The following is a 52,738-nucleotide window of genomic DNA, read 5'->3' on the forward strand; positions in this document are numbered from 1 at the left end:
ATTACCGGTGAGCGATCGCGTCACCCTATGTCATACCCCCGAGGAAGTGCTCACTTACTATCGTAAAGTCGAGGAAGATCGTCCCCATCTGGGCTTTGACATTGATGGCGTGGTGATCAAAGTCGATTCGCTGGCGCTGCAGGAGCAGTTAGGTTTCGTGGCCCGCGCGCCGCGCTGGGCCGTGGCCTTTAAGTTCCCCGCCCAGGAGCAGATGACTTTCGTCCGGGACGTGGAGTTCCAGGTGGGCCGCACCGGGGCGATTACGCCGGTGGCGCGCCTGGAGCCGGTCCATGTCGCCGGCGTGCTGGTGAGTAATGCCACGTTGCATAATGCCGATGAGATCGAACGCTTAGGCTTGAAAATCGGCGACAAAGTGGTGATTCGCCGGGCAGGCGACGTGATCCCTCAGGTGGTCAACGTGGTGCTTTCCGAACGCCCGGCAGATGCCCGGGATGTTGAATTCCCGACCCACTGCCCGGTCTGTCAGTCCGACGTTGAGCGAGTGGAAGGCGAGGCGGTAGCCCGCTGTACCGGCGGCCTTATCTGCGGCGCGCAGCGTAAAGAGTCGCTCAAGCACTTTGTCTCCCGTCGCGCGCTGGACGTTGACGGCATGGGCGACAAGATCATCGACCAGCTGGTGGAGAAAGAGTACGTCCATACCCCGGCGGATCTGTTCCGGCTGACCGCAGGGAAACTGACCGGGCTGGATCGGATGGGGCCGAAGTCCGCGCAAAACGTGGTCAACGCTCTCGAGAAAGCCAAAGAGACAACCTTTGCACGTTTCCTCTACGCCTTAGGCATTCGCGAGGTAGGGGAAGCGACGGCGGCGGGCCTGGCGGCGCATTTCGGCACCCTCGAGGCCCTGGAGCAGGCTTCCATTGAGGAGCTGCAGAAGGTCCCTGATGTCGGCATTGTGGTCGCCACCCATACCTTCAACTTCTTTGCCGAAGAGAGCAACCGCGATGTCATCGCGCAGCTGCTGGCGGAAGGGGTTCACTGGCCGGCGCCGGTGGTGGTGAAGGCGGAAGAGATTGACAGCCCGTTTGCAGGCAAAACCGTCGTCCTGACCGGCAGCCTCAGTCAGCTGTCGCGGGATGACGCCAAAGCGCGTCTGGTGGCGCTGGGGGCGAAGGTGGCGGGCAGCGTATCGAAGAAGACCGATCTGGTGATTGCTGGCGAAGCGGCGGGTTCTAAGCTGGCGAAAGCGCAGGAGCTCGGCATCGAGGTGATTGACGAAGCCGAAATGATGCGTCTGCTGGGAGAATAACGTGGATAAAGCGCAGCTGGTGGAGATCGCCAATACTGAGATGCCGTTCGGTAAATACAAGGGGCGTCGTTTAATCGATGTCCCGGAGGAGTATTTATTGTGGTTCGCGCGCAAGGATCAATTCCCTGCCGGCCATCTCGGCGAGCTGATGGCGCTGACCCTGCTGATTAAAAGCGAGGGGCTGAGCGATCTGGTCCAGCCCCTGAAGAAAGCGCGTTAAGCTTTGGCGGCGTTGGCCTTTTCCTGAGCGAGACGCGCATCGGTTTGCTGTTTATAGCGCCGCGCCAGCACCGCGCAGACCATCAGCTGGATTTGATGGAAGATCATCAGCGGCAGCACCATGATGCCGAGGATGGAGGTCGGAAAGAGAATATTGGCCATCGGGATGCCGTTGGCCAGGCTCTTTTTCGAACCGCAGAAGACGATGGTAATTTCATCGGCTTTGTTAAAGCCGCAGCGGCGGGCGACGAACACATTGACCGCGATGACGATGGCCAGCAGCACCAGGCTGACCACCACGATAAACAGCAGCGATCCCAGACCCACTTTATGCCAGATGCCGTTCACCACCGCCTCGCTAAAGGCGGAGTAAACCACCAGCAGAATCGAGGTCTGGTCGGTCTTACCAATCCACTTCTTATGCTTCGCCACCCAGTTGCCGATCCACGGCCGCGATAAATGGCCGAGCACGAAAGGCAACAGCAGCTGCAACATGATCTTTCCGACCTGCTCGAGGCTACCGCCTGCGCCATGAAGGTTCATCAGGGCACCCACCAGCAGCGGTGAAACAAAGATGCCCAACAGGCTGGAGGCCGAGGCTGAGCAGACCGCCGCCGCGACGTTGCCTCCGGCCAGCGAGGTGAAGGCGATGGCGGATTGCACGGTGGCCGGCAGAATGCACAAATAAATAAAGCCGCTGTAGAGCATCGGATCGACCTTCACCGGCGCCCACCAGGCAAACAGGACCCCCAGCACCGGGAAGAGAATAAAGGTGCTGCACATCACCCAGAGATGCAAACGCCAGTGGCTGCCGCCGGCGATAATTGCCTCACGGGAGAGTTTGGCGCCGTGCATAAAGAACAGCAGGGCGATGGCGGCGGTGGTCAGGTGTTCAAAGAAGGGGACGAAAGCGCCCCGGGCCGGGAAGAATGAGGCCAACAGGACAACGGTGACCAGGGTTGCCGTAAACGGATCGAGAATGCGGAAAAGTTTCATAAACGCTCCTGAAAAGAGATGCGTTATTGTGCTTTTTTTGATTTGAGAAATAAAATTGATTTATTGCATCTATTCATGAATAAAAAAGATGAATTACTCTCTGCGTCAGTTAAAAGTATTTGTTACCGTCGCCCGCGCCAGGAGCTTTAGCCGGGCGGGGGAGATGATTGGCTTAAGCCAGTCGGCCGTCAGCCACAGCGTCAAGGAGCTGGAGCATCAGACCGGGGTCCGTCTCCTCGACCGTACCACCCGGGAGGTGGTCCTCACCGAGGCGGGTCAGCAGCTGGCAGGCAGGCTGGAGCGCTTGCTCGATGAGCTGGCGGTGACGCTGCGCGATGCCGGTCGGGTAGGCCAGCAGCTGAGCGGCACCGTCAAGGTTGCCGCCAGTCAGACGATTTCCGCCCACCTTATTCCCCAGTGTATTGCCCACAGCAATCGTCGCTATCCTGATATCGATTTCGTCCTGCACGACCGGCCCCAGCAGTGGGTGCTGGAGAGTATTCGCCAGGGGGAAGTGGATTTCGGCATTGTGATTGACCCTGGCCCGGCGGCGGACCTGCAATGTGAAGTGGTCCTGGCGGAACCTTTTTTGCTGCTCTGCCGGGAGGATCATCCTTTTGCCAGCCTGACTGAAGTGCCATGGCAGGCGCTACAGAATGAGAGACTGATCCTGCAGGACTATGCCTCCGGCAGCCGTCCGCTGATTGATGCGGCTCTCAGCAGGCTGGCTGTGCGGGCGAACATTGTGCAGGAGATTGGCCATCCGGCAACGCTGTTTCCGATGGTGGAGTCGGGAATTGGCATCAGCGTACTGCCGGCGCTGGCGCTGCCGTTACCGCAGGGAAACCATCTGGCCGTGAAGCGACTCACTCCGATAATGGAGCGGCAGCTGATGCTGGCATGCCGGAAAAATCGCTCGCTGTCGACCGCCGCCCAGGCGTTATGGGAAATCGTGCGAGAAGAAGGGGAGAATCTCACCGCTGCCAGGGTTGAAGATCCGCTGTATCAGCGTTGATAGCGGTTTATCGCCACGGGGAGGCTCGTGGCCAGAGCGTGAGTTCCGCGCATAGCAAAAAGGCGCCTTTAGGGCGCCTTTTTACATTGGTGGGTCGTGCAGGATGACTCGGCTTCACCTCGCCCTTCGGGTCGTCGCCGCAAGCGGCTCCGTTGTCTCACTGCGTTCGACCCGAACCTGCTGCAGAGACACTCGTCTCATCCTGAGACTCGCCCTACGGGCCAACGCCGCCGCGTTGTTCAAAATTGTTCCCGACAATTTTGTCGAATCGTTGAGTTCCGCGCATAGCAAAAAGGCGCCTTTAGGGCGCCTTTTTACATTGGTGGGTCGTGCAGGATGACTCGGCTTCGCCTCGCCCTTCGGGCCGTCGCCGCAAGCGGCTCCGTTGTCTCACTGCGTTCGACCCGAACCTGCTGCAGGTTCGAATCGTTGAGTTCCGCGCATAGCAAAAAGGCGCCTTTAGGGCGCCTTTTTACATTGGTGGGTCGTGCAGGATTCGAACCTGCGACCAATTGATTAAAAGTCAACTGCTCTACCAACTGAGCTAACGACCCGAAGTGGTGGGTGATGACGGGATCGAACCGCCGACCCCCTCCTTGTAAGGGAGGTGCTCTCCCAGCTGAGCTAATCACCCACTTCGGTACTTCACATTTTGACAGAAAATCCAGCTGGCGAGAAAGTGGTGGGTGATGACGGGATCGAACCGCCGACCCCCTCCTTGTAAGGGAGGTGCTCTCCCAGCTGAGCTAATCACCCACTTCTCAATTTTCTGTTCTACACGGCGGAGACTACGTTAAGTAGTGGTGGGTGATGACGGGATCGAACCGCCGACCCCCTCCTTGTAAGGGAGGTGCTCTCCCAGCTGAGCTAATCACCCCCGCTGTGTGGAGTCGCATTATAGGGAGAGTTGAAAATGAGTCAACGCCTTTTCTAAAGAATTCGTTCGTTCGTCGTAAAATTAAACAAAGCGATCGCAAAAGCGGCGTCATAGCATGATTTATAAACAAAAACGGCAAACCACGACGTTCCGACGGGAACAACATTGAGGAATCAGCCCACGGTGTTAGAATATTGACCCATAATTTCCACCGGACATTGCCGGCTATCGGCATCTTTATTAAACGTAAGGCCAATTCATGAAAATCAAAACTCGCTTCGCGCCAAGCCCAACCGGCTATCTGCACGTTGGCGGTGCGCGTACTGCTCTCTATTCCTGGCTTTTTGCCCGTAACCACGGCGGTGAGTTTGTACTGCGTATTGAAGACACCGATCTCGAACGCTCCACCCCGGAAGCAATTGAAGCCATCATGGATGGCATGAACTGGCTGAATCTGCAATGGGACGAAGGTCCCTATTACCAGACTAAACGTTTCGATCGTTATAACAACGTGATCGATGAGATGCTGGAAGCCGGTACCGCTTATAAATGCTATTGCTCAAAAGAGCGTCTGGAAGCGTTGCGCGAAGAGCAAATGGCGAACGGTGAGAAGCCGCGTTACGATGGACGCTGCCGCCATAGCCACGAGCATCATGCCGACGATGAGCCGTGCGTGGTGCGTTTCGCCAACCCGCAGGAAGGGTCGGTTATTTTTGACGATCAGATCCGCGGACCTATCGAGTTCAGCAACCAGGAGCTGGACGATCTGATCATTCGCCGTACCGATGGTTCCCCGACCTACAACTTCTGCGTCGTAGTGGATGACTGGGACATGGCGATCACCCACGTGATCCGTGGTGAAGATCATATCAACAACACGCCGCGCCAGATCAACATCCTTAAAGCGCTGAATGCGCCGGTGCCGGTATACGCGCACGTATCGATGATCAACGGCGACGATGGCAAGAAACTCTCCAAACGCCACGGGGCGGTCAGCGTGATGCAGTATCGCGACGATGGCTACCTGCCGGAAGCGCTGCTGAACTATCTGGTGCGTCTGGGCTGGTCCCATGGCGATCAGGAGATCTTCACCCGCGAAGAGATGATCGAGTTCTTCTCGCTGGGGGCGGTCAGCAAATCCGCGAGTGCGTTCAACACCGACAAGCTGCTGTGGCTGAACCATCATTACATCAATACGCTGCCGGCGGAGTATGTGGCGACGCATCTGCAGTGGCATATTGAGCAGGAAAATATCGATACCCGCAACGGCCCGCAGCTGGCCGAGTTGGTGAAGCTGCTGGGCGAGCGTTGCAAAACGCTGAAAGAGATTGCCCAGAGCTGCCGCTACTTCTATGAAGAGTTCGCTGAATTCGACGCCGACGCGGCGAAGAAACATCTGCGTCCGGTAGCGCGTCAGCCGCTGGAAGTCGTCCGCGACAAGCTGGCGGCGATTAGCGACTGGACGGCGGAAAACGTCCACCACGCGATTCAGGCGACCGCTGATGAGCTGGAAGTGGGCATGGGTAAAGTCGGTATGCCGCTGCGCGTGGCCGTTACCGGTGCAGGGCAGTCTCCTGCGCTTGACGTTACCGTCCATGCAATCGGCAAGTCCCGTAGCGTAGAGCGTATCAATAAAGCGCTGGCTTTTATCGCTGATCGCGAAGGCCAGGCGTCCTGACGGGGACCTGGATGATAAAACGGCAGGATATCCCTGCCGTTTTTTTTGTCTGTTACGCCGGGCTGGCGATGCCGAGGCGGGCAAGAAAACCGCTAATCCCTTCCCGGGCCAGCAGGTCGCGGAGCTGCAGCTGTTCTGCCGGAGTCATCAGTTGCAGGGTTTCTGTGATTTGCCGCCAGATCGCGTCCGCTTCATTGACCAGGTAAGCGCCTGGCGATTCCGCGAGATGATTGTCGCTAAACAGATGGCGTCTGGCGGGAATGTTCGTCAGAAACTCGCGCACCGGTTGGTCGATGACCACCAGCCGCGCTCGGCCTCCTTTGACGCCGGGTATCGTTTCCGTGCGCCATTTCTTCTCACGAACCCAGCGATTGATCGTTTGTCTCGCCAGCCCCAGGCAGTCGGCAAGCTCCGGGCGTCATTTTATCTTTTAGTTTCATCATGGTTTACCGATCGCGGATCCCTAACCGAAGCAGTAACCCGGTGATCCCCTCGCGTAACAGCAGCGACATAAGCTGCTTCTGCTCGCTGGGAGTGAGTTCTTTACAGAGGGTCAGCAGCAGCGATTCCAGATCGCTGTCGTGGGGAGAATAGGTGCCGGGCGTCTCCGCCACGCGCTGGGCGCTGCGGATAAACTCCCTGACTTGCTCATTGACATGGACCAGGCGCGCCTTACCGCCCTGGACGCCAGGCCGCGGAGAGGTCTGCCAGCCTTCTTTCCGCACCCACTTATTGATAGTTTGCCGGCTGTAGCCGGTCAGATGGGCTATTTCTTCAGGTGTCATTCGTTCCTTGAGCATACTATTTCCTGAGTAAATGTATGGGAATTAGCTGTCCATGTTATAGCATCCTTTTACTGGAAAAGGTGACCTGCTTAACTTCTGGCTGCGATAAGGCTCGCAATCTCAGCAGGTTGCCTGCTTTTTCAGCGATTGAATCGAGAAGGATAATTTTGCCGTTGACACCTGAGCGAGGAATTCATATTATGCCGCCCGTCAACACGACACGCTTTACGTTACGGGGCTATAGCTCAGCTGGGAGAGCGCTTGCATGGCATGCAAGAGGTCAGCGGTTCGATCCCGCTTAGCTCCACCAAATTCTGCACCCAGCGGATTTGGTTCGTAAAGAGGTCATGTGGGGCTATAGCTCAGCTGGGAGAGCGCTTGCATGGCATGCAAGAGGTCAGCGGTTCGATCCCGCTTAGCTCCACCAAAATTCAGAACCCTCGCTTCGGCGGGGGTTTTTTTTATCTATTTTCATGTAAAGCACTTTCTGGTTACGTCAGTTAATCTCCAGCTATTAAAATCGAAAGTAATTTCAGACTTTTTCCTGATAATTCACCTTGCTTGCCCTAAATAAGCAACATAACATTTCCCCCATTAAGCGTAATGAGGTTGCCGGAGTTTTAATTAACAATAATGGTTGATAAAATTAACATTAATATCAAAAAAACTCTGTTGGCCTTTATCGTCTGTTTAGTCGCTATTCCGCTGGCTCGTTTTATTTCACCGCAAACGGTTATTGATGGCAATCTTATTTATATTGCCTGGCTGCCAATCAGCGTAATGTTTTCTGTTATTTTTATCTTTGGTCGCTATGCGATTGCGCCATTAATTCTCGCATTTGCCATTACCAATAGCCTGATAATTAAATTAACGCTACCGCAGGCGTTTATCTTACTCTTTTGTCAGCTGTTTGCGGTGTTCGTCTCCTGCGCTATTCTAAGACTGATGGTGGGTAAGCGCTGGCGCTGTGGTCCAACGGCGAAACATATGGGGGCGCGGATCTTCTGGGGCGGGTTCTTCGCGCCGGTGCTGCTGAAAATCACCATGTACCTCGCCGGACAATATTTTGCGTTTCCCCTATCTATTACCAGCTATTTTGGTAGTATGCCGTTGATTTACACCGTAATAGATATTCAAAGTTTAATCAGCGCAGCATTAATTTTTACCACCTTTTTATATTATCCAATGCGGATGATTATCAATCCACGCTACGCTCGACGATTCTGGCGGCAGGAATGTTTACCGTGGCTGGCAGCAAAATATCGTTCCTTTACGCTATATTGGTTTATCGCTCTGGCGGTGATATTAACGCTATTGTGTGCGCCGTATCAGTCTGAATTTATTGCCGGTTATTTAGTTCCGGTGATTTTTATCGTCTACTTTATCGGGATTAGCCGGATTGGTCATGCGCTGCTGCGTATTTCATGGTCGGTTTCGGCTTTTTTACTGGTGGTGTATAACAAAAACTTTCTCCAGGGCGTCCAAAGCGAGTATTCATTATCCTTTGTGCTCTCAGTGTTAATCTCCTTTACTATCTGTTTGTTTTATATGGCAGACACCTATGCCCGCAGCGATCGCAATAAACGCCGCTGGCGTAGTCAGGCGGAAGAAGATCCGCTGACTGGCTTGCCTAACCTGCGCGCGCTGGAGAGCCATTTACAAAGCTGTCCGCAGCAGGTTATCTGCAGCCTGCGTATTCATAATCTCGACTTTCTCAGCAGGCATTATGGCCTGATGATGGGGGTGGACTGTAAACGGCAGATTATTCGGGCGCTGCAACCGCTGCTGGGGGCGGCGGATAAAGTTTTCCAGGTGCCGGGCAGCGAACTGATCCTCGTGCTTGATGGACCGGAACCCTCATCCCGTTTGCACCATATGGTCGCGGTTCTCAACCACAAAAAATTCAGCTGGCACAATCAGCCGCTGGATCTGGAGTTTGGCGCGGCCTGGGGCCGCGACGACGGTCAGCGCGAGGGACTTCACCAGATGCTGGGTCAGCTAAGCTGGCTTTCCGAACAGGCGGGCAGCGAACGTCGGGTGCTGGCGCTGGATGAGGAGCAGGAGCTGGTGGTGGATCAAACCACCGAGCAGGTGCGCCTCCTCATGCGCGTCAAGCAGGTGCTCAAAGAGCGGGCGCTCATGCTCTATGCGCAACCGATTCAGAACAGGGAAGGGGAGGGATATCATGAGATCCTCACCCGGATGCGCTGTGGCGATAGCGTCATTATGCCCGATCAGTTTATCCCGTTGATTGTGCAATTTAACCTCAGCCAACGTTTCGACATGCTGGTGCTGGAGACCTTGTTCAGCGTGCTTCATCAGCACGCTGGCCAGCGATTCTCGGTCAATCTGCTGCCTGCGACCCTGATGCAAAAGGATAGCGCCGCGCAGATTATCGCGCTGTTTCAACGCTATGCGGTCTCACCAGACCTTATCACTATTGAAGTCACTGAAGAGCAGGCCTTTTCCAATGCCGACATCAGCCGGCAAAATCTTGAAGCGCTGCGCGCGTTTGGCTGCGCCATCGCCATTGATGACTTTGGCACCGGATATGCGAACTATGAACGACTGAAGCATCTCCAGGCCGATATCATCAAGATTGACGGCTGCTTCGTCCGCGACATCCTCACTGACCCGCTGGACGCCATTATGGTGAAATCGATTGTCGAGATGGCGCGGGCGAAACGGATGAGCGTGGTGGCGGAATATGTCGAAAGCGAACCGCAAAAAGCGCGCTTGCTGGAGCTGGGGGTGAATTATCTGCAGGGCTACCTGGTGGGCAAGCCTCAGCCGCTGGGCGAATGACGGGTAAAAAAAAGCCGGGCATCGCCCGGCTCAGATGACAGGCGCCTGTTACAGAACCAGAGCCGCAATAGAAGCAGACAGGACGCTGACCAGCGTGGAGCCGTAAACCAGCTTCAGACCGAAGCGAGAAACCACGTTGCCCTGTTCTTCGTTCAGACCTTTGATCGCCCCGGCGATGATGCCGATAGACGAGAAGTTGGCGAAGGAGACCAGGAAGATAGAGATAATGCCTTCCGCGCGAGGGGAGAGCGTCGAGGCGATTTTCTGCAGATCCATCATGGCGACGAATTCATTGGAGACCAGCTTGGTAGCCATAATACTGCCCACCTGCAGCGCTTCGCTTGCCGGCACGCCCATCACCCAGGCGACCGGGTAGAAGATATAGCCAAGGATCCCCTGGAAGGAGATGCTGTAGCCGAACCAGCCGGTCACAGTGGCGAACAGGGCGTTCAGCGCGGAGATCAGCGCGATGAAGCCGATCAGCATCGCCGCCACGATAATCGCGACTTTAAAGCCCGCCAGAATGTACTCGCCCAGCATCTCGAAGAAGCTTTGACCTTCGTGCAGATTCGACATCTGCAGATTTTCTTCACTCTCTTCCACACGGTACGGGTTAATCAACGACAGAACGATAAAGGTGCTGAACATGTTGAGCACCAGCGCCGCGACGACGTACTTCGGCTGCAGCATGGTCATGTATGCGCCGACGATGGACATCGATACGGTGGACATCGCGGTCGCCGCCATGGTGTACATACGGTTGCGCGACATTTTGCCGAGAATATCTTTATAGGCAATAAAGTTTTCCGACTGGCCGAGGATCAGCGAGCTGACGGCGTTGAAGGACTCCAGCTTGCCCATGCCGTTGATTTTCGACAGCACGGTACCGATGGCGCGAATAACAATCGGCAGGATGCGAATATGCTGCAAAATACCGATCAACGCGGAAATGAAGACGATAGGGCACAGAACCTTAAGGAAGAAGAAGGCCAGACCTTTGTCGTTCATGCTGCCGAACACGAAGTTTGTCCCTTCGTTGGCAAAGCCGAGAAGTTTTTCAAACATCTCGGAGAAGCCTTTCACAAAACCCAGACCAATATCGGAGTTCAGGAAGAACCAGGCCAGCAGGACTTCAATGACAAGCAGTTGAACAACATAACGAATACGGATCTTTTTACGGTCATGACTGACCAACAGGGCCAGTATAGCCACCACAACGATCGCGAGGACAAAATGCAAGACGCGGTCCATAGTTGCTCCAAATATGAGGCAGGTTAAATTTCCGTGCACATTCTATGCAACGGCTTTAAAGAAAACGAGATCAATTGCACACTATTGCAAGGAACTGTGACCAATGGCAAAAATAGTGATCAAACATCCACTTTTGTTATGTTACGTAAAGGTTTTAAAAGTTGCATTCTTGTACTACTCTTAACAGCGGGCGCGATCGGGTTTACTGACGCCCGTTTTTCATTTCCGGCCAGCAATTGTTCCCTCCTATCACAGCAATCATTATCTCCATTCTAAATGAACTTGATAATCATTTGCATTTTGATAGCATGAAACATAGCAAAGGCTATATTTCCAGAGGCAGAAGATGACTAGCAGTCGCGTTGAGAATAGCAGTAGTCGCGCCGCGCGCAAGGTGAAGCTCGCCTTAATGGGGCCAGCTTTCGTCGCTGCCATTGGCTATATCGATCCGGGTAATTTCGCCACGAATATTCAGGCTGGCGCCAGCTTTGGCTATCAGCTGCTGTGGGTGGTGGTATGGGCCAACCTGATGGCAATGCTGATCCAGGTGCTCTCTGCCAAACTCGGCATTGCCACCGGTAAAAACCTGGCCGAGCAGATCCGCGACCATTACCCGCGCCCGGTAGTGTGGTTTTACTGGGTGCAGGCGGAAATCATCGCCATGGCCACCGACCTGGCCGAATTTATCGGTGCTGCGATAGGCTTTAAGCTGGTGCTGGGCGTATCGCTTCTGCAAGGGGCGGTGCTGACCGGGGTGGCGACCTTCCTGATCCTGATGCTGCAGCGGCGCGGACAAAAACCGCTGGAGAAGGTGATTGGCGGCTTGCTGCTGTTTGTAGCCGTCGCCTATGTCGTTGAGTTGATCTTTTCCCAGCCCGCGCTGGCTCCCCTGACCAAAGGGCTGGCGATCCCTACGCTGCCCAACGGCGAGGCGGTATTCTTAGCCGCCGGGGTGCTGGGGGCCACCATTATGCCGCACGTGATCTACTTACACTCCTCGCTTACCCAGCACCTGCACGGCGGGACGCGAAAAGAGCGCTATAACGCGACCCGCTGGGATGTGGCGATCGCCATGACCATTGCCGGGTTCGTCAACCTGGCGATGATGGCGACCGCCGCGGCGGCATTCCATTTCAATGGCCATACCGGCGTCGCCGATCTTGATCAGGCTTACAGAACGCTGGAGCCGCTGCTGAGCCATGCGGCGGCGACCATCTTTGGCCTCAGTCTGGTCGCTGCAGGTTTATCATCGACGGTGGTGGGGACTCTCGCAGGTCAGGTGGTTATGCAGGGCTTCATTCGCTTTCATATTCCGCTGTGGTTTCGCCGGGCGGTCACCATGCTGCCGTCGTTTGTCGTCATTCTGCTGGGGCTGGATCCAACGCGCATCCTGGTGATGAGTCAGGTGTTGCTGAGCTTTGGTATTGCGCTTGCCCTGGTACCGCTGCTGATATTTACCAGCAATGCAAAGCTAATGGGAGACCTGGTGAATACCCGCTGGGTGAGAGGCATCGGCTGGGCGATAGTCGCGATTGTGGTGAGCCTGAACGGCTGGTTAATTGTGGGATCGCTGCTCGGGGTGGATTAATGGCCTCCTGATGCGGAATAAAGCGAAGGGGAGCCGATGGGCTCCCCTTTTCGTCTGTTAGTGATGGCCATGTCCATGACCGTGACCACGCCCGCCGGGACCACGTCCCCAGCCGCCGCGGCGATCGTCGCGGTCGCTCCAGCCGGCGCGATAGCCGCGCTCCCAGGCTTTATCTCTGCCTTTGTACCAGCCTTTGTGCCAGCCGTTGTCATGACGATGCCAACGGTTATCACGCCATTCATAGTGACGACGCCAGTAATCACGGTCGCGCCAGCTGCCACCGTCCCAGTAGTTACCGTAATTGTCACGATCGCCAATTTGTAATTTTATCGATGGCAACAGGGTGATTTCACCAGCGTTAGCGACTAATGGCGCTGCGGCCAGCAGTACTGCTGCCAGAATCAGTGACCTGAACATACTCTTCTCCTTCACGATCGGGGCCCTAAGCGGCCTGTTAACGTGATATTACGGGCCGGTAAAGACCTATCGCATCGGACGAACTCCGAAAGCACAGAAAAGAGCACTTTTTGCTAAAGTAACATTTGCTTTACAGCGCCAGGATGGCATCAATCGCGGCGCACTCTTCGGCGCTGAAATGACGATGTTTCAGCATTCCGACAGCGTCATCCAGCTGGGCGGTTTTGCTGGCGCCGATCAGCACGGAGGTGACTTTCTCCTCACGCAGCACCCAGGCCAGCGCCATCTGCGACAGCTTCTGCCCGCGTGCTTCCGCCAGCGTATTCAGCTGACGAATTTTTTCTAATCTGGCGCTGGTCAGCTGCTCCGGCTGCAGAAAACGACTGCTGCTGGCGGCACGTGAGTCTGCCGGAATGCCGTTGAGATAGCGGTCGGTGAGCTGTCCGCCGGCCAGCGGTGAAAACGCTATACTTCCCACCCCTTCCGTCTGCAAAAAATCCAGCAGCCCCTCTTCCACGCCGCGTTCAAACATGGAGTAGCGGGGCTGGTGAATGACGCAGGGGGTGCCGAGATCGTTAAGGATCTTCACCGCCTCCCGCGCCTGGGCCAGCGGATAGTTGGAGATGCCGACGTACAGCGCTTTACCCTGGCGGACAAGGTGGTCAAGCGCGCGCATCGTTTCCGTCAGCGGTGTCTCCGGGTCCGGGCGGTGATGATAAAAAATATCGACATATTCCAGCCCCATGCGCTGCAGGCTCTGGTTAAGGCTGGCCACCAGATATTTGCGTGAACCCCAGTCGCCGTAAGGGCCGTCCCACATGGTGTAGCCCGCCTTGGTGGAGATGATCAACTCATCGCGATAGGGCAGGAGCGCCTCTTTGAGGATGCGGCCAAAATTGCTCTCCGCCGAGCCCGGCGGCGGCCCATAGTTGTTGGCCAGGTCGAAATGGGTAATGCCGAGGTCAAATGCGTGCTGGAGCATCTGCCGGCTGGTTTCCACCCGCGTTTCATCGCCAAAGTTATGCCACAGACCGAGAGAAATTGCCGGCAGCTGAAGGCCGCTGCGGCCGCAGCGACGATAGGCCATCGTTTGATATCGCGTGGTACTTGCCTGGTAAACCATTCTTCCTCCGCAGATAAAACAGGGTGTGTATACGTTTACACTAATCAATGTTCTGCGTGGAGTACATCGCTTTTTCGGCGTAATTATTGCTTTACACCGCCTTTATCGCTCCCTTTCTGGACAGGCGGATCGCTTATTCAATACTCAAATTACACCTGCGCCAAAATGAGGAAAATGGATATGCAACCGACTTACACTATTGGGGATTATCTGCTGGATCGCCTCGTCGACTGCGGTATTGACCGCTTGTTCGGCGTGCCGGGAGATTACAACTTACAGTTTCTCGACCGGGTCATTGCGCACAATGCGTTGGGGTGGGTCGGCTGCGCCAACGAGCTCAATGCGGCCTATGCTGCTGACGGTTATGCACGCATTAAGGGAGCCGGTGCGTTACTAACAACCTACGGCGTCGGCGAACTGAGCGCCCTGAACGGCGTGGCGGGCAGCTATGCGGAGCATATTCCGGTATTACATATCGTCGGCGCGCCCTCCACTGGCGCTCAGCAGCGCGGCGAACTGCTGCATCACACCCTGGGCGACGGCGATTTCCGCCATTTTGCGCGGATGAGCGAGCAGATCACCTGTAGCCAGGCGCTGCTGACCGCCGGTAACGCCTGCCATGAGATCGACCGTGTTCTGCGCGATATGCTGACGCATCATCGGCCTGGCTATCTGATGCTGCCGGCCGATGTCGCCAGAGCGGCAGCGATTGCCCCAGCGCAGCGCTTGCTGGTGGAGGCCGCTCCGGCGGATGAAAACCAGCTCGCCGGATTCTGCGAGCATGCCAGCCGCCTGCTGCGGGGCAGTCGACGCATCTCCCTGCTGGCGGACTTCCTCGCGCAACGCTATGGCCTGCAAAACACGCTCCGGGAATGGGTAGCGAAAACCCCCGTCGCCCACGCCACCATGCTAATGGGCAAGGGGCTGTTCGATGAGCAGCAGAGAGGTTTTGTCGGCACCTACAGCGGTATCGCCAGCGCGCCGCAGACCCGGGAGGCCATCGAAAACGCCGACACCATCATCTGCATCGGCACGCGCTTCACCGACACCATCACCGCGGGATTCACCCAGCATCTGGCGCGGGATAAGACGATAGAGATCCAGCCCTTCGCGGTCAGGGTGGGCGATCACTGGTTCAGCGGCGTGCCGATGGATCAGGCACTGGCTGCGCTGATGACCCTTTCCGCACCGCTGGCGGCGGAGTGGGCTGCGCCTCAGGTCGTGGCGCCGGAAGTGGAGGAGGGGGCCGACGGCGAACTCACGCAGAAAAATTTCTGGGCGACGGTGCAGGGGGGGCTGCGTCCCGGCGATATTATTCTCGCCGACCAGGGGACGGCCGCCTTCGGCATTGCCGCGCTGAAGCTACCGTCAGAGGCGTCGCTGATCGTCCAGCCGCTGTGGGGCTCGATTGGTTTTACCCTCCCGGCCGCCTATGGCGCGCAAACCGCGGCGGCAGAGCGGCGGGTGGTGCTGATCGTCGGCGATGGCGCCGCCCAGCTGACGATTCAGGAGATGGGCTCTATGCTGCGCGATAAGCAAAAGCCGCTTATTCTGCTGCTGAATAACGAAGGGTATACCGTGGAACGGGCGATTCACGGCCCGGAGCAGCGCTACAATGACATTGCCCTGTGGGACTGGCGACGCCTGCCGGAAGCCTTCGCCCCGGATGTCGCCTCGCGCTGCTGGCGGGTTACGCACACCGATGAGCTACGGGAGGCGATGGCGGAGAGCATCACCTCCGATATGCTCACCCTGGTGGAAGTGATGCTGCCGAAAATGGATATCCCCGATTTCCTGCGCGCGGTGACGCAGGCGCTGGAGGAACGAAACAGCCGCGTTTAGTCGGTATGGTGTCTGGCAATCATCAAGGGCCTCCCGGCCAGCAGCAGCCAGGCCGGGAGCATCACAATGCACAGCAGCGGCAGCAGCGTGGTGTCCGGCACCACCACGGCGGCCATAAACAGGCTCAGCCAGCCGTCGCGGGTGACGACCAGCACCATGCCGAGGATCGCGCAGGAGACGGTGATCGCCGCCGGCACGGCGTCCACGTGGGCATGCAGCATCAGCCCCAGCGCCACGCCGACGAAGACCGCGGGGAAAATCCGCCCGCCGCGAAAGCCGCAGGCCGAGGCGAGAACCAGCGCAGCCAGTTTCACCAGCGCGATGAGCAGATAATCCGAGGCGGTCAGCGTCTGGCTGAAGGCCAGCTGCTGCATCTCATCCAGCCCCTTAAACAACGTTAAATGTCCGCCAATGGTCCCGAGGATCCCTAACAGTAAGCCGCCGAGGCCCAGCGTCAGGATCGGGTTTTTCAGGCGATGCATCAGCGTGTGCAGGCGCGGCAGACACCAGACGGCGACCATACCGACGGCGATAGCGATCAGGGCGACGATCATGCCGCTGATAATATCGACGAAGTGCATCTGGCTATAGTGTGGGAGCGGCAGCGTGAAGTGGGGGTGGAAAAACAGCCCGGTCGTCAGCGCGCCCGCGGCGGCGGCAAGCATCGGGGCAAACAGACGATCCCATAGCGGCGACTCGTTGCTGCTGTTGAGGGTTTGCGAAAAAATCAGCGCGGCGGCCACCGGGGTGCCGAAGAGGGCGCCGATGGTGCCTGAGGCCGCGAGAATGGTCCAGTCCAGAGAGCTGACCCGTGGGAACAGTCGGGAGCCGACGGCGACGGCCAGCGCAATATTCACCACCATAATCGGATGCTCCGGGCCGAGGCTGACGCCGCCGGCGAGGCCAAGGATCAGCGCCGCCAGCAGCCCGGGCAGCGCGCCGGTGGCAATGGGCGCGCCGATTAACGACTCGGTCGCCGGGTCCGGCCCGGCATGCCCCGGGCTGTAACGGACGACCAGGCCCACCGCGATCCCCGTCGCCGTGAGAATGGCGATGATCCACAGCGGGTTCTCGGCGCTTACTCCAAACTGCACAGGCAGATTGCTCCACAGGATGCGCTGCAGCAACGCGGCAATCTTCATCGCGCCGATCAGGATCAGACTGGAGGCGATGCCAATCAGGATAGCCGGCACCGACAGGATCAGCATTGTTCTGGCGCGAGGATGGAGCATGAAAATGTCCTTGTTAAAGTTCAGGAGCACTACTTTGCCTTTGTCGGCGGGGACCGTCGATGCAAATGGTGCTGAAACGATAAAGTTAAGGCGGCGTCTGATACCCGTGGCCTCGTTAATAGGCTACTTTGCATTGATTACAAACTAAATGTGACCTGTGTCGCTAAACAAGGGGCGTCCGCGAGTTGGACGTTGTTGTTAAGCCGCCATGAATTTACAGTGTGCCAAAAGATTTATTTTGACTTTAGCGGAGCCGTAACGGAATGACAAAATTTGCTTTAGTAGGAGATGTCGGGGGGACCAACGCCCGCCTGGCGCTGTGTGATCTGGCGAGCGGAGAGATCTCTCGTGCAAAGACCTATTCCGGGCTCGATTACCCCAGTCTGGAGGCGGTGGTGCGCGTCTATCTCGAGGAGCACCAGGTGACGGTCAGCGAAGGCTGTATCGCTATCGCCTGCCCGATCACCGGCGACTGGGTGGCGATGACCAACCATACCTGGGCCTTCTCCATCGCCGAGATGAAGCGCAACCTTGGCTTTGCGCACCTTGAGATTATTAACGATTTTACCGCCGTTTCAATGGCCATCCCGATGCTGAAAGCCGAGCACCTGATTCAGTTCGGCGGCAGCGCGCCGGTAGCCGGCAAACCGATCGCCGTTTATGGCGCCGGAACCGGGCTGGGCGTAGCCCATCTGGTACACGTTGATAAGCGCTGGGTCAGCCTGCCGGGCGAAGGCGGCCATGTCGATTTTGCGCCGAACAGCGAAGAAGAGGGCATTATTCTGGAAGAGCTGCGCGCTGAGCTGGGGCATGTCTCCGCAGAACGCGTCCTCTCCGGTCCTGGTCTGGTTAACCTTTATCGCGCGATAGTCAAATCGGATGGTCGACTGCCGGAGAACCTGCAGCCGCGTGAGGTCACCGAGCGGGCGCTGGCGGATAGCTGCACCGACTGTCGCCGGGCGCTGTCGCTGTTCTGCGTCATTATGGGGCGCTTCGGTGGAAACCTGGCGCTGACCCTGGGGACGTTTGGCGGCGTCTATATCGCTGGCGGCATCGTGCCGCGCTTCCTGGAGTTCTTTAAAGCCTCCGGCTTCCGCGGCGGTTTTGAGGACAAAGGCCGTTTTAAAGCCTATGTCCAGGATATCCCGGTTTACCTGATCGTGCATGATAACCCAGGCCTGCTGGGCTCCGGCGCGCATCTGCGTCAGACGCTGGGTCAGGTGCTGTAAGCGCATTCCTCCCGGGCTACTGTCGTAGCCCGGCCAGGCGGGGCTCCCCGCCGTCTACAGATTCATCAGCTGGCGAAACTCTTTCACTTTACTGCGACTGACCGGAACCTGAAACTCCAGGTCGCGCAGGCGTAGCACATAGGTATTGTTAAACCACGGCTCAATTTCCCGAATTTTGCTGAGATTCACACAGTACGAGCGGTGACAGCGAAAGAAATGTGCGGTGGGCAGTTTGCTGCAGAATTCGGTAATGTTCATCGGCATGACGAATGACTCCCGGCGAGTGTAGACGAAGGTCATCTTCTCGTGCGCCTCGGCATAATAGATATCATGAATGCTGGTGACGATGATCCGCTCATCTTTTATCAGATTGATGGTGTCGTTTTCCCGAGGCGCCACGCTGGTTAACCCGGAAGCGGCGTTATTCTGCTGCTGCCAGGCGGCGGTCAGCTTCTGCAGCATATTGATGATGCGCGACTCCTGGTAGGGCTTCAGAATGTAGTCAAACGCCTCCAGCTCAAAGGCTTCCACGGCGTGTTCTTTCCACGCGGTGATAAAGACGATAAAAGGCTTATGGGCGAACTGGCTGATGTTCTGCGCCAGCAGAACGCCGTCCAGCGATGGAATATTGATATCGAGAAAGATGGCGTCGACCTTGTTGTGCTGGAGAAATTTCAGCACGTCCAGTCCGTCGTCAAAGCTGCCGACGATCTCCATCTGGCTGTGGGTGTTGATAAGCCAGGAGAGTTCCTGTTGGGCCAGAAACTCATCCTCCACAATGATAACTTTCATCTTTTCTCCGCTCATGACAACAGAGACTCCGTCAGCGCCTGCGGCGTAGAGTGATTGGGGACATAAAAAGCGATCTCCGTTCCTGGCGTCAGGGTGCGGATATGCAGCCCCTCGCCATAGAGAAGTTTCACCCGATGATGAACGTTGAGCAGGCCGATTTTGTTACCCGGCATTTCATCGGCTTCCACGCGGGCGACCACGGCGGGATCGATGCCGTTGCCGGTGTCGCGAACGCTGATGCGAACCCGATTACCGCACTCATTGATACCGATCGTCACCACGCCTTTCCCTTTACACGGCTGAATGCCGTGCACAATGGCATTTTCCACCAGAGGCTGGATAAGCAGGCTTGGGATCACGCAGCTGACGTCGTCGTCAATATCATAGATAACCGTCAGTTTGTCGCCGAATCGCGCCTGTTCAATGGCGATGTAATCTTTGATCTGATACAGCTCTCGTTTGATATCAATCTGCTCATCGTCTTTTAATTCGATGTTATAGCGCAGATAGCGCGACAGATTAAAAATGAGCTGGCGCGCGGTGTCCGGATTAAGGCGAATCGAGGAGGAGATCGCGTTCAGGGCATTGAATAAAAAGTGCGGGTTAATCTTGCTTTGCAGAGCGCGCAGCTCCGCTTTGTTGGCCATCTCCCGTAGCTGTTCGGCGCGGGAAACCTCCAGCTGGGTGGAGATGATTTGTGACAGGCCTATCGCCATCTCCTGCAGCGTCGAGGTGATGCGATGGGCGTGGCAGTAATAGATTTTTAGCGTACCGGTGACCACCCCTTTTTCCCACAGCGGAATGACCATCAAGGAGTGGATCTCCGGCGTACGGTGGGCTTCATCATTGTTTTTAATAATGATTTTTCCATAACGGATGGCCTGTCGGGTGGTGGGACTGATGACATCGTTATGATGTTGATAGTTGGCTTCACCGACGCCCACGTAGGCCAGCACGTGTTCCGTATTGGTGATCGCCACCGCGTCGGCGGTAATGTCGCGGCGGATAATGTCGCAAACCTGGCGCAGAGAATCGCTGTTGACCTGACGGAACAGCGGCAGGGTTTTGTTGGCAATGTCGAGCGCCAGTTTCGCCTGCCGCGCGGCGCTGGCCTCCTTTTCCCCTTCCACGCTCTGCACCAGCAGCACGATAAAACCGATGCAGACGCTGCCGAGGATCATCGGGATACCAATTTTCGAGACAATATCCACGCCGAGGCTGAGGGAAGGGGCCCAGATCACCACCAGGATCATGGTCAGAGTCTCGCAGACCATTCCGGCCAGAATGCCGATTTTCCAGCGTTGATCGCGGGCCACTTTGCGGTTAATCAACCCCGACAGCAGGCCGGCGATGATGCTGGTGATAAAGCAGGGCACGGCGGTCACGCCGTCAATATCAATCAGATAGCGGTGCACACCGGCAATCACCCCGACAATGGCCCCCACCCAGGGACCAAACAGGATCCCGCCGGACATCACGGCGATGATGCGCACGTTTACCAGCGATCCTTCCACCGGCACACCGGACCAGGTACTGAAGAGCGCGAACAGCGAGAAAATGGCGGTGACAGCCAGCAGCTCTTTCGGCGTATGCGCCGACTTATGCAACAGTTCGCGGAACAGGCGCAGGCGAATGAGAAAAAACAGGCAAATAAGCATCAGGGCCGCACGATCATAGACCGCCAGCATCATAGTAAAGATTTCGTGCATGGGTGCGCCGCGTCAGTGGCCAGAAAAGGACATGATAAAAAACCTGACGACAGAAGACCAGCCGCAGAAAAATAATGAGGAAAAGGCTCACTTTTAAAAGGGGATTGAGGGGTGGGGAGGCGATGTACCGCCAGACGCCAGAAGAAACGATAAATACCCGTGATAGAAAAGATATCAATATGTTACCACTTGCAGACAAAACGGTATTCATTCCGCAGCGTACTGCCGTATTTAGCGCAGACGATACCCGTTTTTAACGCCAGTGATTATTTTTCGTCAGGGCACTCGACAACGTGATTTTTTTCAGGTTATTTTCTAAACGAGCCGCAACAGCGGCAGCGTCGCTCGGACGGTCCGGGCGCTAACGTTAATCAGAGGAACCTATGGCTGAATCCAGTCCTGAACGCCGTTTTACGCGTATCGATCGTCTCCCCCCGTACGTTTTTAATATTACTGCCGAACTGAAAATGGCTGCGCGCCGGCGCGGCGAAGATATTATCGATTTCAGTATGGGCAATCCCGATGGCGCGACGCCGCCGCATATCGTGGAAAAACTCTGCACCGTCGCCCAGCGGCCTGACACCCATGGTTACTCTACCTCGCGGGGGATCCCACGCCTGCGTCGCGCTATTTCGCGCTGGTATGAAGAACGCTATAACGTCGATATCGATCCGGAATCGGAAGCGATCGTCACCATTGGTTCGAAAGAGGGGCTGGCGCACCTGATGCTGGCGACGCTGGATCATGGCGACACCGTGCTGGTGCCGAACCCCAGCTACCCGATCCATATCTACGGCGCGGTGATTGCCGGGGCGCAGGTGCGCTCGGTGCCGCTGGTGGAAGGGGTGGATTTCTTTAACGAACTGGAACGCGCCATCCGCGAGAGCTATCCGAAGCCGAAGATGATGATCCTTGGCTTTCCCTCGAATCCGACCGCGCAGTGCGTCGAGCTGGATTTCTTTGAAAAGGTTGTCGCCCTGGCGAAGCAGTATGACATCCTGGTCGTCCACGATCTGGCCTATGCCGATATCGTGTATGACGGCTGGAAAGCGCCCTCCATCATGCAGGTGCCCGGCGCACGCGATGTCGCTGTCGAGTTCTTTACCCTGTCGAAAAGCTATAACATGGCCGGCTGGCGCATTGGCTTTATGGTCGGTAATAAGACCCTGGTGAACGCCCTTGCCCGCATCAAAAGCTACCATGACTACGGCACGTTTACGCCGCTGCAGGTGGCGGCGATCGCTGCCCTGGAGGGCGATCAGCAATGCGTGCGGGATATCGCTGAACAGTATAAGCGCCGCCGCGATGTGCTGGTGAAAGGGCTCCATGAGGCCGGCTGGATGGTGGAGTGTCCGAAAGCGTCCATGTACGTCTGGGCGAAAATTCCGGAACCTTACGCCGACATGGGCTCGCTGGAGTTCGCGAAAAAGCTGCTTAACGAAGCGAAGGTATGCGTTTCTCCGGGGATTGGCTTTGGCGATTATGGCGATACCCATGTCCGCTTCGCGCTGATCGAGAACCGGGACCGGACGCGTCAGGCGATCCGCGGCATTAAGGCGATGTTCCGCGCGGATGGCTTGCTGCCCGCCGCGAGCTAGCGCTTCGGCGAATACGCTATAACAAAAACGGGAGCCTCTGGGCTCCCGTTTTTTTTGACACCGCTGCAGTCTAGATCATCAGGGCAAAAGTACCGGCCCAAACGATGACCATAAAAGAGAGGCCCATAAAAAAGTATTTCACGACTCATCACTCCACGCGCTTATGCGACGTTCAAATGAATTAATTGTTCTGTTTTTCAAGGGCTGTCGCTGGTGAAATCTCACCCTGCGGCAGCTCGCAATTCTGTGCGTTAAGTGCTCCAGATGGCGCTAATGTACGCCTAAAAAATCAGGGAAACAAGAGGCATTTTTTTATTAATTTTTAGTTACTTACGAGTGTCGTGATTCGGCGACACATTAATTTCGCCCGGTAATAAATTTAGCGCCAGCGACGCTGCGAAAACGGGTTTCTCATCAGGGCGATTAGCGGGGCTAGTCAGGCTTGGCGCGCGGCATTCACGTTGCCACGCGCCACCGGTTTAATGCAGATCAGAGGCGCGCTGTCGCCACTCGGCAGGGTAGTGTGCCGGGATAAAGCGCAGCGTGATCGCCATGAGTAACAGGACACAGAGCGCATGCCAGGACCAGTCAAGGGTGTAGTTCCCGCTCAGGCTACGCAGCAGGCCGGAAAGCCAGGGCGACAGGCCGGCGATAATAAATCCGATACCCTGCATAAAGGCTACCAGCCGGCCGGCCACCGTCGGTTGTCCGGCATGATCGAGGGCCAGCACCAGGCACAGGGGAAACGCGCCGCCCAGACCGACGCCGCAGGCGAGAGCCCAGAGCGCGGAGAAGTGCTGCGGCAGCCAGATGAAGCCGCAGAAGCCAATCAGCTGGAGCGCCAGAGCACACAGCAGAAGCTGGCGCCGGTCATCCTGGCGAGCCAGCGCCGGCAGCAGCAGCGCGCCCGCGGTTTGCCCAACCGTCAGCAACGCCAGCAGCGAGCCGCTGTACTGGGCGCTGTCGCCAAGCTGCATATAATAGGGCGGCAGCCAGGCGATCAGACTGGCGTAGCCGGCATTGATCAGTCCGAAATAGAGCCCCAGCGTCCAGGCGCGGCGCTGGCCAATAATCGCTACCCGGGGGGCGGCGCTGGTCTGATGCGGAGCACGGGGCAGGTGCCGGCAAATCGCCAGCCAGCTGAGCAGGGCGAGGAGGGCGGGGAGCGCCCACCAGGCCAGCGCATCCCGCCAGGCTGTGCTGTGCGACGCCAGCCACGGCGTTAACGCGGCGCCTAACCCGCCACCGCCCATTAGCGCAGCTGACCATAGCCCCATTACCAGCGGCGTCCGTCGGGCGAATAAGCGCTTAATCAACGCCGGGATGGCAGCCTGGATGATGCCGATGCCAACGCCTCCGGCCAGGGCGCTGGTAAGCAGTAGGCCGCTATTCGGGGCGATTTCCCGCAACAGGGCGCCCGCCGCGATAATCAGCAGGCTTAGCGCAATGCTACGGTTTTGACCAACATGACGATCGACCCAGCCGCCGGCCAGCGCCAGCACGCCCATCGCTACCACCGGCAGGGCGGTCAGTAGCGCGGCCAGGGTATAGCTCATCCCGCTGGCGGCGCGGATCTCCGGAAGCAAAGGGCCGATGGAGGTGAGCAGCGGCCGCATATTTATGCCGATCAGCACCAGGATCCCCAGCGTCAGATTCTGTCGCAACACGGCTTTCATGGCTGCTGTTCCGCCCACCGCTGATAAACTGCCAGCCCCTCCGGCTGGGGGCGATGATGGATCGGCAACGTCTGCTGCGCCAGCGGCTGCTGCAACTGCTGATAAATCGCGGCGGTAGATAGCTGGAAAGGCTCTCCGTCCTGATTGCTGTTGGCGAAAAATACTTCCCGCACGCCGGTTAAATAGAGTGCGCTAAGACACATCGGACAAGGCTGTCCGCTGGCGTAAATAACGCATTCGCGCAGAACTTCGCTTCCCAGCCTGGCGGCAATATCGCGAACGGCATTCAGTTCGGCATGCGCCGTTGGGTCGCCGCTCAGATGAAAGGTGTTGACGGCTTCGGCGACAACCTCGTTATGGCGCACCATCACGGCGCCAAAGGGGCGACCGCCGTGGGTTGTGTTGTGTTTTGCCAGCGCTAAGGCGCGCTGAAGATAGCGATCGTGAGCGGACATAGTCACTCCTGCATAAGATGATGTTCAAGGTAAAAGAGGCAACGGGTCGTGCGTAGAGGGTACGTAACTTGTTTCATAAGTTAAAAGACTTATTTATGATGAACCCTAGTTGAATTACTTATAGGTAAGCGGATGCTCCTGCGCCATCTTTCCTACTTTATCGCTGTGGCAGAACACCGTGGCTTTACCCGCGCCGCCGCGGCGCTGCATGTCTCCCAGCCGGCGCTGTCACAGCAGATCCGCCAGCTGGAAGCCATGCTGGAGGTTCAGCTTTTCGACCGCTCTGGCCGTTATATCCGGTTAACCGATGCCGGAGAGATCTGGCTGGAGTATGCCCGCCGGGCGTTACGCGATCTTGAGGAGGGGCGGCGCGCTCTGCATGACGCTGAAGATCTGCAGCGCGGCAAACTCCGCATTGCCATGACGCCGACCTTCACCACCTATATGCTGGGACCGCTGGTGGAAAACTACTATCGACGCTACCCCGGCGTGAAATTGCTAATCCAGGAGATGAACCAGGAGCGCATGGAAATGATGTTGCTGCAGGATGAACTGGATGTCGGCATCGCCTTTGACGACAGTCGTTCCCCGGATATTGTCGTTCAGCCGCTGCTGACGGAAACCCTCGCACTGGTGGTGAGCCGCACGCATCCTCTGGCCAGAGAGAACGCGCTCAGGCTGCAGGCGCTCGACGCGCAGCCGCTGATTTTACTGAGCAGCGAGTTTGCCACCCGGGAGCAGATCGATCGTTATTGTCGTCGTCATCGGCTCGAACCTGACGTGCAGATGGAGGCCAACTCTATCGGCGCCGTTCTGTCGGTCATTCGGCGAACGCCCCTTGCGACACTGCTGCCGGCGGCGATCGCCGGGCAGTATGATGATGTGGTGGCGATTGAGCTGGAACCCGCGCTGCTGCAGCGAACGGCCTGTTTGCTCCAGCGCAGGGATGCGTGGCAGAGCGCCGCGGCACGCGAATTTATCGCCCTGGCGCGGGAGATTGCGCTAACGCTTGAGCAGGAAAACCGCCTGCCTCTTGCCTGAAGGCGTGCGTCGCTCGGCGGCGAACCAGGATTAACGATGGGCTGCGTTGCTGGTGTCGGCCTCGTCGGGCAGGGCATTCTCTCTAAGCATGACTTCCTCCTTCAGCCTTTCCAGCACGTGATGAAAGAGCTGGGTCTTGTCAGGCTCAGCCATTTGCTGCAATTTCACATTAAATAAACTATGGGACAGAATAAGATCGTGGATAAATTCCAGCAGTACCTCACTTTGCGGAAGTGAGGTTAATTCCTGATGGATATAACCGGTTTGTTGCCGTAGCGGATTTTTTGTGACATCCATCGGTCGGGCGCTAATGCTATGGGCAAATATTTTCTCAATTGCCTGACTGGTAATATAGAGCCGATTCAATGACAGGATGGGGTTTTCGGCTTCCTGCGGAATGAAGTGACAATAAACAAACGGTTTCTCAGGCAGCATCATGCTGAACCTGTTTTCACGATGAATATCGTTAGGCGCCTCCAGCAACGCCATTAAATTCCGGCTGTGCGGATGCCAGAGTCCTGAAGCTGTGACCTTGACGTTGAACTGCGTGACGGTATTCCCGCTCTGGGTTTCCATGACGGGAATATCGCCATCAATCCGCAAAATGCTATGGATATGGGAGTGTGGCGACCAGTAGGTTTCCAGCGTCTCAGATGAATTGAGTGGATTAAATGTGTTGGTTACCTCTTTTTCCTGATGAGAAAGGACGGCGAGTTTTAGTGTTCCCCGCGTCGGGTTAAGCTTCAGGCATAGATTGATCGCACCGATATCATGCCAGTGAAGAATGTCTTCAATTTCACAGTTTAATAATTTTTGCGCCCGGGAAAGGGAACAATACTCCATTGGCGGTAAATTATTTAATTTCCAGATATTCCGTTCTGTTATATTCATAAGGATTGTTTATTGCAGAAAAATAGCGGTCAGTATTAGCAATGAAAATCTGATGGTCATGTGCTTTTTTTTGTTAACGTCGCTGGTCTGATTGATGAAATTCATTCATGTTGAGAATATTATATCAATAAGATGATTATTCTTATTGTTACGTCAGCCATTCACTTGATTGTGTAATCCTATCATTTATTTCGCTCGAGAAAAATAGTTTGCTTAGCGCCTGAATACAACACTTTTTTTGTTTTTTTATTAACGACCTCGACGAGAGGGAACGCATCATGAAGAGAATGTGGATCTTGAGATCAATGCCTGGACGACAGGGATAACGCAAACGGATGCTCGCGGCATCCGTTTGCGGCGGCCAAGCTTAACGGGTTACAGAGGGATAGCGATCTCCTGGCTGCGCGATGGCATACCAGGCCATCATCTCCGCGGTACCCGGCTGACCTTCTGCTGGGGCCCAGTCCATAGTGTCGATTTCAGCAAGCGGTTGATAAGCGCCTTGTTTGACTTCAAATACCATCCCACCAGCGTCGAGTGAGAGCACCGTATGCCAGGTGCCAGGCTCCATTTCCAGTGCCATGCAGGTTTCACCCAGCACCACCCGGTTAGTGATCGCGCCATGATCATCAAAATTTAGCACCACAAAGCGGCCTTTCAGCGGCAGCAAAAGTTCAAAGGTATGTCGGTGCCGGTGCGGGCGGATATAGGTGCCGGGTTCCATAGCGATAGCCAGACGCTGCACCGGGTCGCTCAGCTCAGGGTGAAAATTGCGATGGGCACGTAAGCGCGGGGAACTGGCCGCCGCTTCGCTCTGCTGCTGCATATCGCTAAGGGTGATCTGTTTCATATCAACGCCTGGCTCCTTTGTTGTCCAGAGAGTGTTGCATCGGCTGGGCGGCAGGTTGACGACCAGGCCACGCGATATTGTACGCATAAAGCGTGTTGCTGTCGGTTAATTGTCGAGGCTATAGAGTGCAGGAGGGCTTCTGCCAGGCAACCACGCAATTCCTACCTGCTTTTTTTGCCTGGTACAGGGCGCCGTCGGCACGGTTAAGTCATTCATTCTATACCGTTTTAGGATCCTCCGTTGTGGCAAGACCGATACTGATCGTAACGCTTTAGGCCAGTTTAACCCTGCTGCTGACGTCGCCTGGGTTGATAATGGTCTGGCGGGTCCGCTCGGCGATGAGTTGCGCCTGCTGTTGGCCCACGTCAGACAGTAATAGCGCAAATTCCTCGCCGCCTGTTCTGGCCACAATATCATCTCTGCGAACCTGATCCTGAAGTACCCCGGCCACATACTGAATAACAAGATCTCCCTGAAAGTGACCATATTTGTCATTGATGCGCTTGAAATGATCGATGTCGCATAACAAGTTAGACAATGGTTTTGCACAGAGACCCGTTGCATTTTTTTATCAGCACAAGGTAAAAATAACGGCGGTTATACAGCTGCATCAGATAATCACGAATCGAGTTCTGATAGGCATTCTCATATTTATTGTTGGATAATTGATAAAGATTAAACGCATTAAGGAAAATAATGATAATAAAGATCAGAGTGCCCAGCGTTTCGAAAAGCCTCGCTTTATAACCTGTGTTCTCGCTAGCGACATCTGCGGTTGTTAAGAAAGAGAAGGTTAAGATATAAACGAAGTAGTAAAAATAGATTCCTGTCCAGAATATATTTCTGAAGCGGGTTAATGCCATCGTCGTGAAAAAAAAGAACGTCCATATGTAAACCATTATATTACTGGCTAAGCGAATCGTTGGTTCATACAGGTGGATTGAGGAAAATCCAACAATCAGGACGATAGCTAAGGTCAGGCTTATACAGGCAAAGGTAATAATAATGTGATTATGGGAGGCCAGCAGGTGATGCGAACGAAACTTGAATACTAATGCCGCGGTGATGATTTAGGTGAGTGTTAACGCGTTGCGGTAAAAATAGATGAGTCTGATGGCCTGTTCATTAGGTCATACCTGTCAGGGCAAGAAAACTATGTTTTTATGATCGTGAATATCAATATTTTGAATGTCTGTCGGGAGTGAGCAGTATGCTTTTCGTGCGGTCGCTGCTGACGATGTCATTACGTTTTACAACTCGTCTTTTCCTGTGAGTTGTTCATTTTAGTCGCAAAATTATAACTGGTGTTTTCATCTTTTTAAAAAGAGGAATGGCGCCACGGGTTTTATATCTATAAATAAATCACTTTGTGCGTTAACAGGAAGGGGGCATTGATGATCAGGTCGGTACCACCTTGAGTAGACTGTCTACAGGAGCTGCAGAAAAACCATCAAAAGTCGGCGTGGATCCGACATAAAGCAGGAGGGTTATGGTGTCCCCTGCATACATCTAACCTGATACGCAGGGGATTGAAATGGATGATGTTTTTTACGTGTGAAAAATATTTTACTCGTTGCTTTACCCATCGGAGCGGGACAGGAGCTTTTCTCTGAACTTGCAGTGGTCACTATATAACCACCTCGCTCTGCCGTGGATGAGTTTGGCCTTGGGGAGATCGCCGGACTTAATCCGGTCGTAAATGAAGGTTTTTCCAAAGCCAGTATCCGCCATGATGAATTTCAGATCAACAAGGCTATCTGGTTGCATCTCATGTTTCATCTTCCACCTCTCGTTACAGCCAAATGCTTACCACGTTCTTCAAACTCTTCCTGACAGTCAGCACGGCGCTGGCATCCCGCCACCAGTTCCCGGCGCCGCTCGGGTATCTCTTCCCCGCAGTCGCGGCAGTGAGTAGCCGAGACTGCGTTATGGTTGATGCGCATGTTCTGGATGGTCATTTCCAGCCGGCGCTCTGCCAGCTCGTTGGCCTGATCGATGATTTCTGCGCTCATGCTGCACCGCCTTCAACGCGCTTGAACTCGATAACCCAGACCCAGGGATTGGCCTGCCAACTTCCTTCGCCGTAGATGGATTCCCATAGCCCCGCGAATGCTTCAGGCGGATATTCCTTCCACTGTTTCTTCAGTGGATCGAAATAAACATCCGGCTCTGGATAGCTAGGTAATCCAGGCTCGTCGCCGAAACCTGTAAAGTTGGTACGCTCCAGCCCCTCTGACTCTGCATCTTCCGGGCTAATAGCGTTCAGACGCTCAACGCGCACGTCGGTGATTTCCAGCAGAATTCGGCTGGCTGCTCTCGGCATATGAATGGAAGGCTTCCAACACGAACGGCCATCTTCATAACCATCGTCATCGCCCCAGGTAAAATCACCATCAACTGCATAAATGGCGTAGCCAGAGTAATAGCCATTGCCAAACAGCATTTCGTGAATGGCAGTCGCGGGGCGATCAGGAACCCAGTCAATCATCAAGCCATCTTCACTAAAGGCGTGACTGACAACGCCCCAAGTTTCACGCACCCAAATGCGATCGCCTGGCTTGCCAAATGCGCTGTTCAGATAGTTGCCTGCCGACAGCTCCCCGACCAGTTCATTGCCAGCCAGCTCGCACCCAAGGTTTTTATCTAAAACCGGAAACTTTACCGGGCGCCGCGTCTGCGTCTTCCGTCCGTCGAGAATAGCCCGCACCATCTCCCCGTTAAAAATCATTCCGCGCTCTTTCATGATTCCACTCCATACCGCCCATTCATGCGGCCAATGCTGCTGACGAATGCCGTAAGGCTGATGCCCATTGGCTTAATTTTTTCGTGGTGCTTTTTGAGGATCGGTGGCACCACCTCATTCCATTTCGGTTTTGGCTTGGCCTTCAGGGCGCGACGGATTTCATCAACGCATTGGCGCCCCTGATTGCGCATAACGTTTTCTATTTCTGGCGTCATGCTGCCTCCCGCTTCTTATTGAGGTGGGGTGCATTCGAAAGGAAAACGGCCCTTGCGAAGCCCGGGGGAGTAGCACTGCGAATGTTGGCGCGCTCGTCGCTGGGTGGGCATTCGTGAATTCGGTTGTCCGGATACCAGTCAGTCACCAATCCGGCAAAGGACGTCCCGGATATGACCTCGATCGCCTTTTTCTTCGGCACCATGCGGCCGCAGGCCAGCTTCACGGCGTCGATAGCCGCTTCAACCATCGGGTGCATATTCTCTGCCGGCGCCTTGAAGCCGTTACCCGTCCAGAGGCATGTCTGCTTCGTGTAGTTGTCATCCGCGCACAGCCCAGTGAACTGGTACGGATGGAACGTGTAATCGGCAGAGCCGAAGATGCTACTGAACACGCTCACCGGGTTTTCGAATGCCCACGGGCAGCCAGCTGCTAAACCAGTCATCCGACATTGCTCAGCGACCAGCGCGGCCTTGGCCTGGAAATGCGGGTCTTTGGCGCGCTTGGACTCGAACCAGCGGGACCCGGAAACAGCCACGTCCGTGCATGGTGGGAAGCCGATGACGATGACGACGTTTTCAGAGCGGATAATCTGAGATAGCCTCGGCATCGCCTCAAGGATGGTTGCCGATATGCGCTCAACAGGACCGTCGATCGAAGTTTCAGGGTGCTGCGGGTCCACCAGGACAGCGCGATAACCTGCTTCGACCCATGGCTCAGCCATGACGCCAGTAATATCGCACAGGCAGATAATGGTTCCCTTGCTCATGCTGCCTCCAGAGTCCCGATCCGCTTTAACTCAGCCAGCGATACAGACGTGATGATGTGTCGCGGGGTGATGTACGGACGCCAGATAAACAGAAGCGAGCCTTTGGGGTTGCTCTGGCGCTTTCCTGTAACGGATGCCGGAACAAACTGAACACGGCCGCCGGTTATCAGCCTGAGTTCATCAGCTGATTGCATGGCTGAAATAAACCAGCCAGTAGAGATGTCAGCTGGTAGCAACATCACTACGGCCTGAGACTGCGCCCGGGATTGTTCAGCAGCTTTTTCCACCCACGGCCCAATATCGGAATAGGGCGGGTTACACCATATCGCCCCGTATGACGTCCATTCGCTGTTCAGCGAGTCATCCAGCTCAGTGAGGTAGTGAGCGCATAGCGCATTACTCTCAGAGGCTGCAGCATCCAGCCAGAAGCCAAACTCGCGGTCGAGCGCGTTGAAAATTTCAATCGGCGTTTGCCAGTAGTCACGTTCATTTTTTGGAGTTTTCGATCCGCCATAATCAGTCATTGCGCACCTCTTTTCGTGCCTGCCTTTCTCATGCGGCATGGTCGTGGTTTTTTATGCTGGAAATTTCTTTCTCCAGCTCTTCCAGGAACTTTTTCACTTCGGACTCAATCTCATTTGCCAGTGCTTCGTCGAAGTGAATGCGCTTTTTGAAATAGGCGAGGTCTGGCGGTAGACGATCGTCGAAACTAACGAAATCACACCATTTACGCCCTGTGCACATCATCTGAGCGTGCATCTGCAGCAGGTACTGGCGTTTTGGCTCGCTAGTTTTTAATGTCTCAAGATGAGTCCAGGTGTTGGGGCACTTAATTTCGATAAGCCCATCACCATTAACAAGCCCATCAGGGCTTGCTGCGAATCCTGGTATAGTTGGGTGATCGATAAGCCCCACCTCAGTGATTTCGGCATCGAACTCATTCAGCGCATACATCTCGCGTGCTACCGGCTCGAGTTCTGTTCCGCGTATCATTGCGGCGTTGGAGAAACCTTCTTCAAGCTTCCCGGTGAGGCGCTGGCAAATCAGCTCAGCCATATAGTTCTGCCGGCTTGCTGCATAGCCAGACTTGGTTCTGGCCATGACGTCAGCAAGGCGGCTGGCTGTAACTTTTCCGCAGCGAGCGGCAAACCATTCTGGGGTGCGTTGTTCCATCATTTATCCTCCGTCGCTGCGGCATCGACAGGTTCTGCGTTGTCGACTGCAAGGCTCATGTCATACATGCGGCGCTTCTCAACCGCGCCGATAACCTGTTTCTCTTCTGCGCTTAACGCCACCCAGAATTCCTGATACTTAACAGTTCCAAGGCGTGCGGCAGACTCGCCTTTTGCGATCAGTTCCGGGCGGCGACTATCAGATTCATGCCCTACATGAACCTCTGTCGTACTCCCTTCAATGACACGCTCGGCTTCGTCCTGATCGAAGATGCCAGCAAACCCAAATGCGAGACGCGCACACTGGATCAGCGTCTTGTGACGAAGCATACGGGTAGGGTGGGACTGCCATGGCTGAGTGTTGCGTTTGCACTCTCCCATGTACTCAGTAACGATGGTCGGGTGTGTCCGGTCTTTCCGGTATATCTTGCAGGTACACGCGCCTTCTTCCTTGTCGTAGGCAAACTCCATTCCATCAAACTGAGGATGCTCGTTGATGATTCGGGCCCAGCCGTCAACGCCGACCACTGGAACAATTCCGCCTTTATCCGGGAATGCATAAATCTCTTTCGTCCACGGGTTCAGTCCGTACTGGTTGGCGACGATCAGCAGTGCCGTGAACTGCTCATCAGTGACATTCCCACCCTTAAATGCAGTATTTTTCAGAGTGTTCATCAGGTCAGTTCCGGCATCCATGCCGAGGCGGGAGGCAAGCTTCCCTGCCATTGTAGAAAGTGCTGTGCTCATAGAATTCCCCTCAAAGTTAAAACGGGCAGCCGGTGCGGTGATCCCAGTCGTATTCCGCCTGGGCGTAAGCTACTGCCGAAATGAGATCGTTATATGCCTCGCCAGCTGCATCGCTGCGGAGGCCTTCGTATGGGCTTTTGTCCATCGGCACAGAGAAGCGGAACAGGCCTGACGGCTCTTTCGGCAGGTCGTCGATAATTTCCTGCGCCCGATCGTCAATCCACTTTTGCTTCTCTTCGATGAGCAACTGTTCAGCCCATTTCCGCTCTTCGATCACGTCGTATGCGCGGTATGCGTTCATAAGCACCTCAGTAACTGATACCGGTATGAGGAATGCGGCCGTCTTTAACCGCGGTGAGCACCTCGATAGCCTGATCCCGGGTAAGGCTGGTATTGGCCATCAGAGCCTTAACAACCTCTACGCCTACGGCCTTGCGGTGCTTAACGTCGGCTTCGCGGCGCGCCTGCTCATCGGCTTTACGCCTCTCCTCAGCCAGGCGGGCCTGTTCGCGTTGCTCTGCCTCGCGGCGGATGCGATCGGCTTCTTCCTGTGCTTTGCGGCGTTCTGCTTCCACAGCGGCCTGCTTTTCACGCTCCACCCGCTCAGCTGCTTCTTTCTGTTCACGTTCGGCTCGCTCTTTGGCCAAAATCGCTTCGCGCTCCCTGGCGGCTGCGGCGTCAATTTCACGCTGCGCCTGTTCTGCTGCTTCACGCTTTGCTTTCTCTTCTGCCAGGCGCTTAATCTCTTCTTCGCGGGCAATGCGCTGGCGCTCAGCCTCAGCCGCTTTATCTGCCTGCTCACGATCGAAAGCGTCATTCATCAGCAGAGCCATTTCGTGGTCAGACTCAATACGAGCTGCCAGCTGCCGATCGAACTCTTCATTCATGGCCAGCGCTTCGGCATGCAGTACGTTCATGACTTCTTCGGCCTTAATGCGTTCCTGCTCGGCTTCCCATTCGGTCAACGGCTTACGTGTCGCATCGCGCAGCTCGTCACATGCGTCAACGAACCGCTTAATTTCCGCCTCAGCAGGGCGCACAGCCTCTTTAAGGCGCTTCAGGTACTCGCGCCCCGGCCTCTCGATTGCCGTCTTGCTGCGTGATACCTGCGCCGCGAGAGAAGCGACACGGTCACGACCTTTCTTGGTGGTTAGGTCCGGAACCTCATTCACGGCCTGGCGAATCTGCTCCAGGTAAGCGTCAAGACCGCCAGCCCGGTACAGGGTCGGCGCCTGTTCTGGTTTTATTTCAATGACGGTTAAATCCATTATTTCGCTCATGGTTTCCCCTGAAATTTGGTTGTAAGAATCCCGGCACCGTAGTGGCTGCCTGATAGCTCAGTTAAATTCGTGCGCTGATATGCGCGGTTAATGCGTCCCGGCTGGTACCAGGTTCGGTTCGATATTGCGTGAAGCGTATGGCCGGCGGATGTGGCGCAGATTGCCCTGCGGCTCATGCCAGTAGCTGCCGTCGCGATAGTCGAAGCTGACCAGCCAGGCGGCGCCGGTGCGGCGATTGCGCATCATCACGGCGCGTCCGCTGTTAGGAATTGAGTTAGCCATTGAACACCCCCGTAACGTGCAGAATTTTGATAATCAACGCTGTCCAGATAACGCCGCAGATCAGCAGGCAGTAAATCAGTGAACGAATGCCGTTTCTGCTCATACCGCACCCCAGCACTGAACGCTTACGAATGCGACCAAAGCCAACAACAGAGCCACCTTCACCTTGAATCTGTTCCACGCAGGAACCTCATGTTCTCGGATCATCTCTTCACCTTTTGCCTTATCGCGGCTAACGGGACGTTTTGACTTCACCCCGGCGTTGCCGGTATTGTTTGGATGGCTTAAATTTACAGATAAAACTGTATTTTCGTCAACAGACAAAACTGTATTTTTTGTCATTGATTACATATCTAACTGTAATGAAAGGTGATTTATTTTGATGTGGCGAAAAAAAAACCGGCATACGCCGGTTCTATTCTGAGAGGGGGAGGGGGTTAGCGCTTTCTTCGATAGATTCTGTGTTCAATCATCACGCCGATGATTGTTAGTGGTTGATGCTCGCTACTGATAATCGGGTAGTCATCATTCAATGGCACAAGCTCGAAATGCTGGCAGCCCAGGTGATCCGTGTAAGTAGGCCGATATTTTTTAAAGGTCGCTTGAGCCCCACCGTTCTTGGCCACAACAAACTCTCCGGGGGTTGGCTCAACTTCGGGGTCTACGATGATCACATCTCCAGCCTTGAAGTCTGGCTCCATAGAATCGCCTTCGATGCGTAAAGCAAAAGTAAAATCAGAAACTTCGTGGTCTGTAAGGATGTACTCAAAACTCCCATCAAATGCCTCAATAGGATTTTTTTCTGCGAGAGCCCCTGCCTGGACATAGCTTATGAGAGGCACCTTCTTGCTGCTAACTTCAGCAATAGGCATAAAGGCTCCGCCATTCATTAGCCAGTCAGGATCACACTTTAGCGCCTTAGCTATGCCAATAATATTACGCGGTTTTCTGGTGTCTCCCTTTTCAATGCTCTGCCATGACTGCTGCGTTATTCCGGCACTCAACGCTGCCTCGGTCTGCGTTAGACCGAGCTCAATTCTCTTTTGCTTTACGCGATCTGCAAGGCTCATAAATCCCTCTCAATGTATGCCTTGATATTCACAGTTAAAACTGTAATTGACAAACAGAAATAACTGTCACAGAATACAGATAAAACTGTAGGAGGTAACATGGAAACCATTTCGCAACGCCTCAAAAAAAAGCGCGAAGAGATGAATCTGTCTCAGGCGCAATTAGCAAAAAAAGTTGGCATGAGACAGCAGTCTCTACAGGCAATTGAGGCCGGGACAACCAAGCGCCCACGTTATTTGTTCGAACTGGCAACTGCGCTCCATTGCGACCCTAAGTGGCTGCTTTATGGCGAGATGCCATCTCAATCTCAATAAGTTGCCGATGTTATCGGCCTTTCAAACACCACCAGAGGAAGTATCACAGATGGAGAATTCAACAGCACGAAACAAACACCAGGCCAGGAATATTGAGTCATGGCTGCATAACCAAATCGCAATGAAGGGGACGACCAATGTGGCCAATGCCATGGGTCTTACAAAGTCGAGCATCAGTAAATGGAAGGAAACCTGGATTCCGAAAATAGCAATGTTACTGGCGGTCTTGGAGTGGGGCGTGGTCGATGACGACATGTCTCGACTGGCGAAAGAAGTGGCAAGCCTGCTTAGAAAAGAGATGGCCCCAAAGTGCTCGAAACACTTTGAGGCCTGATGCGAATTAACTGGATCAATTCACAGTAGTAATTATGGCAAATACTGCCGAAGTAATCAATTTCCCTGTGCCTGTCGTGGCACTACAGGAGCTGCGCGTGGCAGATCTCGACGATGGGTTTACGCGCATCGCCAATGAGCTCCTTGAAGCTGTCATGCGTGCGGGTTTGTCGCAGCATCAGCTTTTGGTGTTCATGGCTGTCATGCGCAAAACATACGGCTTCAACAAGAAATCTGACTGGGTCAGTAACGAGCAGCTCTCGGAGCTGACCGGCATTCTCCCGCATAAGTGCTCAGCTGCAAAAAGCGTCCTGGTTAAGCGGGGGATATTAACTCAAACCGGTCGTGTTATCGGGATTAATAAAACGGTCAGCGAATGGTCATCTTTACCCGTAAAAGGTACAGAAAAGAAACCTTACCTGAAAAAGGTAACATTACCCGAATCAGGTAAGAAAAGTTTACCCGAATCAGGTAACGCCTATTACCCGAATCAGGTAAACACAAAAGACAAACATACAAAAGACAATAAAGACAATATTAATAACCCCCCTAAATCCCCCCGGTCGGTTTCGTTCGATGCGTTAGCTGTTCAGTTGCCTGACTGGCTTTCTGCAGAAATCTGGTCGTCATGGGTGGCATATCGTCGCGACCTGAAAAAGCCGATCAAGTCTCAGCAGACGGTCACCCAGGCTATCAACCTGCTGAACCGCTGCAGACTGAACGGTTACTCGCCCGAAGAAATTATCAACCGCAGCATCGCCAATGGCTGGCAAGGCCTGTTTGAGCCAAATAGTGCCAAGCCTCAACCAAGTCAACAGGTGCGAGTTGCCGAAAATTTCGCAGGGAAGGATTACGGGCAGACTGAAATCCCATCATGGGCGAGGGACTGATCATGGAACTGGAAGAAAAAATCACTGCCATTGAGCGGATGCTTGATCAGCTGAGTAAGCCACCGGAAGACATCCCGAATTGCGAGGTGGTTATCGAGCGCGTCTGTTGCGAAAAGCATGGCGAGTATGAGCAGCGCAAGCGGATCCTGACCAGCAGCATCATCAATCTGCCATCACCGCCGACACGCTGCCCGGGCTGCCTGGAAGACGAACTGAATTTTCTGAAGGATGAAAAGGTTCGCTGGGATAAGCGAGTTCGCCAGCAAACTGCAGAAAGGCTGCTTCGACAGCTGGACATACCAGAGCGCTTCTCCACGTGCACTCTGGACAGCTACAAGCCTGTTGGGAAGGATTCTGAGCGAGCATTACGGGTCTGCCAGGCCTACGCATCGAAATGGACTGATCGCCTCCAGCAGGGCGGTGGGTTGGTTATGTGTGGCAAGCCTGGTACCGGTAAAAACCACCTTGCGCTGGCCATTGCCCGCCATGTAATTGAGCACCACCAAAGCTCAGTCATTTTCACGACGGCGCTGAAGATTGCCCGGGAGTTTAAATCGACCTGGTCAAAAACAGCCACGCGCACTGAGGATGAGGTGATCCGCTACTTCACGAAGCCAGATCTTCTGATTGTCGATGAGGTTGGTGTGCAGTTTGGCAGCGAAGCCGAGAAGATGATCATGTTTGAAATCATCAACACCCGCTACGAGCGCCTGAAGCCGACGATCCTGATCAGCAACCTGCCGAAGGATGAGCTGACTCAGTTTATCGGCGAGCGCGTCATCGACCGCATGAACGACGGCGGCGGCTGCACGATTTCGTTTACCTGGGACAGCTATCGGGAGAACCGGTCATGAAAAAGAACTCGGGCAAACAAGCTGTTATTAACTTCATCGGCCAGCATCCTGGCTTCAGCTTTCAGGATATCCGCCGCGGTACCGGGCTTGACTCTTCAGTTGTCAATTCCTCCCTGTGGCAGATGAACAAAGACGGCCAGGTTAAGCGTGAGGGTGAGTGCAGGAGCTACCGCTACACCCTGATAGACACGACAGCCGTAACCGAAAGCGATCCGTCTGTTCAGTACCGCCATCGTCCTGACGGCGCAAACCCAATGACCAAACTGTTTAACTATTGCCTGGCGGGAGTAAGAAAATGAACATCGAAACAGTAAACGAACTCATCACCTCCCTGGAGAGTGGAGGAGAGCTGTCAATCAGAGAGCAGAAGTTCCTGAAGCTGGCGAAAGCGTTTAAGCAGCTGGCGTCGGAGAATGTGGCGCTGAAGTCGTTTGGCGACAAGCTGAATGACATGCATAACGCGCTGAATGGAGAAGGGACAGGTATTCAAGGGCGTGCTGAAGTAGCTTGCCAGCAGGTCGCACTGGAAGCAGCAATTGAAGAGTTCGACGCTATTGAAACCCCCGCCACCGATCGCATCGTAGCTGGGATTAAGGCTGATGGTGTGGAGGAGTTCGCGGCAAAACTTCGAATTCCTGGTGATGACCAGTTTTTTGACGCTTTAGCAAAAGGGGTTGCACTTGCTGCTGATGATTTCGCCAAGCAGCTGCGCGAGGGGGACGGCAAATGAGCAACTTTGATACTTCATCGCAAGTTAAGGCTCGCAAGTTACATCGTTGCTGTGAATGTCACGGTGCCATTAATCCAGGCGACACCTACGAGAAAGTGTTTATTGTCCAGGATGGCGATGCCAGCAACTTCAAGACGTGCCATAAATGCGCAGAAGCGCGTGACTGGCTGCTTAACGAAACTGATTGGCCTGACGATATCGACGGCGAAGGGCATTCGTATTTCTTCACGATGCTGCGTGACCACCTCCGTGAGCAAGGCCGTGAAGGCGACCGCAAATACGCATTTCGAGCGTATCGGCTTGTCGTCCTGATGGATAAGCGCCGCATGGCTTATGCCAACGCATACAACGCGGAGACCGTGAAAATCCGCGATTATCTTGCTCAAGGAGCCTCAGCATGACTGATATCACCGAACTGGCGCTACTCGTCAGTAAAGCGAAAGCGTCTGTATTTACCCTGGAATATATCTCGCAGTTTGAGCCTGCTGATATCGACTCCGATGACGTTGATTTGCGGTTTGAGGTAGATGGCCGAGATACCGGCACCAACGTTTCTATCGTCGATGAGTGCGGGCAAGCTGCAAAGGTTATTGGCACGCTGGTAGAGGCGCTGGAGTATTACAAGTCACGTGAAGAGCGCGTGACAAGTCTGGTGCGCGACAACTCAAAAAGTTGGGATGAGCTGTATCGACAGGTTGAGGCCAAAGGAAAACGAAACGTTGAGCTGGTAGAGGCGCTGGAGAATTCAGAATCTCGGCTTCATGAGGTCGCCGTAGCGTGCGCAACCGCAGAGCAGGCGCTGGAGAAGGCGCAGCAGCGCAACGCAGAACTTGAAGCGCAAAACGAATATATCCGTAAGCGCTATCAGCAGCTCGATCTGCTGATCGGGAAAAATATCCTGGTTATGCAGGCTGCAATCATCGAATGGCAGGCCACTGGCGATGCTAAAAACGGGCTGGCGTGGATTTATAACACGCTCTTCGGGCCAGGCGAATTGCCTGATGAAGAGGAGAAAGACGCACAGGCATATTTCGACCGCAAATATGCTCCGCTCGATGAAGAGCTTATGGCGCTTCACAAGTGGTTTTGGGAACAAAGCGAGGCTGAACGTGCCGCCGCTGGCATCAAGGTGGAGGTTGAGTGATGGTCAGCAATCGAGAAATTCGCAGAATCATGGCAGCAGGAATCCCGAACCGGGTGTATCGCGTTAGTAATACGCGCAAGATGGTGAATTATTCAAGAGCGTTACCGGGCTGCGTCTATTGCGTTCGTGTTAAATGGAGTGCGCGTCAGGCGCACAAGGGGTACTAACTATGACCAGCAAATTAACCAGAGAAGAGCGCGTGCAGGCGCTCTACGACCTGAAGGTAGGACAAGTTATCAGCCTGGCTGATATTGAAAACGTCAAAATGTTGTCCCGCATGGCGCTGGCCGCAATGGACAGCGAGTCTGGGTGTTTGCCTCTCGACTACCTGCAGGGACACAAAGACGGTCTGGAATGGGCCGCCCAACTGGCAGAAGCCAATCACCCTGAAACAGGAGACTGGCTTTACGATGACCCTATCGAGCTGGCAAAAGCTATTCGTAAAGGTCCAGATATGCCGCCAGAGCAGCCGGTAGAGGACAGCGAGCCGGATCGCAATCCTGTGCTGGCGTATGCCGACAGTTATCGTGATATGGCGAAACAAGGCGTCGAGTCAGTCCCAATATGGAGCGTCATTACCGACCTCGAGCGAAACATTGCTCCGCTCTATCGCCACGCGCAGCCAGCGCCGGTAGTGCCTGCGGTTGAAATTGTCGCATGGCGAGTATGGCCCGAAGGCGCTTATTCAGAAGGGTTCATTGTTGAGGATACGGAAGATCCAGCACACAAACAGGGCGCTGTTGACGCCATAGGTAGGAAGTGGGTCTCACGTCCATTGTTCGATGTCCCGCAGATACCTGTAGAAGTTGGGGGAGAGTAAAACCATGACTGACAAGTCAACATTGGTCGCAAACGGTACTGTATTAGATGGGCAAGGTAACCCCGTAACTCTGAACTTAGCGTATAAATTCGCGTTTGCCTGGCCAGGGCCTGACGTCACGATATTGATAGTCAGATCGATCAACGACGATGGTTCTGTGAATTGCATAGATGTATTTTTCAACGTCCAAATAAGCAATATAAATCCACGCGAACTATTTCGGCCACTTCGATTTCCGTGGACACAGGACCAGATTAAAACCATCAAAGATTTTGGGGGTGATGAGTGAATATGTCAGCATCAGACTTTGTCAAAGAATATTGCGGTCGAAGCGGAATAACCGAACGCGAATTTTACGAAACCCAAGTCCCTATGCCTGACCCTACATCGGCTTACGGGTGGTCAGCTGTGTCAAATAGCCCTCTACTGATAAAGGCTCATGTAGATTTATACTTATCGCAGCAACCAGAAGTTTCCGCCGATAATAGTAAAGTTATCGGTACTTATACGGGAGCTGATGGTCAAGATTATCCAATAATCGCACTAGGTCTGATGAAATCAGAAAAGAAAGCACAAATATTCATCGATGATGAAGGTCCAGTTACGTTTCTTGGTGCACACATTGAGCCATATCAGATAGTAACAAGCGATGAGTGTCGGATGGAAGCGGCGCCGGTAGTGGCGGATGATTTGTCAATATTTGAAGCTGCAATTGAAGAGTGCAAAAAGTGCGACTCAATTGATGAGCACGCCTGGAATCACGGTGTTTTGGCTGTGATAGCAGAGTATGAATCCTGCCGCGCCGCCATGCTCGCAGCCGCCCCGCAGGAGGTGAAGTGATGTCTACCATGACTTTCGTTGTTGAGTTTGAAGATGGCAAAGAGCCGCCGGTACACGCGCACATGGAGGTGTTTGGCGGGAAGGTTATTGCAGTGGCTTTCCGTGATGCCTTAAGTGAGCAGGAGGAACAGCAACAGGTGCAATACCAGCAAGAATCGCTTAATGCGATCCGTTGTTTCTTCTGCAATGGCCGCCATCCAATTGGCGTCGCCTGCCCACTAAATACGTTCACATCGGCGGTTGACAATGCCTAAATCCCCCGCAGAACGTAAGGCCTCCAGTTGAAATCAAACCCCTCTCCGGAGGGGTTTTTCTCGTATATGCTCATTTTGCTTTTATCCCCGTGACGGGCGATAATTACCTGGTCAGTCTGGACAACTGACAACTTTACCCCGGCGCCAAGTGGGGACACATGGCGCACAAAACCTTACAGCAATCCCTGTCACCGATGGCGAAGGCCACCGGCGATTTTCTGCATTCAGCGTTTGACCTCTGTGGAGGTGAAGCGTGAAGCAACAATTCTGCCTTATCAACGACAACGTTAAGCGTAACGTCGTCAACTTCATCCAGTCTCTGCCCGTAGACCACCGATCGCCGCTGATTATCGAGGCGCGCGAAGAAAGCCGTACGGACAAACAGAATCGCCTCATGTGGCCACTTTTGAAAGACCTGAGCGATCAGGTGATTTGGCACGGCGAAAAGCTGGAGCCAGCGGAGTGGAAAGACCTCATCACTGTGCTGGTCAGCCAGATGCAAAACCCGGAGCGTGAACAGAAATCCGCCCCGGGCATCAATGGCGGCCGTGTCTACTTCGGCGTTCGTACCTCTCAATCCAGCAAGCGCTACATGGTCGAGGTGATCGAGGCGATCTACTGGTTCGGCACCGAGCACAATGTGAAGTTCAGCGAGAAGTCCAGCAGTCGGATTGCATGGGCCCAGGAATGGAGGGCTTCGCATGCACAGTCTGCTCGCTAAGGTCATGGAGCGCGGCATCTTCCGCGTGCCGGCGCGCCGCAAGCGCAAAGTCGAAGTTAAACCTTCCGATATTCCCACCTTTCACTATACGGCTCACCTGGCGGATGTCCGCTGGCTGCGCCGCGCTGCCAGAAGGAAAATTGCATGAGCATTTATCAACGCATCAACGGCGCTGACTGGCGCAATATCTGGGTAGTCGGCGATCTGCATGGCTGCTACACCAATCTCATGGCCCAGCTCGGCAAGGTGGATTTTGACCTGGCGCAGGATCTGCTTATCTCCGTTGGCGACCTCATCGACCGCGGCACCGAAAACGTGGAGTGTCTGGATCTGATTACTCAGCCATGGTTCCGCGCCGTTCGTGGTAACCATGAGCAGATGATGCTGGATGGAGTCGAGGATTACACACTGGAACGGCACTGGCGAGCTAACGGCGGCTCCTGGTATTTCTTTCTCGATGATGATGCCGGGCGCTATGTCAGGAACAACCTGCTACAACGCGTGGCTGATTTGCCGCTGATTATCGAACTGGTGACCGGCGACCGGAAGGTTATCATCTGCCACGCTGACTACCCACACGACGAATATGAGTTCGATAAACCTGTACCGGAAGAGATGGTCATCTGGAATCGCGATCGCATCAGCGACTCTCACGATGGCCTAGCGAAAGAAATCACTGGTGCTGACCTGTTTATCTTCGGACACACTCCAGCGCGCGAACCCGTCAAATACGCCAACCAGATGTATATCGATACCGGTGCCGTGTTCTGCGGCAACCTGACCTTGGTGCAGATCCAGGGTGGTGCGCATGCGTAAACCAGCACGTCGTAAATGCGCCCACTGCCGCGAATGGTTCCATCCTGCCCGGGAAGGGCAGGTGGTATGCAGTTTTGAATGCGCCAGCGCGATCGGCAAAAAACAGACAGCAAAAGCCCGGGAAGCTGCGAAGGCCAGGGCGGTGAAGCGCCAGCGTGAATCCGAGAAGGAGGGGCGTCAGCGCCGTAAAGCAAGATTGGCTGAGCTCAGACCTAACGGTTACTACAAAGCCCAGGCTCAGAAGGCATTCAACGCCTACATCCGCGCACGTGATGCTGGTTTGCCATGCATCAGTTGCGGGGAGACCAACCCGCCTGATCTGCATGGCGGCCAGTGGGACTGCGGCCACTTCAAAACGGTCGGCGCTTACCCTGAGTTGCGTTTTGAAGAGCGCAACGCTCATAAGCAGTGCAAATCGTGCAATGCAGGGGCCGGTAAGTACACCGCCAAAGAGTCGACGGTTGCTCAGCATTACGAAGCTGGCCTGGTCGCTCGTTACGGACAGGAGTATGTCGACTGGCTTAACGGACCTCACGCAATGACCAACTACCGCCGGGAAGACTTTATTCGTATCCGCGATGAGTACCGCGCCAAGCTCAAAGCACTGAAACAGCGGGAGGCCGCATGAACCACGACGTTATCGAACGCATCCGCGACCGCTGGCAAAAGCTTCGCCTCCTGCGTAGCCGCGGAACCGTACTGGTTGACTACAAAATATTACGCAATTTCGTCCGTATCTATAAGCGCCTGGGAGAAGCAGCATGAAACTGGAATTAACCAACGAACAGCACCAGTGGATAGATCAGTGGCTCCAGCTTTGGGGCGCATGGTGCCAGACAGGGAAGATAGACAAGGCGATGATAAATATGATTGCCAAGTTCATGGCCACGGTTGAACCGCAAGCACCATCAAGGCCTATATGCAGCGATGATGATGGGTTGCTGATTGATGCCGTAATCCGGCATTACCTGAAAAACGTAGATGAGAACGCATGGAAGGTGATTTTTGCCTATTACGTCTGTAACTCAAGCGAGATCAGGATCGCTTCATGGCAGCATGCTGTGAGCAAACCTCGCCTGATGAAGACCCGCGCCGGAAACCAGTATAAGCACCCGAGCATTTCAACCATCCGCCGGGAAGTTAAGCAGATTATCAACGCGGCGCTCTTCTGCCTGTACCAGCCGCTGCAAAATGCGTTTAACGATCGCGAAAGCGTGAGGAAAATTGCAAAAAATAGTCATAACGTGCTTGCATTTCAATGAACAAATGAGCAATATATTTAGTGTAGGTTGCCGTATTTGCGTTTGACCTATCAGAACACCGAGCCTCGCCATCGTGCGGGGCTTTTTTATGCCTGCAATCCGGTCAGGGCTCTTGGGTAGAGGCGTGCTGCACGACACGTTGAAACCCTACACGCGCAGAGCCCTGAACAGATTGCTGGTTTAGCTCAGCAGGTAGAGCGCCTGCCTTGTAAGCAGGATGTCGGCGGTTCGATTCCGTCAACCAGCACCAACTTAGCGCCATTAGCTCAACTGGAGAGAGCAATGGCCTTCTAAGCTATCGGTTTCAGGTTCGAATCCTGAATGGTGCGCCAGACACGGGCATGAGCACTAACACTTAAATAAGTCCTGATAGGTGCCAGATTTATCACCTGGCCGTTGCTCCACGAAACGGAGCCCATAACAGGTAAGGGCATTGTAAGTAGCATATCTGGGAAATGCGGCTTATGCAGATGCGGTTCGATTCCGCCGCAGTGCTCTTTCCGTTGTGGTGAATGCGTAGGCTGATACGTTAGAGACGGCACCCCTTGATGAGGACAGCGCTATCTCTGGAGAATAGTCTTGGGTACGTGTAATGCCAGAGAAAGCCGGAGATCAGCGCCGGCCACCGCTCACGAAACCGAGCTGCAGCCCTAACTGGCTATCCTGCATCACCAGTGATAGTTATGCTGCAGCCTTCTAAATACCTCTACCTTGGGACCATTACGGCGACCGCGCCGTCGCTTTTACCCTTGGTATTTCTTCCCGCCTTGAGCGGGTTTTTTATTGAGCATGCCCAGACCCTCGGGAATCATCCCCGACGTGCTTTGTTGATAAATCAGCCCGCAGGGTCTGGGCCTCTTTTCCCCTTTACGCACAGCGCCATCCGTCATCAACGGAGGTGAGGTTATGACAAAAATGAGCACCATTTACAGCAGACTTTCATACGGCACCGGGACCGCACTGACGGGCTGCGGTGTCTCAGCAAAGGCGTATGCCGGGGCAGTTAAGGCAGAGGTATGGATTTTGGCCGACAAAATAGCGGGGATGACCCTGAGTGACTGGGCAATTATTGTCGGTATCGCCTGCACCATTACCACCTGTGGGGTGAACTGGTACTACCGGCGGAAAGAACGCGAGGATCGGCTCAATGGCTATGACACCAAAACTGAGGAATAGCGTTATCGCTGCCGTCGGCGGTGGCGCCATAGCCATTGCATCTGCGCTCATCACTGGCCCAACCGGTAACGATGGTCTTGAAGGTGTGCGGTACGATCCCTATCAGGATGTGGTAGGCGTATGGACTGTCTGCTATGGCCACACTGGCAAAGACATCATGCTCGGCAAGAAGTACACCGAGGCTGAATGCCGTGCGCTGCTCAATAAAGACCTGAACACCGTCGCACGCCAGATTAACCCATACATCCAGAAGCCGATCCCAGAAACAATGCGCGGGGCTCTGTACTCGTTCGCCTATAACGTCGGCGCTGGCAACTTCCAGACCTCCACGCTGCTGCGCAAAATCAACCAGGGCGACCAGAAAGGTGCATGTGATCAGCTGCGCCGCTGGACCTATGCCAAGGGCAAACAGTGGAAAGGCCTGGTAACTCGCCGCGAAATTGAGCGTGAAGTTTGTTTGTGGGGGCAGAAATGAGCCGGTTAACCGCCATTATCAGCGCCATTGTGATCTGCCTGGTTGTTTGCCTTGGGTGGCTGGTAATGCATTACCACAACGCTGCTTCTGAGCAGAAAACCCGAGCCGATAATGCAGAGCAACAGGTAAACGCAGCCCAGACCATTACATCCAATGTTCTGACCACCATGACCATCTTCAACACCATCGTCGAGGCCAATCAGCATGCAAAAGAGCAGATCGCACTGGACGCATCGGGAGCCTCGGCTGATATCCGGGTTGCTGTTGCGAATGATGATTGCACTAATCGCCCTGTGCCTGCTGGCGCAGTTAAGCGGCTGCAACAATTCGCGAACGGTCTACGTCAAAGTGCCGGTGGTCCCGTTACCAGCCAGCCTGACGGCTGACACCCCGCAACCGGAAATCCCCGACAACCTGACGTGGGGCCAGAGCCTGGATTTAAACGTCAGTCTGCTATCAGCGCTTGGCCAGTGCAACAGGGATAAGGCTGACATCAGGCAGGCGGAAACAAAACGTCAGTAGGGCATTACAGAGCCACTTCCAGAGGTGGCTCGATAATGTCAAGGCGAGGACAAAATTATGGCAAAACCGGACTGGGAGGCCATCGAATCGGCATACCGGGCCGGAGTCCTTAGTCTCCGTGATATAGGCGATAAATACGGCGTTACTGAAGGGGCTATCAGGAAGAGGGCTAAAAAATTTGACTGGGTACGCAATAGCGGTACGCAGGTACGCAAAAATGGTACGCAAAGTGGTACGCAAAAGAGTAAGGCGCGTACCAGCGAAAAGCCTGCCAGCGCTGGACGTACGCAAAAAAGTACGCAACCAAAATCCGAACCTCCACCAGATACGAAACCGATACGCGGGGTGCGTACCGATCCGCCGACTAACCCATTTCAACCCGGCAACCAGCAGGCGTTAAAGCATGGTGGTTACGCCCGCCGCCTTTTGCTTAAAGATGAGGTCATTGAAGACGCGAAAGCGTTGACACTCGAAGACGAATTATTTCGCCTTCGGGCTAACAACCTTGTCGCCGCAGAGAATATTGGCCGGTGGTTGACCAAGCTGGATGATGCTGAAGGGGACCAGGAAAGAAAGGTGTTGATGGAAAATATCAGCGCCGCCGAGAAGGCGATGATGCGCAATACCGTTCGTATTGAGTCCATCGTCGGCACGCTTGCGACGGTAGGCAAAATATTTGCTGATACGGACTATCGCAAAGCTGCTACTGATAAGGTGTCGCTGGAGGCCGATCGTCTTCGCCGTGATGCAGGTATTGATGATGGCAACGGAGAGCGTGACCTCAATGACTTCTACTCTGACATCCAAACCGACGCTGAATCCGGTCCTGCGTAGCTTCTGGACGACGCAGGCGCGTAACAAAGTGCTTTATGGTGGCCGGTCATCGTCAAAATCGTGGGATGCCGCTGGCATAGCCATATTTCTGTCGAATAAATACAGCCTGCGCTTTTGCTGTGCACGTCAGATCCAGAACAAAATTGAAGAGTCGGTGTATACCCTGCTCAAAATTCAGATTGACCGCTTTGGCCTGCGGCATCGTTTCCGCATTCTGAACAACAAAATCATTAACCGGGTGACCGGGTCTGAATTCGTGTTCTACGGGCTCTGGCGCAACATCGAAGAGATAAAGTCTCTGGAGGGTATCGACGTTCTGTGGCTTGAAGAGGCCCACGCGCTGACGGAATACCAGTGGAAGATACTGGAGCCTACCATCCGTAAAGAGGGCTCAGAGTGCTGGTTTATCTTTAACCCCGGGCTGGTGACTGATTTCGTGTGGCGTAACTTTGTGGTCGATCCGCCAGAAGATACGCTGATACGCAAAATCAACTACGATGAAAACCCCTTTTTATCCGACACCATGCTGAAGGTTATCGAGGCCGCTAAGCGCCGGGATCCTGATGGGTTTAAGCACGTCTACGAAGGCGTGCCAGAGTCGGATGATGATGCGGCCATTATCAAGCTGTCATGGATTGAGGCGGCTGTTGATGCCCACAAAGTCCTTAATTTCGAGCCAAGCGGACGTAAGCGTATTGGCTTCGACGTTGCCGATAGCGGCGCCGATAAGTGCGCTAACGTCTATCGTCACGGCTCCGTCGTGTACTGGGCGGATGAGTGGAAGGCGAAAGAAGACGAATTGCTGAAGAGCTGCCAGCGTACCTATCAGGCGGCACTGGAGCGTGATGCTGATATCGTCTACGACTCAATCGGCGTTGGGGCATCTGCTGGCGCGAAATTCTCAGAAATTAATGAGGATCGTAAGCGCGAAAACATGAATGCATCCCGCATCAATTATCAGCGATTCAATGCGGGCGCTGGTGTGAATGAGCCGGACTACGAATATATTGGCATCCCGAACAAGGATTTTTTCGCCAACCTAAAAGCGCAAGCCTGGTGGCTGGTGGCGGATCGCTTCCGTAACACCTTCAACGCGGTAAAGAACGGCGAGCAGTACCCGGTAGATGAGCTGATTAGCATTGACTCATCCTGTCCGCTGCTGGAAAAGCTCAAGCTGGAACTTACCACCCCGAACCGTGATTTTGACAAAAACGGTCGCGTGATGGTGGAAAGCAAGAAAGACCTCGCCAAGCGTGACGTACCATCGCCGAACGTGGCCGACGCGTTCATCATGGCGTTTGCTCCAACCGATACGGCAATGGATATCTGGGAAGCGCTGGGAAACAGCTAAATACCTAGAAATAACCGTTTCACGCAAAATTAACGCTATTCATTTTTCGACCCTGTTTATGCATGTTTTATTCACGCGCTTTTAGCCACTTAACCCTGATAAATAAGCCTTTGGCGGACATTTCATCATGGGAGGTATCCGGCTGGTGCGGGTAACAGTCATTATGTTAAATCGGGTCGTTTTTTAACAAATTATCCTATCCGCCACGAGTATCGAAATAGCCGGAGAATAGTCACCATGGCGAAGAAAACAGGACGAGTCGCCACGGCGGATTCGTACGATAACTTTGTTGCCCGTGTCGGTATGCAGCAGCCTAACCAGCATGCCGCATCTACCTACAGGGCGAACTATACCAGCCGCAACCGCCTGCTCATTGAGTGGGCTTATCGTTCCTCCTGGATTATTGGCGCCGCAGTAGATTCGAAAGCGGACGATATGACCAAAAAGGGCGTGCGGATCACCAGTGAGATAGACCCGAAACGCCGTGGCATTCTGGAATCGCGGTTCGATGAGCTTCAGCTTTGGGATTGCATCAACGAGACGCTGAAATGGTCCCGGCTGTATGGCGGGGCGGTGGCGCTGATTCTGATTGAAGGTCAGGCACCGCTGACGCCACTGGTACTGGATAAAGTTGGCAAGGGCAGTTTTAAAGGTCTGGCTGTACTTGACCGCTGGATGATTAACCCGCAGCTCACCAGGCGCATTAAGGCGCTTGGCCCTAACCTCGGCAAGCCTGAATTCTATGAAATCGTGACAACGGCGCAGGGGCTTCCTCCTTGGACTGTTCACCACAGCCGCCTGATCCGCATGGATGGTGTGAAACTGCCGTATCAGCAGAAAATCACCGAAAACGAATGGGGGATGTCCATTGTCGAGCGCATCTTCGATCGCCTGACTTCCTACGATAGCACCAGCGTCGGCGCCGCCCAGCTTGCCTACAAGGCACATCTGCGAACGGCAAAGATTAAAAAGCTGCGTGAAATTATCGCCGTGGGCGGTAAACCATTCGAAGCGCTGGTTAAACAAATGGAATTAGTCCGCCAGTACCAGACGAACGAGGGTATGTCCCTGTTTGATTCGGAGGACGGATTTGAAACACATTCCTATTCTTTCGCGGGCCTGTCTGACCTTCTTAGCGAGTTTAAAGAGGATATCGCGGGTGCTGTTGGCATTCCTCTTGTCCGCCTGTTCCGCCAGTCACCGAAAGGTTTTTCAACCGGTGACGCTGACCTCGCGAACTACTACGACGACGTGGGAACGCTTCAGGAGCGAGATTTACGGCCTCACATCCGCCTGTTATTCGATGTACTGCATCGCTCAGAGTTTGGCGAGCCGTTGCCGCAAGATTTCACCTTTGAGTTTAACCCCCTGTGGCAGATGAGCGACACCGATCGCTCTACGGTGGCGACCAACACGACTACCGCTCTGGCAACCGCGGTGCGTGATTTGGGAATGTCCCCGGCTGCTGCGCTGACCGATTTGCGCGAGCTGTCTGACGTTACCGGCATCGGTGCTTCAATTAGCGATGAGGATATCCAGAATGCGGCGAAACAGTGGCAGGAGACTGAATCTGAAACCAGCCCTCCGCCGCCGATCGGAGGTCCAGTATCAGAAAAGCCTACTGGCGATAGTCGACCAGATAAATCAAATCGTCACGGGTTCCTACGATGGTTCACAGGCAAGCGCTGAGAGCATTGCTAAATCGCTTGTTGACTACTCCGGGGTGATCGACGACTGGGCCGAAATGGTCGGTCGAAAGATGTTTGCCCAGGTGGAGCGTGAAGAGTGGAATCAGTGGCGTTCTGTTTCGGAAGAAATATCTGCTGGTCTGCGTGACGTGATTGGTAACACTCCTGTCGGCATGGTCGCACAGGACATCGTTTACCGACAGATTCGCTACATGAAGTCTCTGCCATTAGAGGCGGCAGGACGAGTCAGGGAAATTCAGGAGCGTGCAATACAAGCTGTCATCCATGGTGAGCGTCCAGATCAGCTTTACGAGATGATCATGCAGTCCGGCGACGTGGCGGCCAGCAGGGCGCGGATGATAGCCCGCACTGAGATAGGCCGCGCCACTACCGCATTAACTCAGGCTCGGGCGTTATCCGTTGGTTCTGAGGGGTACTGGTGGCGCATCAAAGGGGCTGGTACCAGGACATCGCACCGAGGAATGAAAGATAAATTTGTGCGCTGGGATAACCCGCCAACGCTTGACGGCATGACCGGACACGCCGGATGCCTGCCGAACTGCGATTGCTGGCCAGAAGTGCAGATCCCCGAACCAAAAAAATAACAGGCCGCCAATGAGTGGCCTTTTCAATGCCCGCAATTCAGCAGGTAACCCATGAAATATTTCTTTAAAACCCGCCTGGGCAATACTCGATTTCAACTTGCTGATGGTTCAGTCCTGTTTAAGGACGTCCCGATCGCAAGGACTGGTGAGCAGGAGTACGACGCCACAGAGCGGCCTGAGCTTGTCCCAAACGACAGGGGGAAGGTCATCGTACGCCGGGCACCAGAAGAGGTGTTCAGCGAGCGAGCCATGGCGTCATTTGAAGGAATGGCGGTCACTATCGGACATCCGCGAGATTTTGACGGGCAGATCATCTTTGTTACCCCTGATAACTGGCGCCAGCTGGCTCACGGCCACATCCAGAACGTACGACGCGGCACAGATGATAAAACCGATCTGCTGCTGGCTGATGTCATCGTCAAAACCCCGGAAGCCCTGCAGGCCATTGATGATGGTGATGATGAGGTCAGCTGCGGATATGACGCCGATTACGAACAGATTTCACCTGGTCTCGCAAAGCAATCTGCGATTACCGCTAACCATCTGGCCCTTGTCCCTAACGGGCGGGCCGGTTTCCGTTGTGCAATAGGGGATTCTATGCCAAGCACTACTAAAAACTGGTTTACCCGGCTCCTGAAGGCCCGTAAAACCGGGGACGCTGCCGAAATGGCAAGTCTCATTGATAACCCGCCTGATGATGTCACGGGCGATAACGATGTATCGACCTCTATGACACCCGGCGGCGTAGTCATTAACCTTGCGCCGCAAAATCCGCTTCCCGGCCCGGCATTACCTGGTACCGGCGATGGTGAGGAAGAAATTCCTGCATGGGGTAAGGCGCTGATTGTGGCGGTTGCCAAACTCACGCCTGCGGCAGCTGCTCCTGGTACCGGCGATGCCGAGGACGAAGAGGAGAAAAAGGAAGAAGAGAGTAAGGTTACCGGCGACGCCGCTTACCGTGCCGATCTGATTCAGCCAGGCATCCAGTTGCCAGAAAAGGCGAAGCCGACAGCATTCAAACGTCAGGTGCTCGCCTCTGCCGATCAATCTCTGGTGCGCTCTATTGTCGGTGATGCCGACATCAGCAAGCTGAAAAAAGCCACGGTAGATATGGCTTTCACGGCTGTTTCTGAGCTGGCGAAAAACCGCAATACCAAAACCGTCGACAGCCTGCAAACGCAGACTGCCACCACTGTTAAAACCATTGCCGGTATGAATCAGGCCGCGCAGGAATTCTGGTCTAAACGAGGCTAACCAATGGGTAATACATTTCTTTACCGGATGCCAGCGGGCATCGCCGGGGCAATTTCTCGTCCGCAGGATCTGACGGTAGAACCTCAACTGCTGGACTCCTCCAACCTTTTCCCCGCTTATGGCCTTGGCGGCAAGATTTCCTCCGGGAAATTTGTGCCAATCGCTGCAAGCGATACAGCGTCGGTGCTGGTGGGCATTTACGTTCGTCCGTATCCGACCGCCAGCCAGCCGGATAAAGTCCA

65 protein-coding genes, 8 tRNA genes, 2 other RNA genes and 2 pseudogenes (2 of these 77 running past the window's edge) are annotated in these 52,738 nt (G+C 54.6%); 42 read left to right on the top strand and 35 right to left on the bottom strand.

Translation table 11 applies throughout. The annotated features are described in order from the left end of the window. Both ligA and ACOI7D_RS06730 read left to right on the top strand, forming a co-directional pair. Positions 1-1,267, top strand: the 3' portion of a protein-coding gene (gene ligA, locus ACOI7D_RS06725; protein ID WP_032453683.1) for an NAD-dependent DNA ligase LigA. The gene continues 749 nt to the left of window position 1, outside the view; the window shows 1,267 of its 2,016 coding nt (coding positions 750-2,016); the start codon falls outside the window, past its left edge; the stop codon is at positions 1,265-1,267. Position 1,268: 1 nt separating this feature from the next. After that, a complete protein-coding gene (locus tag ACOI7D_RS06730; protein ID WP_004202007.1) occupies positions 1,269-1,487 on the top strand; it encodes a DUF3820 family protein in 219 nt (72 codons plus the stop codon). Here the strand turns inward: ACOI7D_RS06730 and ACOI7D_RS06735 are convergent. Beyond that, positions 1,484-2,482: a bile acid:sodium symporter family protein gene (locus tag ACOI7D_RS06735; RefSeq protein ID WP_023290588.1), complete on the bottom strand. Its 999-nt coding sequence runs from the start codon at positions 2,480-2,482 to the stop codon at positions 1,484-1,486. The two genes, ACOI7D_RS06730 and ACOI7D_RS06735, sit on opposite strands and share 4 nt — an antisense overlap. 88 nt (positions 2,483-2,570) lie before the next feature. Here ACOI7D_RS06735 and ACOI7D_RS06740 point away from each other — a divergent pair, with 88 nt between their 5' ends. Further along, positions 2,571-3,497, top strand: coding sequence for a LysR family transcriptional regulator (locus ACOI7D_RS06740; protein ID WP_109547073.1), 927 nt, complete (start codon positions 2,571-2,573; stop codon positions 3,495-3,497). Positions 3,498-3,584: 87 nt separating this feature from the next. Here the strand turns inward: ACOI7D_RS06740 and ACOI7D_RS06745 are convergent. The 6 genes from ACOI7D_RS06745 to ACOI7D_RS06770 form a co-directional block, all read right to left on the bottom strand. Beyond that, positions 3,585-3,722, bottom strand: a non-coding RNA gene (locus ACOI7D_RS06745) — RtT sRNA. A 95-nt stretch (positions 3,723-3,817) separates the two neighbouring features. Further along, a non-coding RNA gene (locus tag ACOI7D_RS06750) (RtT sRNA) lies at positions 3,818-3,953 on the bottom strand. 22 nt (positions 3,954-3,975) lie between these two features. Beyond that, positions 3,976-4,051: transfer RNA gene (locus tag ACOI7D_RS06755), tRNA-Lys, on the bottom strand. Positions 4,052-4,055: 4 nt separating this feature from the next. Then, positions 4,056-4,131, bottom strand: a tRNA-Val gene (locus ACOI7D_RS06760). 46 nt (positions 4,132-4,177) lie between these two features. Then, a tRNA-Val gene (locus tag ACOI7D_RS06765) sits at positions 4,178-4,253 on the bottom strand. Between the two features lie 45 nt (positions 4,254-4,298). Then, positions 4,299-4,374: transfer RNA gene (locus tag ACOI7D_RS06770), tRNA-Val, on the bottom strand. Between the two features lie 259 nt (positions 4,375-4,633). Between ACOI7D_RS06770 and gltX the strand changes: the two genes are divergently transcribed. Next, on the top strand, positions 4,634-6,052 hold the full coding sequence (gltX, locus tag ACOI7D_RS06775; protein ID WP_109547074.1) for a glutamate--tRNA ligase: 1,419 nt from the start codon (positions 4,634-4,636) through the stop codon (positions 6,050-6,052). Between the two features lie 52 nt (positions 6,053-6,104). Here gltX and ACOI7D_RS06780 read toward each other — a convergent pair. Together ACOI7D_RS06780 and ACOI7D_RS06785 are read right to left on the bottom strand one after the other, a co-directional pair. Further along, positions 6,105-6,495 (bottom strand): annotated as a pseudogene (locus ACOI7D_RS06780) (MerR family transcriptional regulator). A 3-nt stretch (positions 6,496-6,498) separates the two neighbouring features. Further along, positions 6,499-6,852 carry a YfeC-like transcriptional regulator gene (locus ACOI7D_RS06785; protein ID WP_004202017.1) on the bottom strand — a complete coding sequence of 118 codons (354 nt, stop codon included), beginning with the start codon at positions 6,850-6,852 and terminating at the stop codon, positions 6,499-6,501. 219 nt (positions 6,853-7,071) lie between these two features. Here ACOI7D_RS06785 and ACOI7D_RS06790 point away from each other — a divergent pair. The 3 genes from ACOI7D_RS06790 (at position 7,072) to ACOI7D_RS06800 (ending at position 9,642) form a co-directional block, all read left to right on the top strand. Continuing rightward, positions 7,072-7,147, top strand: a tRNA-Ala gene (locus ACOI7D_RS06790). 41 nt (positions 7,148-7,188) lie between these two features. Beyond that, positions 7,189-7,264 (top strand) — tRNA-Ala (locus tag ACOI7D_RS06795). 206 nt (positions 7,265-7,470) lie between these two features. Further along, entirely contained in the window at positions 7,471-9,642 is a 2,172-nt protein-coding gene (locus tag ACOI7D_RS06800; protein WP_049013226.1) for an EAL domain-containing protein, read from the top strand. Positions 9,643-9,690: 48 nt separating this feature from the next. On the opposite strand, the gene nupC is transcribed toward ACOI7D_RS06800, so the two are convergent. After that, positions 9,691-10,893: a nucleoside permease NupC gene (nupC, locus tag ACOI7D_RS06805; RefSeq protein WP_012540950.1), complete on the bottom strand. Its 1,203-nt coding sequence runs from the start codon at positions 10,891-10,893 to the stop codon at positions 9,691-9,693. 346 nt (positions 10,894-11,239) lie between these two features. Between nupC and ACOI7D_RS06810 the strand changes: the two genes are divergently transcribed. Then, on the top strand, positions 11,240-12,481 hold the full coding sequence (locus ACOI7D_RS06810; RefSeq protein ID WP_004202021.1) for an Nramp family divalent metal transporter: 1,242 nt from the start codon (positions 11,240-11,242) through the stop codon (positions 12,479-12,481). A gap of 57 nt (positions 12,482-12,538) precedes the next feature. On the opposite strand, the gene ACOI7D_RS06815 is transcribed toward ACOI7D_RS06810, so the two are convergent. Then, positions 12,539-12,898 (bottom strand): DUF2502 domain-containing protein, encoded by a 360-nt coding sequence (locus ACOI7D_RS06815; RefSeq protein ID WP_023290584.1) that lies wholly within the window; start codon positions 12,896-12,898, stop codon positions 12,539-12,541. A 130-nt stretch (positions 12,899-13,028) separates the two neighbouring features. Beyond that, entirely contained in the window at positions 13,029-14,021 is a 993-nt protein-coding gene (gene mgrA / locus ACOI7D_RS06820; RefSeq protein WP_023290583.1) for an L-glyceraldehyde 3-phosphate reductase, read from the bottom strand. 180 nt (positions 14,022-14,201) lie between these two features. Here mgrA and ACOI7D_RS06825 point away from each other — a divergent pair, with 180 nt between their 5' ends. Further along, positions 14,202-15,863 (top strand): alpha-keto acid decarboxylase family protein, encoded by a 1,662-nt coding sequence (locus tag ACOI7D_RS06825; RefSeq protein ID WP_109547075.1) that lies wholly within the window; start codon positions 14,202-14,204, stop codon positions 15,861-15,863. Here the strand turns inward: ACOI7D_RS06825 and ACOI7D_RS06830 are convergent. After that, complete coding sequence (locus ACOI7D_RS06830) at positions 15,860-17,095, bottom strand: ion channel protein (protein WP_023290581.1); 1,236 nt, start codon at positions 17,093-17,095, stop codon at positions 15,860-15,862. The two genes, ACOI7D_RS06825 and ACOI7D_RS06830, sit on opposite strands and share 4 nt — an antisense overlap. Before the next feature lie 263 nt (positions 17,096-17,358). Here ACOI7D_RS06830 and glk point away from each other — a divergent pair, with 263 nt between their 5' ends. Next, positions 17,359-18,324, top strand: a complete 966-nt coding sequence (gene glk, locus ACOI7D_RS06835) for a glucokinase (protein ID WP_004202027.1) — start codon at positions 17,359-17,361, stop codon at positions 18,322-18,324. A 54-nt stretch (positions 18,325-18,378) separates the two neighbouring features. On the opposite strand, the gene ACOI7D_RS06840 is transcribed toward glk, so the two are convergent. Both ACOI7D_RS06840 and ACOI7D_RS06845 read right to left on the bottom strand, forming a co-directional pair. After that, positions 18,379-19,116 (bottom strand): LytR/AlgR family response regulator transcription factor, encoded by a 738-nt coding sequence (locus tag ACOI7D_RS06840; RefSeq protein ID WP_023290580.1) that lies wholly within the window; start codon positions 19,114-19,116, stop codon positions 18,379-18,381. A gap of 11 nt (positions 19,117-19,127) precedes the next feature. Continuing rightward, entirely contained in the window at positions 19,128-20,825 is a 1,698-nt protein-coding gene (locus tag ACOI7D_RS06845) for a sensor histidine kinase (protein WP_023290579.1), read from the bottom strand. Between ACOI7D_RS06845 and ACOI7D_RS06850 the strand changes: the two genes are divergently transcribed. Then, on the top strand, positions 20,824-20,922 hold the full coding sequence (locus ACOI7D_RS06850; RefSeq protein WP_032428955.1) for a hypothetical protein: 99 nt from the start codon (positions 20,824-20,826) through the stop codon (positions 20,920-20,922). The two genes, ACOI7D_RS06845 and ACOI7D_RS06850, sit on opposite strands and share 2 nt — an antisense overlap. Positions 20,923-21,208: 286 nt before the next feature. Continuing rightward, entirely contained in the window at positions 21,209-22,423 is a 1,215-nt protein-coding gene (alaC, locus tag ACOI7D_RS06855) for an alanine transaminase (protein ID WP_004202031.1), read from the top strand. Positions 22,424-22,493: 70 nt separating this feature from the next. Here alaC and ypdK read toward each other — a convergent pair whose 3' ends face one another. The 3 genes from ypdK to ACOI7D_RS06870 form a co-directional block, all read right to left on the bottom strand. Continuing rightward, the gene (ypdK, locus tag ACOI7D_RS06860) at positions 22,494-22,565 is read right to left on the bottom strand and encodes a membrane protein YpdK (RefSeq protein WP_099119320.1); all 72 of its coding nucleotides are present in this window, start codon (positions 22,563-22,565) and stop codon (positions 22,494-22,496) included. A 337-nt stretch (positions 22,566-22,902) separates the two neighbouring features. Next, the gene (locus tag ACOI7D_RS06865) at positions 22,903-24,099 is read right to left on the bottom strand and encodes a CynX/NimT family MFS transporter (RefSeq protein ID WP_109547076.1); all 1,197 of its coding nucleotides are present in this window, start codon (positions 24,097-24,099) and stop codon (positions 22,903-22,905) included. Beyond that, positions 24,096-24,554 carry a nucleoside deaminase gene (locus tag ACOI7D_RS06870; protein WP_023290577.1) on the bottom strand — a complete coding sequence of 153 codons (459 nt, stop codon included), beginning with the start codon at positions 24,552-24,554 and terminating at the stop codon, positions 24,096-24,098. Before ACOI7D_RS06870 ends, ACOI7D_RS06865 begins: the two co-directional genes overlap by 4 nt. A 132-nt stretch (positions 24,555-24,686) precedes the next feature. On the opposite strand from ACOI7D_RS06870, the gene cynR reads away from it, so the two are divergent. After that, a complete protein-coding gene (gene cynR / locus ACOI7D_RS06875; protein WP_109547077.1) occupies positions 24,687-25,595 on the top strand; it encodes a transcriptional regulator CynR in 909 nt (302 codons plus the stop codon). 30 nt (positions 25,596-25,625) lie between these two features. Here the strand turns inward: cynR and ACOI7D_RS06880 are convergent, their stop codons facing one another. From ACOI7D_RS06880 to ACOI7D_RS06960, 17 genes are all read right to left on the bottom strand, one after another. Next, positions 25,626-26,486: a hypothetical protein gene (locus tag ACOI7D_RS06880; protein ID WP_044524295.1), complete on the bottom strand. Its 861-nt coding sequence runs from the start codon at positions 26,484-26,486 to the stop codon at positions 25,626-25,628. 367 nt (positions 26,487-26,853) lie between these two features. Then, positions 26,854-27,336, bottom strand: coding sequence for a WbuC family cupin fold metalloprotein (locus ACOI7D_RS06885; RefSeq protein ID WP_044524294.1), 483 nt, complete (start codon positions 27,334-27,336; stop codon positions 26,854-26,856). A gap of 271 nt (positions 27,337-27,607) precedes the next feature. After that, a complete protein-coding gene (locus tag ACOI7D_RS06890; RefSeq protein ID WP_109547078.1) occupies positions 27,608-27,874 on the bottom strand; it encodes a GGDEF domain-containing protein in 267 nt (88 codons plus the stop codon). Continuing rightward, the gene (locus ACOI7D_RS06895; protein WP_109547079.1) at positions 27,867-28,406 is read right to left on the bottom strand and encodes an MASE4 domain-containing protein; all 540 of its coding nucleotides are present in this window, start codon (positions 28,404-28,406) and stop codon (positions 27,867-27,869) included. The genes ACOI7D_RS06890 and ACOI7D_RS06895 overlap by 8 nt, the downstream gene beginning before the upstream one ends. Positions 28,407-28,914: 508 nt before the next feature. After that, positions 28,915-29,115, bottom strand: a complete 201-nt coding sequence (locus ACOI7D_RS06900; protein ID WP_023301637.1) for a helix-turn-helix transcriptional regulator — start codon at positions 29,113-29,115, stop codon at positions 28,915-28,917. Then, entirely contained in the window at positions 29,112-29,348 is a 237-nt protein-coding gene (locus tag ACOI7D_RS06905) for a TraR/DksA family transcriptional regulator (protein WP_281166443.1), read from the bottom strand. The genes ACOI7D_RS06900 and ACOI7D_RS06905 overlap by 4 nt, the downstream gene beginning before the upstream one ends. Continuing rightward, positions 29,345-30,079, bottom strand: a complete 735-nt coding sequence (locus ACOI7D_RS06910) for a hypothetical protein (RefSeq protein WP_281166444.1) — start codon at positions 30,077-30,079, stop codon at positions 29,345-29,347. Before ACOI7D_RS06910 ends, ACOI7D_RS06905 begins: the two co-directional genes overlap by 4 nt. Next, positions 30,076-30,294, bottom strand: a complete 219-nt coding sequence (locus tag ACOI7D_RS06915; RefSeq protein ID WP_009483861.1) for a hypothetical protein — start codon at positions 30,292-30,294, stop codon at positions 30,076-30,078. The genes ACOI7D_RS06910 and ACOI7D_RS06915 overlap by 4 nt, the downstream gene beginning before the upstream one ends. Continuing rightward, the gene (locus ACOI7D_RS06920; protein ID WP_281166445.1) at positions 30,291-31,061 is read right to left on the bottom strand and encodes a dcm methylase; all 771 of its coding nucleotides are present in this window, start codon (positions 31,059-31,061) and stop codon (positions 30,291-30,293) included. The genes ACOI7D_RS06915 and ACOI7D_RS06920 overlap by 4 nt, the downstream gene beginning before the upstream one ends. Beyond that, positions 31,058-31,585, bottom strand: a complete 528-nt coding sequence (locus ACOI7D_RS06925; RefSeq protein WP_101861936.1) for a phage N-6-adenine-methyltransferase — start codon at positions 31,583-31,585, stop codon at positions 31,058-31,060. Before ACOI7D_RS06925 ends, ACOI7D_RS06920 begins: the two co-directional genes overlap by 4 nt. Before the next feature lie 28 nt (positions 31,586-31,613). Beyond that, the gene (locus ACOI7D_RS06930) at positions 31,614-32,237 is read right to left on the bottom strand and encodes a lambda exonuclease family protein (protein ID WP_042935464.1); all 624 of its coding nucleotides are present in this window, start codon (positions 32,235-32,237) and stop codon (positions 31,614-31,616) included. Beyond that, the gene (bet, locus tag ACOI7D_RS06935; RefSeq protein WP_064174217.1) at positions 32,234-32,980 is read right to left on the bottom strand and encodes a phage recombination protein Bet; all 747 of its coding nucleotides are present in this window, start codon (positions 32,978-32,980) and stop codon (positions 32,234-32,236) included. The genes ACOI7D_RS06930 and bet overlap by 4 nt, the downstream gene beginning before the upstream one ends. 16 nt (positions 32,981-32,996) lie before the next feature. Beyond that, a complete protein-coding gene (gene gamL / locus ACOI7D_RS06940) occupies positions 32,997-33,281 on the bottom strand; it encodes a host nuclease inhibitor GamL (RefSeq protein ID WP_281166446.1) in 285 nt (94 codons plus the stop codon). 7 nt (positions 33,282-33,288) lie between these two features. Next, on the bottom strand, positions 33,289-34,260 hold the full coding sequence (locus tag ACOI7D_RS06945; RefSeq protein WP_281166447.1) for a hypothetical protein: 972 nt from the start codon (positions 34,258-34,260) through the stop codon (positions 33,289-33,291). Positions 34,261-34,347: 87 nt separating this feature from the next. Next, positions 34,348-34,542 (bottom strand): hypothetical protein, encoded by a 195-nt coding sequence (locus ACOI7D_RS06950; protein WP_019725103.1) that lies wholly within the window; start codon positions 34,540-34,542, stop codon positions 34,348-34,350. Further along, positions 34,535-34,660, bottom strand: coding sequence for a hypothetical protein (locus ACOI7D_RS06955; RefSeq protein WP_180270920.1), 126 nt, complete (start codon positions 34,658-34,660; stop codon positions 34,535-34,537). Before ACOI7D_RS06955 ends, ACOI7D_RS06950 begins: the two co-directional genes overlap by 8 nt. Positions 34,661-34,979: 319 nt before the next feature. After that, positions 34,980-35,612 carry a LexA family protein gene (locus ACOI7D_RS06960; protein WP_060579332.1) on the bottom strand — a complete coding sequence of 211 codons (633 nt, stop codon included), beginning with the start codon at positions 35,610-35,612 and terminating at the stop codon, positions 34,980-34,982. 99 nt (positions 35,613-35,711) lie between these two features. Between ACOI7D_RS06960 and ACOI7D_RS06965 the strand changes: the two genes are divergently transcribed. The 29 genes and pseudogenes from ACOI7D_RS06965 to ACOI7D_RS07105 form a co-directional block, all read left to right on the top strand. Then, positions 35,712-35,927, top strand: coding sequence for a helix-turn-helix domain-containing protein (locus ACOI7D_RS06965; protein WP_023284762.1), 216 nt, complete (start codon positions 35,712-35,714; stop codon positions 35,925-35,927). Between the two features lie 49 nt (positions 35,928-35,976). Further along, positions 35,977-36,261, top strand: a complete 285-nt coding sequence (locus tag ACOI7D_RS06970) for a CII family transcriptional regulator (RefSeq protein ID WP_016530548.1) — start codon at positions 35,977-35,979, stop codon at positions 36,259-36,261. 34 nt (positions 36,262-36,295) lie between these two features. Next, positions 36,296-37,150, top strand: coding sequence for a replication protein (locus tag ACOI7D_RS06975; protein ID WP_281166448.1), 855 nt, complete (start codon positions 36,296-36,298; stop codon positions 37,148-37,150). A gap of 2 nt (positions 37,151-37,152) precedes the next feature. Then, entirely contained in the window at positions 37,153-38,004 is an 852-nt protein-coding gene (locus ACOI7D_RS06980) for an ATP-binding protein (RefSeq protein ID WP_024264478.1), read from the top strand. Further along, positions 38,001-38,303 carry a MarR family transcriptional regulator gene (locus tag ACOI7D_RS06985; protein ID WP_281166449.1) on the top strand — a complete coding sequence of 101 codons (303 nt, stop codon included), beginning with the start codon at positions 38,001-38,003 and terminating at the stop codon, positions 38,301-38,303. Before ACOI7D_RS06980 ends, ACOI7D_RS06985 begins: the two co-directional genes overlap by 4 nt. Next, positions 38,300-38,734 (top strand): hypothetical protein, encoded by a 435-nt coding sequence (locus ACOI7D_RS06990; RefSeq protein ID WP_281166450.1) that lies wholly within the window; start codon positions 38,300-38,302, stop codon positions 38,732-38,734. The genes ACOI7D_RS06985 and ACOI7D_RS06990 overlap by 4 nt, the downstream gene beginning before the upstream one ends. Further along, positions 38,731-39,135 carry a hypothetical protein gene (locus ACOI7D_RS06995; protein WP_281166451.1) on the top strand — a complete coding sequence of 135 codons (405 nt, stop codon included), beginning with the start codon at positions 38,731-38,733 and terminating at the stop codon, positions 39,133-39,135. Before ACOI7D_RS06990 ends, ACOI7D_RS06995 begins: the two co-directional genes overlap by 4 nt. Before the next feature lie 407 nt (positions 39,136-39,542). Beyond that, positions 39,543-39,878: pseudogene (locus tag ACOI7D_RS07000) on the top strand (ead/Ea22-like family protein); the annotation flags it as partial. A gap of 169 nt (positions 39,879-40,047) precedes the next feature. Next, positions 40,048-40,698 (top strand): hypothetical protein, encoded by a 651-nt coding sequence (locus ACOI7D_RS07005; RefSeq protein WP_420667949.1) that lies wholly within the window; start codon positions 40,048-40,050, stop codon positions 40,696-40,698. A 291-nt stretch (positions 40,699-40,989) separates the two neighbouring features. Beyond that, complete coding sequence (locus ACOI7D_RS07010; RefSeq protein WP_226453062.1) at positions 40,990-41,538, top strand: hypothetical protein; 549 nt, start codon at positions 40,990-40,992, stop codon at positions 41,536-41,538. After that, positions 41,538-41,792, top strand: coding sequence for a hypothetical protein (locus tag ACOI7D_RS07015; RefSeq protein WP_117140871.1), 255 nt, complete (start codon positions 41,538-41,540; stop codon positions 41,790-41,792). Before ACOI7D_RS07010 ends, ACOI7D_RS07015 begins: the two co-directional genes overlap by 1 nt. Before the next feature lie 253 nt (positions 41,793-42,045). Beyond that, the gene (locus tag ACOI7D_RS07020) at positions 42,046-42,513 is read left to right on the top strand and encodes a recombination protein NinB (RefSeq protein WP_020805077.1); all 468 of its coding nucleotides are present in this window, start codon (positions 42,046-42,048) and stop codon (positions 42,511-42,513) included. Next, entirely contained in the window at positions 42,494-42,661 is a 168-nt protein-coding gene (locus ACOI7D_RS07025; protein ID WP_004243010.1) for a NinE family protein, read from the top strand. Before ACOI7D_RS07020 ends, ACOI7D_RS07025 begins: the two co-directional genes overlap by 20 nt. Continuing rightward, positions 42,658-43,329: a metallophosphoesterase gene (locus ACOI7D_RS07030; protein WP_281166452.1), complete on the top strand. Its 672-nt coding sequence runs from the start codon at positions 42,658-42,660 to the stop codon at positions 43,327-43,329. The genes ACOI7D_RS07025 and ACOI7D_RS07030 overlap by 4 nt, the downstream gene beginning before the upstream one ends. Beyond that, positions 43,322-43,957: a recombination protein NinG gene (locus ACOI7D_RS07035; RefSeq protein ID WP_281166453.1), complete on the top strand. Its 636-nt coding sequence runs from the start codon at positions 43,322-43,324 to the stop codon at positions 43,955-43,957. Before ACOI7D_RS07030 ends, ACOI7D_RS07035 begins: the two co-directional genes overlap by 8 nt. Further along, positions 43,954-44,094, top strand: coding sequence for a YlcG family protein (locus ACOI7D_RS07040; RefSeq protein ID WP_048322092.1), 141 nt, complete (start codon positions 43,954-43,956; stop codon positions 44,092-44,094). Before ACOI7D_RS07035 ends, ACOI7D_RS07040 begins: the two co-directional genes overlap by 4 nt. Then, positions 44,091-44,591, top strand: a complete 501-nt coding sequence (locus ACOI7D_RS07045; RefSeq protein ID WP_043875696.1) for an antiterminator Q family protein — start codon at positions 44,091-44,093, stop codon at positions 44,589-44,591. Before ACOI7D_RS07040 ends, ACOI7D_RS07045 begins: the two co-directional genes overlap by 4 nt. A 174-nt stretch (positions 44,592-44,765) precedes the next feature. Continuing rightward, positions 44,766-44,841 (top strand) — tRNA-Thr (locus tag ACOI7D_RS07050). Positions 44,842-44,846: 5 nt separating this feature from the next. Continuing rightward, positions 44,847-44,923, top strand: a tRNA-Arg gene (locus tag ACOI7D_RS07055). Between the two features lie 574 nt (positions 44,924-45,497). After that, the gene (locus tag ACOI7D_RS07060) at positions 45,498-45,767 is read left to right on the top strand and encodes an HP1 family phage holin (RefSeq protein ID WP_012542609.1); all 270 of its coding nucleotides are present in this window, start codon (positions 45,498-45,500) and stop codon (positions 45,765-45,767) included. After that, positions 45,745-46,242: a lysozyme gene (locus tag ACOI7D_RS07065; RefSeq protein ID WP_064148680.1), complete on the top strand. Its 498-nt coding sequence runs from the start codon at positions 45,745-45,747 to the stop codon at positions 46,240-46,242. The genes ACOI7D_RS07060 and ACOI7D_RS07065 overlap by 23 nt, the downstream gene beginning before the upstream one ends. Next, on the top strand, positions 46,239-46,628 hold the full coding sequence (locus tag ACOI7D_RS07070; RefSeq protein ID WP_281166454.1) for a DUF2570 domain-containing protein: 390 nt from the start codon (positions 46,239-46,241) through the stop codon (positions 46,626-46,628). Before ACOI7D_RS07065 ends, ACOI7D_RS07070 begins: the two co-directional genes overlap by 4 nt. After that, positions 46,516-46,764, top strand: a complete 249-nt coding sequence (gene lysC / locus ACOI7D_RS07075) for an Rz1-like lysis system protein LysC (protein WP_420489808.1) — start codon at positions 46,516-46,518, stop codon at positions 46,762-46,764. The genes ACOI7D_RS07070 and lysC overlap by 113 nt, the downstream gene beginning before the upstream one ends. Positions 46,765-47,109: 345 nt before the next feature. Continuing rightward, positions 47,110-47,598: a hypothetical protein gene (locus ACOI7D_RS07080; protein ID WP_004218030.1), complete on the top strand. Its 489-nt coding sequence runs from the start codon at positions 47,110-47,112 to the stop codon at positions 47,596-47,598. Further along, on the top strand, positions 47,549-48,949 hold the full coding sequence (locus tag ACOI7D_RS07085; protein ID WP_281166455.1) for a PBSX family phage terminase large subunit: 1,401 nt from the start codon (positions 47,549-47,551) through the stop codon (positions 48,947-48,949). The genes ACOI7D_RS07080 and ACOI7D_RS07085 overlap by 50 nt, the downstream gene beginning before the upstream one ends. Before the next feature lie 237 nt (positions 48,950-49,186). Next, the gene (locus ACOI7D_RS07090) at positions 49,187-50,638 is read left to right on the top strand and encodes a DUF1073 domain-containing protein (RefSeq protein ID WP_281166456.1); all 1,452 of its coding nucleotides are present in this window, start codon (positions 49,187-49,189) and stop codon (positions 50,636-50,638) included. Between the two features lie 55 nt (positions 50,639-50,693). Continuing rightward, positions 50,694-51,242, top strand: a complete 549-nt coding sequence (locus tag ACOI7D_RS07095; protein ID WP_071570780.1) for a phage minor head protein — start codon at positions 50,694-50,696, stop codon at positions 51,240-51,242. 51 nt (positions 51,243-51,293) lie between these two features. Further along, positions 51,294-52,496 (top strand): DUF2213 domain-containing protein, encoded by a 1,203-nt coding sequence (locus ACOI7D_RS07100; RefSeq protein ID WP_281166457.1) that lies wholly within the window; start codon positions 51,294-51,296, stop codon positions 52,494-52,496. Between the two features lie 3 nt (positions 52,497-52,499). Next, positions 52,500-52,738, top strand: partial view of a structural cement protein Gp24 gene (locus ACOI7D_RS07105; RefSeq protein ID WP_281166458.1) — the beginning only. Its footprint extends 256 nt past the window's final position; the window shows 239 of its 495 coding nt (coding positions 1-239); the start codon lies at positions 52,500-52,502; its stop codon lies beyond the right edge, outside the window.

This window comes from Klebsiella sp. C360 (assembly GCF_048822415.1).
Classification (GTDB): Bacteria; Pseudomonadota; Gammaproteobacteria; order Enterobacterales; family Enterobacteriaceae; genus Klebsiella; species Klebsiella quasipneumoniae.

Excerpts from the sequence above, each read along its gene's own strand:
- ACOI7D_RS06945 (WP_281166447.1), bottom strand. The coding sequence starts at position 34,260 with ATGAGCGAAATAATGGATTTAACCGTCATTGAAATAAAACCAGAACAG.
- alaC (WP_004202031.1), top strand. The coding sequence starts at position 21,209 with ATGGCTGAATCCAGTCCTGAACGCCGTTTTACGCGTATCGATCGTCTC.
- ACOI7D_RS06810 (WP_004202021.1), top strand. The coding sequence starts at position 11,240 with ATGACTAGCAGTCGCGTTGAGAATAGCAGTAGTCGCGCCGCGCGCAAG.
- ACOI7D_RS06825 (WP_109547075.1), top strand. The coding sequence starts at position 14,202 with ATGCAACCGACTTACACTATTGGGGATTATCTGCTGGATCGCCTCGTC.
- ACOI7D_RS06785 (WP_004202017.1), bottom strand. The coding sequence starts at position 6,852 with ATGCTCAAGGAACGAATGACACCTGAAGAAATAGCCCATCTGACCGGC.
- ACOI7D_RS06920 (WP_281166445.1), bottom strand. The coding sequence starts at position 31,061 with ATGAGCAAGGGAACCATTATCTGCCTGTGCGATATTACTGGCGTCATG.
- ACOI7D_RS07025 (WP_004243010.1), top strand. The coding sequence starts at position 42,494 with ATGCACAGTCTGCTCGCTAAGGTCATGGAGCGCGGCATCTTCCGCGTG.
- ACOI7D_RS06880 (WP_044524295.1), bottom strand. The coding sequence starts at position 26,486 with ATGAATATAACAGAACGGAATATCTGGAAATTAAATAATTTACCGCCA.
- ACOI7D_RS06865 (WP_109547076.1), bottom strand. The coding sequence starts at position 24,099 with ATGAAAGCCGTGTTGCGACAGAATCTGACGCTGGGGATCCTGGTGCTG.
- ACOI7D_RS06870 (WP_023290577.1), bottom strand. The coding sequence starts at position 24,554 with ATGTCCGCTCACGATCGCTATCTTCAGCGCGCCTTAGCGCTGGCAAAA.
- ACOI7D_RS06735 (WP_023290588.1), bottom strand. The coding sequence starts at position 2,482 with ATGAAACTTTTCCGCATTCTCGATCCGTTTACGGCAACCCTGGTCACC.
- ACOI7D_RS06960 (WP_060579332.1), bottom strand. The coding sequence starts at position 35,612 with ATGAGCCTTGCAGATCGCGTAAAGCAAAAGAGAATTGAGCTCGGTCTA.
- ACOI7D_RS06845 (WP_023290579.1), bottom strand. The coding sequence starts at position 20,825 with ATGCACGAAATCTTTACTATGATGCTGGCGGTCTATGATCGTGCGGCC.
- ACOI7D_RS07005 (WP_420667949.1), top strand. The coding sequence starts at position 40,048 with ATGACCAGCAAATTAACCAGAGAAGAGCGCGTGCAGGCGCTCTACGAC.
- ACOI7D_RS06950 (WP_019725103.1), bottom strand. The coding sequence starts at position 34,542 with ATGGCTAACTCAATTCCTAACAGCGGACGCGCCGTGATGATGCGCAAT.
- ACOI7D_RS06970 (WP_016530548.1), top strand. The coding sequence starts at position 35,977 with ATGGAGAATTCAACAGCACGAAACAAACACCAGGCCAGGAATATTGAG.
- ACOI7D_RS07015 (WP_117140871.1), top strand. The coding sequence starts at position 41,538 with ATGTCTACCATGACTTTCGTTGTTGAGTTTGAAGATGGCAAAGAGCCG.
- gltX (WP_109547074.1), top strand. The coding sequence starts at position 4,634 with ATGAAAATCAAAACTCGCTTCGCGCCAAGCCCAACCGGCTATCTGCAC.
- ACOI7D_RS06800 (WP_049013226.1), top strand. The coding sequence starts at position 7,471 with ATGGTTGATAAAATTAACATTAATATCAAAAAAACTCTGTTGGCCTTT.
- ACOI7D_RS06850 (WP_032428955.1), top strand. The coding sequence starts at position 20,824 with ATGGGTGCGCCGCGTCAGTGGCCAGAAAAGGACATGATAAAAAACCTG.
- ACOI7D_RS06815 (WP_023290584.1), bottom strand. The coding sequence starts at position 12,898 with ATGTTCAGGTCACTGATTCTGGCAGCAGTACTGCTGGCCGCAGCGCCA.
- ACOI7D_RS06990 (WP_281166450.1), top strand. The coding sequence starts at position 38,300 with ATGAACATCGAAACAGTAAACGAACTCATCACCTCCCTGGAGAGTGGA.
- ACOI7D_RS07085 (WP_281166455.1), top strand. The coding sequence starts at position 47,549 with ATGACTTCTACTCTGACATCCAAACCGACGCTGAATCCGGTCCTGCGT.
- ACOI7D_RS06975 (WP_281166448.1), top strand. The coding sequence starts at position 36,296 with ATGGCAAATACTGCCGAAGTAATCAATTTCCCTGTGCCTGTCGTGGCA.
- mgrA (WP_023290583.1), bottom strand. The coding sequence starts at position 14,021 with ATGGTTTACCAGGCAAGTACCACGCGATATCAAACGATGGCCTATCGT.
- ACOI7D_RS06980 (WP_024264478.1), top strand. The coding sequence starts at position 37,153 with ATGGAACTGGAAGAAAAAATCACTGCCATTGAGCGGATGCTTGATCAG.
- lysC (WP_420489808.1), top strand. The coding sequence starts at position 46,516 with ATGATTGCACTAATCGCCCTGTGCCTGCTGGCGCAGTTAAGCGGCTGC.
- ACOI7D_RS07030 (WP_281166452.1), top strand. The coding sequence starts at position 42,658 with ATGAGCATTTATCAACGCATCAACGGCGCTGACTGGCGCAATATCTGG.
- ACOI7D_RS06995 (WP_281166451.1), top strand. The coding sequence starts at position 38,731 with ATGAGCAACTTTGATACTTCATCGCAAGTTAAGGCTCGCAAGTTACAT.
- ACOI7D_RS06740 (WP_109547073.1), top strand. The coding sequence starts at position 2,571 with ATGAATTACTCTCTGCGTCAGTTAAAAGTATTTGTTACCGTCGCCCGC.
- ACOI7D_RS07065 (WP_064148680.1), top strand. The coding sequence starts at position 45,745 with ATGACACCAAAACTGAGGAATAGCGTTATCGCTGCCGTCGGCGGTGGC.
- ACOI7D_RS07045 (WP_043875696.1), top strand. The coding sequence starts at position 44,091 with ATGAAACTGGAATTAACCAACGAACAGCACCAGTGGATAGATCAGTGG.
- ACOI7D_RS06910 (WP_281166444.1), bottom strand. The coding sequence starts at position 30,079 with ATGAAAGAGCGCGGAATGATTTTTAACGGGGAGATGGTGCGGGCTATT.
- ACOI7D_RS06930 (WP_042935464.1), bottom strand. The coding sequence starts at position 32,237 with ATGATGGAACAACGCACCCCAGAATGGTTTGCCGCTCGCTGCGGAAAA.
- ACOI7D_RS07090 (WP_281166456.1), top strand. The coding sequence starts at position 49,187 with ATGGCGAAGAAAACAGGACGAGTCGCCACGGCGGATTCGTACGATAAC.
- ACOI7D_RS06830 (WP_023290581.1), bottom strand. The coding sequence starts at position 17,095 with ATGCTCCATCCTCGCGCCAGAACAATGCTGATCCTGTCGGTGCCGGCT.
- ACOI7D_RS06985 (WP_281166449.1), top strand. The coding sequence starts at position 38,001 with ATGAAAAAGAACTCGGGCAAACAAGCTGTTATTAACTTCATCGGCCAG.
- ACOI7D_RS06915 (WP_009483861.1), bottom strand. The coding sequence starts at position 30,294 with ATGACGCCAGAAATAGAAAACGTTATGCGCAATCAGGGGCGCCAATGC.
- ACOI7D_RS06900 (WP_023301637.1), bottom strand. The coding sequence starts at position 29,115 with ATGAAACATGAGATGCAACCAGATAGCCTTGTTGATCTGAAATTCATC.
- nupC (WP_012540950.1), bottom strand. The coding sequence starts at position 10,893 with ATGGACCGCGTCTTGCATTTTGTCCTCGCGATCGTTGTGGTGGCTATA.
- bet (WP_064174217.1), bottom strand. The coding sequence starts at position 32,980 with ATGAGCACAGCACTTTCTACAATGGCAGGGAAGCTTGCCTCCCGCCTC.
- ACOI7D_RS07040 (WP_048322092.1), top strand. The coding sequence starts at position 43,954 with ATGAACCACGACGTTATCGAACGCATCCGCGACCGCTGGCAAAAGCTT.
- ACOI7D_RS07035 (WP_281166453.1), top strand. The coding sequence starts at position 43,322 with ATGCGTAAACCAGCACGTCGTAAATGCGCCCACTGCCGCGAATGGTTC.
- ACOI7D_RS06885 (WP_044524294.1), bottom strand. The coding sequence starts at position 27,336 with ATGAAACAGATCACCCTTAGCGATATGCAGCAGCAGAGCGAAGCGGCG.
- ACOI7D_RS07095 (WP_071570780.1), top strand. The coding sequence starts at position 50,694 with ATGGTCGGTCGAAAGATGTTTGCCCAGGTGGAGCGTGAAGAGTGGAAT.
- ACOI7D_RS07010 (WP_226453062.1), top strand. The coding sequence starts at position 40,990 with ATGTCAGCATCAGACTTTGTCAAAGAATATTGCGGTCGAAGCGGAATA.
- gamL (WP_281166446.1), bottom strand. The coding sequence starts at position 33,281 with ATGAACGCATACCGCGCATACGACGTGATCGAAGAGCGGAAATGGGCT.
- ACOI7D_RS07070 (WP_281166454.1), top strand. The coding sequence starts at position 46,239 with ATGAGCCGGTTAACCGCCATTATCAGCGCCATTGTGATCTGCCTGGTT.
- ACOI7D_RS06925 (WP_101861936.1), bottom strand. The coding sequence starts at position 31,585 with ATGACTGATTATGGCGGATCGAAAACTCCAAAAAATGAACGTGACTAC.
- glk (WP_004202027.1), top strand. The coding sequence starts at position 17,359 with ATGACAAAATTTGCTTTAGTAGGAGATGTCGGGGGGACCAACGCCCGC.
- ACOI7D_RS06905 (WP_281166443.1), bottom strand. The coding sequence starts at position 29,348 with ATGAGCGCAGAAATCATCGATCAGGCCAACGAGCTGGCAGAGCGCCGG.
- ACOI7D_RS06840 (WP_023290580.1), bottom strand. The coding sequence starts at position 19,116 with ATGAAAGTTATCATTGTGGAGGATGAGTTTCTGGCCCAACAGGAACTC.
- ACOI7D_RS07100 (WP_281166457.1), top strand. The coding sequence starts at position 51,294 with ATGAAATATTTCTTTAAAACCCGCCTGGGCAATACTCGATTTCAACTT.
- cynR (WP_109547077.1), top strand. The coding sequence starts at position 24,687 with ATGCTCCTGCGCCATCTTTCCTACTTTATCGCTGTGGCAGAACACCGT.
- ACOI7D_RS06965 (WP_023284762.1), top strand. The coding sequence starts at position 35,712 with ATGGAAACCATTTCGCAACGCCTCAAAAAAAAGCGCGAAGAGATGAAT.
- ACOI7D_RS07060 (WP_012542609.1), top strand. The coding sequence starts at position 45,498 with ATGACAAAAATGAGCACCATTTACAGCAGACTTTCATACGGCACCGGG.